Here is a 53,551-nt window from a genome sequence, read left to right as displayed (position 1 = left end):
AACCAGTAAAACCGAAGTTTTATTGGTTCGCTCGACTTGCATGTATTAGGCACGCCGCCAGCGTTCGTCCTGAGCCAGGATCAAACTCTCCAAAAAAGTTTGATTTGCTCATTTAAAATACTAGCATATTTAACGCTTTGTCTTGTTCAGTTTTCAAGGTTCAATTTTTAGCGACTTAATTATCTTATCAAAACAACAGCTTTTTGTCAACAACTTTTTTATTTTTTTTTGACTAGCTGTCCTAACAACAGATAATAATATACCACCTTTTTTTTCTCTTTGCAACTACATTTTTAAAAACATTTTTTTCAAAAATTTCCCTTAATATTACTACCATATATTTCAAAAGCTCTCATAAAGTATGTTCCTCTAAATACCCTTTTAAAAAATTGACATTCCATAGAAATATACCTTTTAAATATTACGTGTTTTGTAAAGATAGACTATTAGTCTGCTTTAGCTATTATCAAGTTATTACTGCTAGTTAATGTAGTCATAATAGATATAGGTTGTGAAAATTGCATTTAAAATTACTGTAACAGTTAACGTTGCTTTTATCTAATATTCCCATTTGGTTATAGCAATATGTTCTTTTTGTTTTAAGTTTGCAATGACTTATTGAAATAAGACCCCATTTATAACAACTTTTCTTACAAATTATTAAAAAAGGTTTGACATTTACCGTTTAATTTTCGGTGCTGCCAAACCTTCAAATTTTATTTCTATAGATGTTATATTTAACGATGACGCATTAATGGGAATAATAATACGTCACGAATGGATGGTGAGTTTGTTAGTAACATTACTAGACGATCAATTCCGATACCTAATCCTCCGGTTGGGGGCATTCCATATTCCAACGCTTCTACAAAGTCTTCATCCATCATATGTGCTTCGTCATTTCCTGCTTCTCGTTCTTTTAGTTGGTCTTCAAATCTCTCTCTTTGATCTATTGGATCATTAAGTTCTGTAAATGCATTTGCATGTTCCCTACCTACAATAAATAGCTCAAAACGATCTGTAAATCGTGGATCATCTGCATTTTTCTTTGCAAGTGGTGAAATTTCAACAGGGTGACCATATATAAATGTAGGCTGAATAAGTTTATCTTCAATTTTTTGTTCAAAGAATTCATTCACGATATGGCCATATTGCATTGCTGGTGTGATTTCAACATTATGTTGTTTCGCTAATTCACGAGCTTCTTCATCGGTCATCACTTTCCAAAAGTCAACTCCAACATATTCTTTTATAGCGTCTACCATATGAAGTCTTTTCCATTTCGGTGTTAAGTCGACTTCGTAATCACCGTATTGAAGTTTTGTAGATCCTAATACTTCCTCTGCGACATTTGCAATAAGGCTTTCAGTAAGATTCATAACGTCGTGGAAGTCAGCATACGCTTCGTATAGTTCAAGCATTGTAAATTCAGGATTGTGTCTTGTGGAAACTCCTTCATTTCTAAATACCCTTCCTAATTCATAGACCTTTTCTAGTCCCCCGACAATTAAACGCTTCAGATGAAGTTCAATTGCTATACGCATATAAAGTTCCATATCTAGTGCATTATGATGAGTGATAAAAGGTCTTGCAGAAGCTCCCCCTGGGATATCATGCATCATAGGTGTTTCTACTTCTAAAAATCCTAAGTTATTTAAGTAGTTACGGATAGATTGAATTATTTTACTTCTAGTAATAAATGTTTCCCTAGAAGATGGATTTACAATTAAATCAAGATAACGTTGACGATATCTTTGTTCAATGTCCTTTAAGCCATGAAACTTATCTGGTAATGGGCGTAATGATTTCGTCAATATTTGAAAATCATCTACTTTAATAGAAAGTTCGCCTACTTTAGTTTTAAATACTTGCCCTTTTACACCTACGATATCGCCAAGGTCTGCAATTTTAAATAACTCATACTGATCTTCACCAATAGCATCTTTTCTAACATATAACTGAATTTGTCCCGTTAAATCTTGTACGTGGGTAAAACCTACTTTACCTTTCCCACGTTTTGTCATAATTCTTCCGGCAAATTCTACTTGAATATTTTGCTCTTCTAGATCATCATGATCTGTTTCACCATATAAACTATTTAACTGTGCCGCTGAGTGTGTACGATTAAATTTTTGACCAAAAGGATCAATCCCCTTGGAACGTAACAATTCTAATTTTTCCCGACGAACTTGTAATTGATCGTTTAATTCTTCGTGACTCATTATAAAATCATCTCCATCTTTTCCATTGAAAAAATATGTAAAATAACATTTTTATAATAAATATAGATAATTATTACTGTAACAAATAGAATAAAAACTGCCAGTACATACTGGCAGTGAAAACAATCAAAATAATTATAGGTTATCTTTAAACTAGTTGTCAAACCACGCATGCCAATTTATCTTTTTACTTTGTAGCTAATGAAGAGTCTGTGAGTTCTACAAAACGATTAAATAGTGTAACTATATCATTTCTAGTATTGCAGAAGTTAATTTCGTTGCGCACTTTCCCGTTACCGTTAATACCTTTTAAATACCATGCAGCATGTTTGCGCATTTCGCGTACAGCAATATATTCCCCTTTTAATGCAATTAATCGGTCTAAATGTAAAATGGCAACATTGATTTTTTCTTGAACAGTTGGTTCATCGATTAAATCACCAGTCTCAAGGTAATGAACTGTTTGATAAATCATCCATGGATTTCCTAAAGCAGCTCTTCCAATCATGACACCGTCTACTCCAACCTCTTCAATCATCCTTTTTGCATCCTCCGGAGTTTTTACATCACCATTGCCAATGACAGGAATAGACACTGCTTGTTTAACATCTCGAATAACATTCCAATTTGCTTTTCCCTCATACATTTGTACTCTCGTACGTCCATGTACGGTTACAGCTGCCCCACCAGCACGTTCAACTGCTTGAGCATTCTCAACAGCAAGAATATGTTGATCATCCCAACCAATTCTCATTTTTACAGTTACTGGTTTGCTGACAGCGTCTGTTACGGAAGAAACCATATCATAAATTTTATTTGGATTTAATAACCATCGTGCACCTGCTTCGCACTTAATTATTTTATTTACTGGGCAACCCATATTAATATCGATAATATCTGCATTAGTATTTTTATCGACAAATTTTGCTGCCTCTACTAACGTTTCCTTTTCACCACCAAAAATTTGTACACTTAATGGTTTTTCTCTTTCATCAATATATAACATATTTAATGTTCTCTCATTTTTATATACGATGCCTTTATCACTGATCATTTCACAGCAAACTAATCCCGCTCCAAATTCTTTTACCGTTAAACGAAAAGCCGAGTTGCTTATTCCAGCCATCGGAGCTAGTACAACGGGATTTTTCATCTCTATATTACCTATTTTCAGCAAAATAGTTCCTCCTTGATTCTTATAGCAAAAAGGAAATCGGTATTTACCTATACTTTAGATTCATTCCCTAATTCTTCCTTTTTTATTTGAAGCACAGTAGCAATGTCTGTTAATATTCGATCTGATGGAATTCGATTTCCCCGTTCTATTTCTCCTATAATGGATATTGTCACTCCTACTTCTTTAGCTAACTCACTTTGTGTATAACCTTTTAACTTTCGAAAAGCTCGAATACGCCGCCCCCATTTTTCTGTTTCCATAGCCTTACTCCTTCACTTGGAAGCTCTGTAATTATCTCTTCTACTTTCTTATAACTTCCTGTAATGATGATGTCTCGTTTAATTTCCGACAAAGGTATTAGTACGAACATTCGCTCTGACATCCTTGGATGCGGAATGATTAATTGCTCTGTTTTTATATTTTCTTGATTAAACAATAAAATGTCAAGGTCTATCGTTCTTGGTCCAAAACGGATCATTCTTTCTCTACCTAATTCCTTTTCAATTAATAAACAAGTAGAAAGTAGTTGCACTGCCGTGAAATCCGTATGTAATTCAAGTACCATATTTAAAAAGCAGCTTTGATTTTCATAATCGACTGGGTCAGTTTCATAAATAGAAGAGTAATTTGCGATAAAAATTCCTTTATATGACTGTAGTTTTTGAATAGACTCCTTTAAATATTTAGCCCGGTCCCCAATATTTGATCCTAGCGATATATAAGCTTTATTTTTCATGATAGTTAACACCTAATCTTTTTATTTTCTAATACGAGTTATTTCCACTGCTACAGAATGATAGTGACCTGGAATCGGTGGATTTGGCTTTGTTACTTTTATGGTGCATGCTTGTACATTCATGTAATTTGCTAACAATTCCTCTGCTATCGTTTCAGCAACTGCTTCAATTAGCTTAAATGTTTTGTTCTCAACAATTGTTTGGCAAATCGAATAAACCTCTGCGTAATTAATCGTCTTCATTAAATTATCCGTTTCCCCTGCAGCTTGTAAATCGATTTCTAATATGACATCAATTATAAACTTTTGACCTAATTTGTTTTCTTCAGCAAAAACACCATGATATCCGTAAAACTCCATTTGATTTAAATAGATTCGATCCATTATCGTTCATCCTATCATCATTTAAATTATTCATTTTCCCTCATGAGTATATCCATCATTTTGGCCATTCTAGCAATTGGTTTTACATCGTGAACACGAACAATTGAACAACCTTTCGTAATTCCGTAACAAACAGTAGCTCCCGTACCTTCTAATCTTTCTGTAACAGGTAACTCAAGAGCTTGTCCTATCATTGACTTCCTTGAAGTTCCTAGCAATACTGGATAACCTAGTGAGACAATTTTATCCAAATTTCGCATCATTTCAATGTTTTGTTCATATGTTTTTGCAAACCCAATTCCAGGATCTAAAATGATTTGCTCATCTCGAACGCCTGCTTTTTTTGCGATTGTGATACTTTCGTATAAGTCGTATAAGCTATCTCGAATAAAAGATTGATAATTCATATCTTCACGATTATGCATTAAGATGATCGGAACATTGTTTTTAGCTGCAACAGCAGCAATTTCCGGGTCTTTTTTCGCACCCCATATATCATTAATTATGTGGGCTCCTGCCGCAATAGCTTCAGCAGCTGTTCTTGCTTTATACGTATCTATAGAAATTGGTACTAGTATTTCTTTTGCCATTTGCTCGATTACAGGAATTACTCTTTGTATTTCCTCTTTTTCTGAAACTGGTTCATGCCCTGGTCTCGTTGATTCTCCACCAATATCAATTATGTCTGCCCCGTCATCGATTAATTTTTTTGCGTGTGTAATTGATTGGTGAATATGGAAAAACTGGCCGCCATCCGAAAATGAGTCTGGCGTTATATTTAGAATCCCCATTATATATGTCTTTTTTGAAAAGTCCAAATGATATTGACCCATTACATCCACTCCTTTTTCTGACACTATTTTATCAAATATAGACGAATGATGAAAAAAAACTGACAAAAATAAAAAACCACAGCACCTTTAAAACTAGCTGTGGTTAAATAGTTAATATTACATTATCCTTCAAAATTATATAATGGTGTACTTAAATAACGTTCTCCATTACTTGGTATTATTGCCAATACCTTTTTACCTTTTCCTAATTGTTTGGCAACTTGTAATGCGGCATAAATAGCTGCACCTGATGAGATTCCCCCAAGTATTCCTTCTTCACGAGCAGCATGTCGTGCATAATCAAATGCTTGTTCTGTCGTAACTTGAATAATCTCATCATAAACTTCTGTATTTAACACTTTCGGAACAAAACCTGCACCTATTCCTTGTATCTTATGCGGTCCAGGATTTCCCCCTGAAAGAACTGGGGAATCTTTTGGTTCAACAGCATAAATTTTTATATTTGGATAGTTTTCTTTCAAAACTGCACCTGCACCGGTAATTGTACCTCCTGTGCCAATTCCTGAAATAAAAGCATCCAATTGATCTCCCATTTGTTCCACAATTTCTGGTCCAGTTGTAAGGCGATGCACTTCAGGATTTGCCTCATTATCGAATTGTTGTGGCATAAAGTAGTTATTTTCATTTGCTAACTCTTCTGCTTTACGAATGGCACCTTTCATACCTTCTGGACCAGGAGTTAATACTAGCTCTGCTCCATACGCACGAAGTAAATTTCTTCGTTCTAAACTCATCGAGTCGGGCATAACTAATATTGCTTTATACCCTTTTGCGGCTGCCACCATCGCTAATCCAATACCCGTGTTCCCACTTGTTGGTTCAATAATCGTATCACCAGTTTTTAATACTCCTTTTTTTTCTGCTGCTTCAATCATTGCTAAAGCAATACGGTCTTTAACACTACTACCAGGATTCATGTATTCAAGTTTTAAAAATACATCTGCCGAGTTGTCGTCTACCATCCTTTGTAACTTAACTATTGGCGTTTTGCCTACTAAATCTGTAATTGAGTTTACAGCCTTTAACATAAATTCCACCTCTAATTCCGAGTAATTTTATCTGAATAATTATAGTTTATACATTATATGCTTTTTTTGTCAAACAATAATCTTTTTTAATTAAAAAATTTATACTGGCAGTTGTAGCATACGACACATAAAAAAATTTATCCCACCAAAATTATGGTGGGATGGACGGTCCTATTTTGCTTCAGCTAATAATTCCAATAGCTCTTCTTTATTGTAATGATATTTTTCATTACAGAAATGACATTGTACTTCTGCTTGTTCATCTTCATTAATCATCTCTTGCAACTCTGTTTCTCCAAGACTAATTAGTGCAGAAGCAAACCGTTCTTTGGAACAAATACATTGAAAAGAAACCGGCATTTTTTCAAGTATTTTTACTTGTTCTCCTAAAATCTCTGTCAATATTTCTTCTGGCGTTAAACCATCTTTTATTAAAGCTGATATTGGTCTTATTGAATTTAAATTTGATTCGATTTCAGAAATTAATTCATCAGAGGTTCCTGGTAAAAGTTGGAGAATAAAGCCACCAGCCGCTAATACTGAGTGATCAGGGTTCACTAATACACCAACACCGACTGATGAGGGTACTTGTTCAGAACTAGCAAAGTAGTAAGTAAAATCTTCTCCAAGCTCACCTGAAACAAGTGGTACTTGGCCTGAAAATTGTTCTTTCAACCCTAAATCTTTTACGACGGTCAATGTACCTTTTGTTCCAACAGCTCGTTTCACATCTAATTTCCCAGCATCATTTAAGTCAAAATGAACATGAGGATTTGAAACATATCCTCTTACTTCTCCTTTAGCATTGGCATCGACTAAAATTAAACCTAGAGGACCATTCCCTTCAACTTTTATTGTAAGGCGATCTTCTCCTTTTAGCATGGATCCCATCATAACACCTGCAGTTAATGACCTGCCTAGTGCTGCAGAAGCTGTTGCCCATGTATCGTGGCGTCTTTGAGCTTCTTTCACCGTCTCTGTAGATCGAACAGCATAGGCTCTTACTTGTCCGTTGTATCCTAAAGCTTTTACTAAATAATCGTTCAACTTTTCTAACTCCTTCCGAATATAACTGAAGTTTTCCGCGATAGTTATTTCATATTTCTTTTATATATAAGATGTAGCCCTTTTAAAGTTAAAAATGGATCAACAATATCTATTGTTTCACTTTCTTTTCCTATTAATGGTGCAAGGCCACCGGTTGCAATAACGGTCGGCTCATCGTTTCCTTGTTGTTTCATTCGGGAAACAATTCCGTCTACTTGGCCTACATAACCATAAACAATTCCTGCTTGCATAGCTTGTACTGTATTTTTACCAATGATATTTTCAGGTTTAACAATTTCAATTCTTGGAAGTTTGGCTGCCTTCATATAAAGGGCTTCTGTGGATATGTTAATTCCTGGAGCAATGGCCCCACCTAAATATTCACCAGCTTCATTTATGTAACAGTAGGTTGTTGCTGTTCCAAAGTCAACAATGATTAATGGACAACCATACTCTTCTATTGCAGCTACCGCATTGACAATTCTATCTGCACCAACTTCACGGGGATTATCATAGTTAACTTTCAGTCCTAAATCTAAATCAGCCCCAACTAATACTGGATTTATTTTAAAATACTTTTCACACATTTTTTCCAAAGCGTACATAATTGGAGGTACAACAGAAGAAATAATAATCCCTTTAATGTCTGAAAAAGATAATCCTTTATGTTCGAATAACGATTTAATCAGCATGCCGAATTCATCTTCAGTCTTATTTCGGTTCGTTCCTATCCTCCAATAATACTTTAATGTTTCCTCCTCATATACACCTAACACTATATTCGTATTGCCTACATCTAAAACTAAAATCATGATTTCACCAACTTTTTATATTTTAAGTCTGAACAAATATTAACATACATTTATTAGTTGAATAAATAACAGAAACAAAAATATTGTACATGATTTACGAAAATCATGCTCTTATTATGTCTTCCTATTACTTTCAAAATGTACGTATTTCATGATTATGTTGTAGTTTTTGCTTGTTTACGTTCCGTATAAGTCGTAAAAGTGAAGCAAATGGATTAGTAGACAATACAGGAGGAAATTCATTTCTTTTAGGAATACTGGTTGTTTTTATATGGGATTCAGGCCTGGACGATGGGAAACAACGACCTTCCACCTTTTATATATAAAATAAAAAGCTGGCCTTCATTGGCCAGCTGTTTTATTCTTTTTTCTCCTTATCGAGAGAATCTGGTAAGTCATTTGCTTTATCTTGCTTACCAGTAATATTAATTTTTACATCTTCTGTATTAGTTACCGTTTGATTTGATTCCTCATTATCAGTAACGGTAGACTTTATCGGCTCAGGTAATACTCCGTGTTCGTAAAGGTGACGGATTTGTTTAGCATCTAATGTTTCCACATCTAATAGAGCCTTTGCGATTGTTTCTAATTTATCTCTTTTTTCGGTTAAGATGTTTTTCGCTTTCTCATAACAATCTTTAATGATTCTTTGTATTTCCAAGTCTATTTCATACGCGATTGCATCAGAATAATTTTGTTCATTATGAAGATCTCTGCCAAGGAATACTTGCCCTTGTGCTTGACCGAATTGTAATGGACCTAGTTTATCACTCATCCCGAACTCTGTAACCATTTTACGGGCGATTCCAGTTGCTCTTTGGAAATCATTGTGGGCACCTGTGCTAACTTCACCAAACACAATTTCCTCGGCAACACGTCCGCCAAGTAAACCAGTAATTTTATCCAGTAGTTCTGGCTTTGTCATAAAATAACGATCTTCTTTTGGAAGCATAACCGCATAACCACCAGCTTGCCCACGTGGTACAATAGTTACTTTATGCACCATATCTGCATCTTCTAGAACTAAGCCAATGACGGTGTGGCCACTTTCATGATAAGCGACAATATTTCTTTCTTTTTCAGAAATAACACGACTTTTCTTCGCTGGACCCGCAATAACTCTATCTGTTGCTTCATCGATATCATGCATATCAATATTCTTTTTATTTCTTCTAGCAGCAACTAATGCTGCTTCGTTTAGTAAATTTTCTAAATCGGCACCGGAAAATCCTGGTGTTCTCATTGCTATCGTTTTTAAATCCACTGTTTCATCCAGTGGTTTATTACGCGCGTGTACTTTAAGTACTGCTTCACGACCATTCACATCTGGACGGTCTACCGTAATTTGTCTATCGAAACGTCCTGGTCTCAATAATGCAGGGTCAAGAATATCTGGGCGGTTCGTTGCAGCAACGATGATGATACCTTCGTTAGCACTGAAACCATCCATTTCTACTAGTAATTGGTTTAACGTTTGTTCACGTTCATCGTGACCACCGCCAAGACCGGCACCACGCTGACGTCCAACCGCATCAATTTCATCTATAAATATAATACAAGGTGCATTCTTCTTTGCATTTTCAAACAAATCGCGAACACGAGAAGCACCAACACCAACGAACATTTCCACGAAATCAGAACCACTGATGGAGAAGAAAGGTACCCCAGCTTCACCAGCAACTGCTCGTGCTAATAAAGTTTTACCTGTACCAGGAGGACCAACGAGTAGAACCCCTTTTGGTATTCTTGCCCCTAATTCTGAAAATTTCCTTGGATCTTTCAAGAACTCAACAACTTCTACTAGTTCTTGTTTTTCCTCATCTGCACCTGCTACATCTTTAAAACGAACTTTTTTCTTCTCATCATTATATAACCGTGCCTTCGATTTCCCAAAATTCATTACACGGCCACCGCCGCCTTGCGATTGGTTTAGCAAGAAGAAGATAAAGAAGAACAGTATGATGAATGGAATCATCGTTGTTAAAAATTGAATCCACACACTCGTCTCTTTAGCTGCAATCGGATTAAATTCCGTCTTTGTTTGTAAAGCGAGTGTTTCAATTTTTTCTAACGTTGCTGGACTATTCCATGCGTTAACTGTAAAGTATTGATCTTTGTTATATGATTTTAATTGGCCTCTAATGGCATACACTTGTCTTTCTGGTTGGGCTACAAACGACTTTACATCACCTTTTTCTAAGTGTGTAATAAATTCATCATATGTCATTTTCTCATTAGCCTCTTGACCACCAGTAAAAAGACTGACTACGCCAATAATTACTAAAAAGACTAGTAAGTAAAATATCGTGTTACGGAAGATACGATTCATCCCTGACCTCCTCCCAAGGGGAACAAACTTCTTAAATAGTATCATAGATTTTTATTTAATTACAAGGAATACGTTTTACTTTTCTAAATCCTAGAAACAAACGTTTTCCCATGTTTGATGCATGATAACCTTAACTACATAACATTAACTTTGTTACACAAAAAACAACAACCGAATTGTTTAGAGACTATTTTGTATAGACTTCGGGTTTTAAAATTCCTACATAAGGTAAATTGCGGTACTTTTCCTCATAGTCTAACCCATATCCTACAACAAATTCATTTGGAATTACAAACCCAACATAATCAGCTTGGATATCAGCCTTTCTACCTGATGGTTTATCTAACAGTGTAACAATTTTGATGGATTTTGCTTTTCGATACCGGAATAGATCAACTAAGTAATGTAGCGTTAGACCACTATCAATAATATCTTCAATAATTAAAATATCTCTTCCTTCAACAGAAGTATCTAGATCTTTTAATATTTTCACTTCCCCGGAAGAAACTGTTTTTCCTCCATAGCTAGAAACATCCATAAAATCCATTTCTAAATATGCATCGACTCTTTTCAGCAAATCTGCCATAAAAGGCATTGCACCTTTTAATACACCAATCGCTAATGGAAACTTATCTTTATATTCCTCGGTTAAAACTTTGGCTAGTTCTTTTAATTTTTCTTGGATTTGTTCTTCCGTTATTAAAATTTTTTCAATATCATGGTTCATGTTTAATTGCGCCTCCTAGAAGTCCGTTCTCTTTTAAATAATGTAAATAAACCGTTTTGCCTGGAATATATGTAGTTGCTTCACTTGCAGATTTCTTCAATGCTGGTATCCATAAAATATTTCCTAATTGATCAGTAACGATTGGCCAACTATTACGCAAATTTAGGGGAACTTTTTCATCGATAAATATCGATTTAACTTTTTTCCTGCCATTTAATCCTTTTAAGCGAATTTTATCTCCGCTTTCCCTAGTTCTTACGATAAGTGGAAAATTGGTGGATGGAAGATGTAACAAAAACTTATCGTTGCCATTCGTTAAGTCCTGTTCATTACTCATGATCAACTGATGTCCTAATGGCAGTGTTAACTTTTCATTAAAATTCCAATTAAATATGTACTTATCATGTTTCTTTATATCTCCTATAAGGAAAATACATTTACTATAAGAGCGGATGACCATACAATTTTTTGGTAAATTTAGTTGTCCAGAAGATATATCTTTTTTTATTAATTGTAAAATAGAATCAATATGTATTTTTGACAAACCTGCTGGGATTTCTTGATAGAGATAGTTTAATATTAGTTGAATACATCTCCTTTGTAAAGGATTAGCAATGGAAGAAAAACTTGCTATAGATAGTTCCACTTCGTTTTCGTTAATGAACTTTGCAATATGATTCAAATGTTCTTTCGCTAATGCCATTAAGTACAAGTCATCCTCACGCAAATCTTCACTAATACGTTGAAATTGCAGATGAACAAGTGGATTTTCTGATTTAATAAATGGAAGTAGATGCTTACGATAGCGATTCCTTGTATAAACTTCTTTTTCATTACTTGGATCATAAACCGGCTTTAATTCATTAGCTCTAATATAGTTATTTATTTCTTCTCTAGTTACACATAAGAAAGGGCGAATTAAAATTCCCGTTGCAAAGGGCCGTTTTATACTTATTCCAGCGAGTCCCTGTAATGAACTTCCGCGAACTAGCCGCATCATCATCGTCTCAATTTGGTCATCCCCGTGATGGGCTAATGCTAAATAATCAGCATTTACTTCACCCATAATCTTTTCAAAATATTGATAACGTACTTCTCTCGCTACAATTTGCGATCCTTTTCTTCGTTTTTCAATTTCTAATGGAACATTTAAATGGCTACCTTCAAAATTAATATTCCACTGCCTACAGATTTCTTCCACATATTTTAATTCATTATACGATTGCTCGCCACGAAACATATGATCAACATGTGCTACTGTAAGTTGTAACTCCCAATAGTTACGAATAGATTTTAAAAAATATAGTAAAGCAAGGGAGTCTGGCCCCCCCGATACTCCGATTAATACATGGGCACCTTTATTTAACAGTTGATGTTTTTCAATAAAATTTTTGACCTTTTCCTCAAACATTATTTTGCAAAGCCCTCTTTACTATTTTCTATAATTTATAAATACCTTCTTTTCAATTGTTTCAATTTTATCTGCATCACCTATTCCTAAATTGAACAGCCTTTAATAAATTGTTATAGAATATTTTACCTCAATAAGAAGTTATTTTAAACTATTTTTATATTTTTTAACTATTTATTTGGTTTATATTGGGTTTTACAGAATTTGATCATAAATATAGATAAAATATATGAAACAAATAATGAAGACTATCACAGCTGTTTCGAAAAAATTGTTTGATTTGCGTTTTTTTCTGTTCGTCATTTTTGTCTGTTTTGTACTTTTTATTCTTTGAGTTCGGCTCCTTGTATAAGGTTCATTAATGACATCTAATAATTCTTTCCGCATTTCATTTGCTGTAAGGTAGTTCCCCATAAGTGCTTTTAACAACACTGGCTCTAACGGTTTTATTTCTGGCTTTTGGGTTATCATTTTTTTTAATTGACTTATTCCGCCTTCTTGTTTAGGGAATTGTTTCGGATAATGGGCATTTAATACAATCATCGCAACTGCAAAAAGATCGTAACTAGGCTCGGCCTTTCTGCTGCCTAACCCCCAATAACCGCGATCAAAAAACTCCGTATATTCTTTAATCGCTCGGCTAACCGGAGTTGTACCACCTACATCAATGCAGCGTATTTTTGTAGGGTTATTTGTCACAATTAAATTTTCTGGTTTTAAATCACCAAATACCCAACCAAGCTCATGTAAAGCCTGTAAATCTTTTAGCAGTTGAACAATTAACACATTTACCCAAGTAGGTCCCTTTTGTCTTATAAACGTTATAAAATCAACTCCACGAATATATTCCATCACATAAAATGAAATGATTTTACCTCCATACGTCCAATCATCGACATCCAATAAAGAAGGTCCTAGGGTTGCCCCTGGGACCTTTGAGAAAGCTTTCAGTACATTTACTTCGGATGTAATTGTTACTTGATTCTCGCTAATTTTCAATGCGACTTGTTTATCACCCGCATCGGCTAGAAAGACAACTCCAATTGCACCACGTCCTAATTCTCTTACAATCTGATAGCTTTTCCCATGCCATTTCCCTTTAATGATCGTTCCAACTGGAATATTAAACTGACTCTTCATAGTACTCTTCATCATCTCTTCTTGTTAATAAACCTTTTAGTGAGCGTTTTTTACGGAAATAACTCATAGCCTCTTGTATTGCAGGTCCCGTCGGTGTTAAGCCACCAGGTGTTAACTTTGAAAAAGTAGAAGTTAATGCCTCTAGTTTCGGTGTCCAGTCTAATAACTTTTCCACATTTTTCTTTTTCCCGGGAAATATAAAGACAGAAAACAAATTATTGCCCGACCTTGCATTTAAACTTAATGATAAATCAAGTAAAGCTTCTTTCACTGTCGGCAATTTATGTTTCATACTTGCACTTGTATCCACTAATATTAGCACTTCTAAGTTAACAGTCTCATTTAATTCATCAACTACCTCCATAATCTCGCCACGTTTATCCGGAGGTAAGTCATTCATTGTCTTTGCAGACCCTAATATTTGTGATAACTCTTTATTAATGACTCCATGCAATGTTTGTGTCATCGCTTGTCTTGTTACCATTTGTACCGTTTGGGATAAGTTCTGGGCATAAACAATTTGGCTAATACCGCCCCCTTGTTTAGCAATACTCTCAATCTCTTGCATTGCTTGATTATCGATTACGTCATTTTCCATTACACCAATCACATTTATCGTAATTCCTTGTTCATGTGCAAGTGTTGCCATTGCAATTGGATCTTCACCATGGTTTGAACATCCGTCTGTTATTAGCAATATTTGTTTAATAGTTCCTACGTTCATATATCTCCCCTCCAATACCTTTTCTACCATGATTGCCGAGGGGAGTAGTTTTTAAACATTTATATTAGCTTTTATTGTCTAAGTTAATGAGCAGTGTTGAATATTATTGCTTTTTAATTAGAACGAAAGGTGCCAAATCTTTCGGCAAGCGGGTTGTATTCGATCTGCAATTTTGAATTAAGGTAATAATCGTATTCCTAGAAATCACGCTCCCCATTTTCTAATTTGCTCTAACGGTATTGGTCGCCATTTCGGTGTATTATGCTTTACTTTAGCCACAAGTACGGTCATATCATCTTCAATCACACCATTCCTTGCTCTTATCACCTCTTCCATTATTAAATCAGCAATTGCCTGCGGATCTTCCGTTTGTAATTCCGTTATTTTTCGTTTTAACCAAAAATCGACGTTTTCCACATGTTTTGGTCCATCAAAAACACCGTCACTCATCATAATTAAAATATCTTCTGCCTTTAACTGTTCACTAACTACATCTACTTCAAATTCTTCTAAAATTCCTATCGGTAAATTGTTCGCTTGTATTTTAATAATTTTTGAGCCCCGTTTAATAAAGCTTGGTGTGGAACCGACCTTTATAAATTTGGAATGTGCATCTTGTAAATCAATCATTGCTAAATCCAATGTTGCGAAAATTTCATCTGTCGTACGTAAAGATAAAATTGAATTTATCGACTTAATGGCAACTTCTTCATCAATTCCTGACTGAAGTATTTTCTTTAATAGAGTTAATGTTTCCTTACTTTCACTATAGGCACGTTCCCCATTACCCATTCCGTCACTAATTGCTAACGCATATTTATTAGAACTAATCTCTATCATAGAATAGCTATCTCCTGATAAGAGCCCCCCATCTTTAGCGGCATGGGCAACACCTGTCTCAATAACAAAGGCCTTTGTCGATTGAAATGTCGCATAGCAAAACCCACCAGGATATGAGGCACATTCCTCTGTTTTTACTACAATTGTTTCTCCTAAAATATCGGATAATAATGGTGCAATTAATTTCTCACATTGTCCCATACCACCACAGTATGGAATCGTAATTTCGATATCCACATTGCCACTTTCTAAACTATATATTTCGATGTTATTAATTTCTAAACCGAATAATTGAAGGGCTTCTAAAATTTGTTCCTCTTGTTTTTCATGATTCTCCCGCTCCTTTTGAATTTCCTTTGCAAAATTACTCATTACTTCTGAAACACCTAGTAGTTGATTGGCAACCAACTTTCTACTCTCCTGTACTTGCTTTTTTAATTTTTGATTTGCCTGATAGTAGTGGAGCTCTTTTTGAATAGAATCAATCACCTTTTTACTTTTCACACAATACTTGTCCCAGTCCCGGCTAGTCTTCTTTGATAAGATGCCATCATTTTCATCCAGCTCTGTCATAATTGTTTTCATTCCATCATAAGTTTTATTAAACTGATTCACCCAGCAAGTTTCTTTTTTAAAACAAGTTTGACAAGTTTTTTCTGTAACATTGCTAAGAAAGAAATCCATTTCTCTTTCCGAATCAACTAGTTCTTGTTTTTCTTGTGTAATAAAGCTTTTTGACAACGCTTCAAATATCGAAGAAAATTGATCGACTCTTCTAGCGGTAACATCTCTAATTTTTCGCATATATTGCTGCTGTTCAAATATGTGCTCTGTTGTTCCGGGAATATGTTTTGCGATTTTATTCGTTAATGCAATTGGAGTTAGGAAGAATAACAATGATGCGTATAATGATTCCAATAAGGTGGATTGTAGTGATGTTGAACCATTGCCGTATAATCCCATTAATAAGGTTGCAATTAATAGACCAACAGCAACTCCTAACTTTTTCCCTTCCTTCAACAATCCTCCTAATAGTCCAGCAAAAGCTAACAAACTTAATTCTGGAAAGCTTTCAATATTTGCTAAGCCAAAGATTAGTCCGGCAACTACACCGACAGTTGAACCTACAGCAGCTCCAGCAGTAAAGCAAAAGAGTAAAACTAAATACCTTGATAATATATGGGCAATAGACAGATCATTCATAACCCAATCTATCGTACCTGTCATCATGGAAGCGAGGAGAATAATTAAACAGACAATTTCTTCCGTTTTCAACACTTGCCGCCTTCTTGTAATGGAAAGAAGCGGAATTCCTTGAAGGAAAATTAACGTTAAAATAAATGCGAGTCCTCCTTCTACACTTGTCATTAGCAAATCATACCAAGTTAAATTTTGAGTTTCGATAAAAGTATAAAAGATCTTTCCAATAAATACGGCAAATAAAACAAAGTATGGAAGTGCCCGGATATCATTTTTTACGAAAGTAGTAAATAGTTTTCGAACGAGTAGAAATAAACTAATGGAAAGAAAGCTATAAAGAGAACTTGTTATCGATATGGTTAGCGCACCGCACACTAATCCGACAAAAGCAATTGGTGCTTTATCTCTTCTAATAAAATATATACTTGCGAAAAAAGGTAAGCTAAATGGTGTTAAACTAGTTAAAATAAAAGCTCGTCCAAGTAAAAATCCACAAATAAAGATTAATAATCCCCGTTTCACTAATATTGTTTCTGCTTTTCTCTGCAAGCTTTCTAGAAAGTTCATCGCCATTAACTTATAATCAATTAATTTCCTCTCCTGAACCGGTTCAATAAATCTCCCATGTACTTTTTCCATTTAAATGCCACCCCTTACAATAATCTTTCAACCGATTATATAGGATGTTCCCTACAAACTTTGTCAAATTTTCAGTGACAGTTATAAGAAAGTTTCGACGTTTTCTTACGAAATTTGTGAAACTTATACAATTTTTTTATCAGAGTCCACTACAAGGTACTAGTTACTTTCCGTTTAACTATCCCAAAACGTTAGAATTTCCAAGCTTTCCTGTCTCTTATCCATTTGTCGTTAGTTGATAAAATATTTGAAAATCCGACAATCTATGTAGTTATATGTCTAAAAGTTTTTTTAAATAGGATCGTTCTTTATAAGATTGAAAGGAAATAAAAAAGAGCCAGATACACAATACCATGCATAGAGAAATTCACCCTATCCATGGTATGCAGTCTGACTCTTTAAGACAACTTAATATATGAAAATGAACTAATAGTTTCGGTAAACCTGCTAATATATTTTAATGAGACAGCAAGTTAACCCCGTCTAGGACCTCTACCTCCTCTTTTCGATTCAGTATGCCGTTTTAAGGATGCCAATCGATCTTCACTATCTTTTAGAAAACGAGCCATTTTTTGCTCAAAATTTTCCTTATTGTTGCTGCGATCGAAATTTTTGCCTTGACGAGGACGATTAGATACAGCTTCCCTTTTTTCTTTCGCTTTTTTAATAGATAAACCTATTTTGCCATCTTTCTCAACATTAATGACTTTTACTTCAACTGGGTCACCAACTTTTAAATGTTCGTTAATATCCTTAACGTACGTATCAGCAACCTCGCTAATGTGAACTAAACCTGTTGAGCCTTCTGGCAGCTCTACAAATGCACCAAAATTAGTAATACCTGTTACTTTACCTTGTAACTTGCTGCCTACTTCAATTGACATAAAAAAAGACTTCCTCCTTAAAGTAATAAAAAATACACTTACTTATATTATAGCCAAAGATAAAATTGTGTGTCAATTAATGGCGATATTTACCTGAATTTATTATTCCTCATCAGGTATAGAAAAGATGATTTCATCTTCATCAGATAAATATAATTCCTGTCTGGCAAATTTACCTAAGTATTCATCGTCTTGCAATTTAATAATTTCCTCTTGTAAAATCTTTTGTTGGTCTTGCAAGTTTTTATACTGTTCCTGTAAGCTAGATAGTTCCGCCCTTTTTTCACGCACCGTAATTGCTTGGGAATGGAGAGTTTTTACTAAAAAGTACGTTGTAAAAGTAACAAATAGGAAAAACACAGTTAGTCTTCGAAATAAAAGTTTTCGTCTCTTCTGTTTAAGCTTTTGTAAAGATTCTTGTTCGTTTATGTATGACTGGTTTAAGATTGGTATTCTTCGACTATTTATTTGCACACTCTCACTCCCATCTTAACTATCTACTTTTTTCTAAAAATAAAGTTTTTACTTGTTAAATAATAACGTGACAAAATTTTATAAAGTTTCCTACTCTTTATTTTAAACGATGTTGGGACTGATTTCCATAGTAATTTTCCTATCCAACCAAATGGTTTACTAATTACATTTAGTATTGTTAAAATTATTTTCGAGATAATTTGTAAAATTCGGTAAATTAAATTCCAAGTAAACAGTAAAAGGGCAATTATTCCGCTAAATAAAAGCATAATTGGCTTAAAAATTACAAGCGATAATAGCTTTACCATGAACATATAAAATTTTATAACCAATTGGATGATACTTTCTAATATAGCGAGATAGATAGATTTAAGCAAACTTTGGTAAAAAGCAAAACCACATAGTAAAGCAAGAAAGATGTAAAATCTCACCTCTCCGTTATTTACTAAATATAACACGTAAAATAAGATAAACGCCTGTAATACCCAGAATAATATATCGTTTATAAAGACGATCCATCTTTTTCGTTTTGTTCGCTTCAAAAAGCGGCTATAAGTATCTAAAGCCGCTCCAAGCCAACTGCCCATACCGATCATTGTGAGCATCGTATAAAATTGTGTCGTTAAACTCATTTGAACAACTTGCTAAAGAATCCTTTAGCTTTATCCCCATGATGCTCATCTAAATAAACTAAGTCAAAAATTTTCCCTTTGATGGACACAACTCCCTTATCAACATCTAAATTTTTCATTTGTAAATTTTGTCCGCGAATTGCTAAATATCCCATCACTGTTTCTAATAAAAACTCCTCATTGTCGAAGCTTTCTACTTGCTTTACACCTGTTATATCTAGCAATTTTCTCCCTTTTAAAATAACATCATGATCTTCTACTACTGTCTTTTGATGCTTTGTTTGATCATAAAACTGGTTCATAGCTCTCCCCCGATTCTAGTTCTATTATCTTACCACTAAAATATGCTCGTCTTATTATTAATAGAACTAAAAATCAAGTTACGGTCTATTTCTATTTCTTGTGTTTTGATAAAAATTCGCTTCTTTACTCAAACGTATTCATTTTTTCCTCATGTAAAATGGTGTACATTCCGTTTGCATCTTCCTTTTTTGTGGAATCTTGCAATTTTTCTACACGAGCTGTAACGATTCGTTGACCAAATTGAATGGATAATTCGTCGCCAACTTGTACTACACTACTTGCTTTGGCAACTTTCCCATTAATGGATATACGACCTTGATCAGCGACTTCCTTCGCTAACGTTCTTCTTTTAATCAATCGAGAGACTTTTAAAAATTTATCTAACCGCATACTTTGTTCATTCCTTTCCCCATTTTCCAATTTATAAACCTAATTCTTTCGCTTCTATCCAAAAACTATCTAATTCCTCTAAACTATGTTCTGATAAACTTCTGCCATTTTTACGAGCTTTTTCTTCTACGTGGGCAAATCTCTTTAGAAATTTTTGGTTTGCTTGTACTAGTGCTTCTTCTGGATGAATGGATAACAGTCTTGCCACATTAACTAATGCAAATAGTACGTCCCCGAATTCCATTACTGTATTCGTCTTACCGTCCTTTTCGTTTTGAAGTTCATTTAAAAACTCCTGCCATTCTTCTTTTACCTTCTCTAGTGCTGGCTCATAACTATCCCAATCAAAACCGACCGCTGCTGCTTGTTTCTGAATTTCGTATGCTTGCAATAATGCTGGAAGACCCTTGCCTACCTTACTCATTATAGATACTTGGGTAGCGTCTTTACCTTTTTCTAACTCCTTTATTTTCTTCCAGTTTTCAGTCACTTCTTCTGCGTTATTCGCTATGATTTCACCAAATACGTGCGGATGTCTGCGAATCATTTTTGCATTTAATGTTTCTATAATATCTTGAATATTAAAATACCCTTCTTCATCCCCAATTTGAGCATGAAGCATTATTTGTAAGAGAACATCACCTAGTTCCTCAACTAAATGTTCATCATCCCCCTGGTCAATTGCTTCTAATACTTCATATGTCTCTTCAATTAAGTATTTTTTTAAAGACGTATGGGTTTGTTTTCGATCCCATGGGCAACCTTCTGGACTTCTTAAAGTAGCTATAACTTTTTTTAAATACGAAAAATTTTTATATAAAATTTCCTCATCTTTTACAGGTGGGACATAAATAGTCGTTAAATTATTTACTGTCCATCCATGATCTAACAAATGTAACGGAATACATGTTACTGTTTCGTTATTCAGTCCTGCATTTGTAATGATAAAAACTTCATATGTATCGGGTAGCATTTCCATTAATGTTATTTTTACTTCCGAGGCTACAAACTGATCATATACTTGGCCAATAAAAATATGTTGGCTTACGTTTAAATCATCAGCAGTAAAATTTGTTCCATCTAGAAATTGAAATCCTTCAATCGGATCAATACGGACAGCCTGAAATGTTGCATCAAAAAAGCTCTGTCCGCCGGCAAATTCCAGCGTTATCCCTCTACTTGGTGCTCGGTCCATTAGTAGTTGCACCGTTTTCTCTGCTACGAGTGGGTGTCCTGGTACGGCATATACGATCGATAATTCTGTAGCCTTATCTAGTAGCTCGTTCACAATTTCCTCATAAACATCATTAAATTGATCGTACTTTTCATATATATCATCAAAGGATGTGAATGTTATCCCTTCAGCAACTAATTGTTCTACAACTGGATGTTCCTTCGTCCGTAAATATAAATGTGGATTGTTTTTTAATAATCGATAAACACCAATAGATAGTTGCTCTAAACTTCCTGCACCAATCCCTACAACAGTAATTTGATTCATCTGACTGCCTTCCCTCACTTTTTTCTCGGATATAACTTTTCCAATTTATCGCCAAGTGGTAATGTCATTAACTCTGCTCTTGTAAAAACTTCACTTCGAATAAATGATATCAAAAAGGTGAGACTTCCTATAATAACGGCGAATATTGTTATAACGATAGCATATATTCGTACATTAGAAAAATATTTTTCGATTCCTTGCAGGAAGAAAAAGGATAACAACACGGCAATAGTCATTATCAATAAAGCCTTTATCGTAATAAATGTAAATCGCCATGTAATATAGTTTGCTTTTGTTTTCTGCTTTAACTTCCAAATTAATAGTAATGTAATGACGAATAAACCACTATTCGTTGCAAGTGGCGCACCGATAATTTGCCACTTTTCAATGAAGAATTCATTTAAAGCAATTTTTACAAATAAGCCAACTAAAACGGCTATGGACGGGTAAATTACAACGCCTAAACCTTGCAAAATTGCCGTCAGCGTAATGTTAATTGTAGTAAAAAATATTGCTACCATAAATATTTGTAACACAAACGTACCCTTACTATTTTCAAACAACATCATATTGAACGTTTCCATAATTAAAATAAGTCCTAAACTGCTTGCAGCACCAATTGCAATACTTATTTGTAACGCTAATTTTATATAATAATCAACTTCCTTTTCCAAACCTTGGATTTTTTTCGCTGAGATGATAGGAACTAACGATAAGGATAATGATGTTGCTAATACCGTTCCCATTTGCAGCAGTGGTTGTCCGCGATCAAATATTCCTTTTATCGTTTTTGCCTCCAATGAATTAATGCCCGTTTCTAGTAATGTCGGTACAATTTGAAAGGCATCACTCATTTGAAATAAAATGAGCATTAACCCGCTTACGCAGACTGCAAAACCTTGAATAAAGATCTGTCTGACGGTAGTTCCAACGTCTTTCCAACTCCATGAAGTGATTTGCGAATGTTGTCTGTTATGGAAAAAAAATAAACAAAGAATGATAAACCCAATAACACTACCGATTATGGAAGCAAAAATAGCCGCTTGTCCTACTTTATATAAACCGGCCCCTTGGCGCATTAATAAAATGGCTGAAAAAAGGATTACAGTTACACGAATTAATTGTTCCCCGATTTGAGAAAATGCTGTTGGCACCATGAAACTTTGCCCTTGAAAGAAACCGCGTAATATAGATAAAAATGGCACCAATAAAAATGAAAAGGCAACTGTTTGAAGAAGTGGTACTAAATTTTCATCCCCCATTTTTTGGGCAATTCGATCAGCAAAGAAAAAAACAGACAAAAAAATGAGCAATGTAATAAAAAAAATAGTAAGGAAGGCGGCAACTAACATCTCCCTCGCTTTTGTATAGCTTCCATTGTTTAGCCGCTCTGCCAATAACTTTGATATAATGACAGGAAATCCTACGGTCCCGATAGTTATTGCCACACCATAGAACGGATAGACTTGCTGATATATATAAAATCCTATATCACCAACAATATTTTGGAAAGGAACACGATAAAGGACACTTAAAACCTTTGTAAGCATAGCCGCCAACGATAAAATTACCGTTCCCTTAATCAAAACCGTGCTCTTACTATTTGATAATTGTTTCATAATTCGCTCCTACCAGTACTATACTCCTTCCTAGTATAATGCAAAATTAACATTTCTAGTAGTTGCTAATACTCGTGTTTGGAAAAACTGCCTAAAAAAAGAAGACAGCATAACTGCCTTCTTCCTTATTTCTGTGTTAAACTTCGTATTGATTTCCTTTTCCAACACTTTTTTATACTAATTATCCGTTATTGCTCCATTTGTCTAGCTAAAAAACCTGCTGCTGTTTCTGCGGCTTTTTTCTCTACTTCTCCTAACTTTTGCTCTTTTGATAAAATAATAACTGTACCAATAGGATCCCCATTGGCGATAATCGGACTAATCGTATAAGATGTTAACGCTTCTTCATTTCCTTCCACTAATTGAACCGTATTTTCTCCCGTTTCTAACACAGGTTGCCTCTCTTCCATTACTTTTTCCACTAAATCACTAATATGTTTATTTAAATATTCTTTCTTTGAACCACCAGATACGGCAATCACACTATCACGATCACATATTAAAATTGGACTTCCGAGGCTGTCAAATAATGCTTCTGCATATTCTTTTGCAAAATCACCTAGTTCACTAATCGGTGAGTATTTTTTTAATATTACTTCACCATCGCGATCAACAAAAATTTCTAATGGATCTCCTTCTCTAATACGTAACGTTCTTCTTATTTCTTTTGGGATTACAACCCTGCCTAAATCATCAATTCGACGTACTATACCAGTTGCTTTCATTCTTAAGTTGCCTCTCTTTCTTTTGATGATTTTGATAACGACCCAAATAAATTTGAAATCATTACCTGTCTTAAATTTATTATCTTTCATATGGAAAGTTCTATACATTCTTGAAAAGATTTTCTTTTATTAAATACAACTTTGGCAATAGAGGTAATTTATTCTAACGCTTTCCGTACCAGTTATTTTCCCGAAAAAAGATACTTTAAAACAACAATATAGTGTCGAATTAATTTCAATATTATTTCAGTCTGCTTACAAAAAAAGCCGCCCAAGGTAAGAACCTTTAGACAGCTTTTTCACTAACGTAACGATGCAACTGTAGTTTTTTCCATTTCAATTGCTGGTAATTTTTCTAAAATAGACTGTAGTACAGCTAACCATTTTTCATCCTTTTCATTTGCCTTTTGTATTACAATTTTAAATTTACTGCCTTCCATACCGAAGCCTACTAGGCGTCCAAATGGATTGCAAATATTGATTATTTCTTCCCCTTTAATCTCCTTCGTATATCGTTCCTTAAACAAAATTACTACTTGATCTTTTATTCGTTTAACAGATTCAATGCCTGCCTTTTTCGCATGTACTTTCATTATAGATATAGTGAATAAATAATTTACTTCTTCTGGATAATCACCAAAGCGATCGACCATTTCATCTTGTAATTCGGTCACATCTTCTAATGTTTCAATAGAACGAAAACGTTTGTACATTTCAATTTTTTGGTAACCATCTCTTACATACTCATCAGGTATATATGCATTTAGTTCCAAATCTATTTCTACCGGAACATCTTCCACTTCTTTTCTATCGCCTTTCAGTTTTTCAATAGCTTCTTTAAGCATTTGAGAATATAAGTCAAATCCTACTGATTCGATAAACCCGTGTTGTTGTGCACCTAGAATATTTCCAGTTCCACGAATAGATAAGTCACGCATAGCAATTTTAAAGCCCGACCCTAGTTCCGTAAATTCTTTTATTGCTTGCAACCGTTTTTCAGCAACTTCTGTCAAAATTTTATCTCGCCGATACGTAAAGTATGCATAAGCAACACGATTCGACCTACCAACCCTTCCACGAAGTTGGTATAACTGAGATAATCCCATTCGGTCGGCATTTTCTACAATTAACGTGTTCACATTCGGAATGTCTACACCTGTTTCTATAATCGTTGTACTAACTAAAACATCATATTCTCCTTCGATAAAGGATAAAATAACATTTTCTAACTCATTTTCTGTCATTTTTCCGTGAGCATAGATTACTCTCGCGTCTGGAACTAGCATAGAAATTTCCTCTGCTTTTCTCGCTATATCTTCCACACGATTATATAGATAAAAGACTTGGCCATCTCGAGCAAGTTCCCTTTCAATCGCTTCCTTTATTAATGAAGGATTGAGTTCCATCACATAAGTTTGGACTGGAAAACGATTTTCAGGTGGCGTTTCAATAACAGATAAATCCCTTACACCGAGAAGAGACATATGAAGCGTTCTCGGAATTGGAGTAGCGGTTAATGTTAATACATCTATATTTGTCTTTAATTGCTTAATTTTTTCTTTATGCTTTACCCCGAAACGTTGTTCTTCATCAATAATTAACAGACCTAAATCATGAAATGTAACATCTTTCGATAAGAGGCGATGTGTTCCAACGACAATATCAACTGTACCATTTTTTAAACCTTTTATGATTTCTTGTTGTTCTTTCTTCGTTCGAAATCTGCTTAAAGAACCAATATTAATAGGGTATTCCTGGAATCTTTCACGCATCGTTTCATAATGTTGCTGAGCTAAAATAGTTGTAGGAACTAAAATAGCCACTTGTTTTCCGTCCATAATAGCCTTAAATGCTGCCCTTAAAGCAACTTCTGTTTTACCGTAGCCAACATCACCACATAAAAGGCGATCCATTGGTCGCTGACGCTCCATATCCTTTTTAATTTCTTCAATAGAACGCAATTGGTCGTCGGTTTCTTTATAAGGAAATGCTGCTTCAAATTCCCTTTGTAAATCTCCATCCGGTGCAAAGGCATATCCTTTCGCGGCTTGTCTAGCAGCATATAACTTAATTAAATCTTCCGCTATATCTTGTACAGAAGACTCTACTTTTTTCTTAACCCGTTTCCATTCTGAGCCGCCAAGTTTATAAATTTTCGGTTCTTTTCCTTCATTGCCTACGTATTTTTGAACGAGATCAATTTGGTCAATAGGCACATATAACTTATCATTACCTTGGTATTTAATTTGTAAGTAGTCTTTATGGACCCCATTAATGACTAATGTTTCAATTCCTAAATATTTACCAATACCGTGATTAACATGTACTACATAGTCGCCAACCTTTAAGTCAGAATAGCTTTTAATCCTTTCTGCATTGGAAAGTTTTTGCCTTCTTGTTCTTTTTCGCGTTTTTTTATTGAATAGCTCATTTTCGTTTATAACTGCGAGTTTATGCATGGGCAATTCAAACCCACTAACTAAGTTACCTTGAATAAGCTGTATTTTTCCATCAATTAGCTGATTCCCATTTTGATTATTGACAGATTCTATTTGGTAATCTTCCAATACGGATGCTACTTTTGATAAGCGATTTTCATCTGAACATAGGAAAACAACCGTAAAGTTCCCTTTTTCCCAACGTTCAAGCTCAGATTTTAACACATTCATTTGTCCGTGGAAGTTTTGCATCGGTTTACAAGATATATTTAAAATGTTTTGTGGATTCGTATTAGGAATATGTCTTAAAAACATAGAAAAATATAAAACAGGAAATTTTGCCTCCGATACTAATTTAAAAACATCATGTGCTATTTTCGTATCATGTAAAATTTGCCCTTCAGCAATTAAACTTAGCTGCCATTCCGATTCTTCTTTATCTAATGTATCTTTCATTTCAAGAACTCTACTTATTTCATCGATACAAATAATGGTGTTCGAAGGTAAGTAGTCTAATAGACTTGATGCTTCTTTATAAGCACTGAATAAATATTTAAATATATCATCAGGTATTATACCGTTTTTTAATTGTTCCACTTCTTGTTCTATATAGACCGCTAAAGACTGCTTAATTTTTGAATCTTTTATTTTCGCCAAACTAGCACCGACACTTGTTTCTAAGTAATTGGCTACATTTTGTAATTCCGTGTTCTCGATAATGACTTCAGAGGCAGGGCCAATTTCTATTTCGGTAATTTTTTCTTTTGACCGTTGACTTTCTACAGAAAAATAGCGGATAGAATCAATGACGTCATCAAATAACTCAATTCGGATAGGGTCTGATTCTGTTAATGGATAAATATCAATAATACCGCCACGAATACTAAATTCACCTGGCGCAGATACCATATCCGATCGAACATAACCCATTTGAATCAATTGCTGCATTAAATTAGGCAAATCAATTTGATCATCGGTTTTCCAGTATAAGATATTTTTTTTCCACAGTTGCAATGGTGGTAATACTCTCCTTAGCCCTGCAATAGGAACAATAACAACGCCAGACTGTTGTTTTGCTAAGAAGTTTAATGTCTCAATTCGTTGTGATTTTAATTCAGGACTTGCAATAGCCATATCTGCTATAACAAGTTCGTTTGTCGGGTATAAATAAACTTTTTCTTCCGGAATAAATTGGATAATATCATCATATAATTTTTGTGCTTGCAATAAATTATACGTAATGATTATTAACGGTTTAGACAATTTGTCGTAAAGACTTGCCATATACACCGTTCTAGCAGAGCCTGACAACCCCGCTATTAATTGTTCGTTTAATCCTTCTGCGATTCCATTTGCCACAGATAAAATATCATCATTATTTATAAACTCGGTAACAAGACCTTTCATATTTGCCTCCTCTCTTTCTTTATCTAAACACTAGAAAGGGAATTTTATAGATTAAGTAAACTTTGATTATTCAGTATTTGAAAACAGAAAAACGCTTTGGGGAATCCAAAGCCTGCTAGTGGATAATAAAATCATTTTCATAGTTATTAGGATTTTTTTCAAACGATTCATGACAATCTTCACATATGCTATTTATTGTTATATTTCCTGAAGCATCATAGTTAATCATTTCACGTCTTTCTTCATCCGTTAATTTATCAAATCCTAACTCATTTGAGTGATAGGAAATATTTTCAAGTTGGCCAATTTTTGTGCCGCAATAACGGCAAAAATAATGAAGTGCCATATAACTCACTCCCTAAAATGTTTATCTTGTTTCATTATTTACATTTCAGGTGAAAGTTATTCATACTTCATTATATCGAAATAATAACAAAAAATTCATGTTTATTGATTATACTTATTCATCACATCTAGAAATGGTTCCTTCAACCATGTTTCACATGCCTCGACACATTTTTTCATTACTTCTTGCATTACTTTTGCTTCTTGTTTGGAGAATTTGCCTAGTACATAATCTGTAATTGCAAACCCTGGTTCTGGCCGGTCAATTCCGATTCTTATCCGCTTAAATTCTTGTGTGCCAAGGTGAGCAATTAAAGATTTAATCCCGTTATGACCACCTGCACTTCCTTTATAACGAAGGCGAATTTTACCGACCGGTAAATCTAACTCATCATATACGACTAATAGATCATCAATCGAAATTTGAAAGTACTCCATTAGTGGTTTTACAGCTTCACCTGATAAATTCATATAGGTCATCGGTTTTAATAAGATGACTTTTTCACCATTGACGATTCCTTTACTATACAGACCGCGGAATTTCGTCTCTGTTAAAGGCAAATTGAATTGTGTGGATAATTCATCAATCACTTTAAAACCGATATTATGTCTAGTTTTTTCATACTGTTTTCCTGGATTTCCAAGACCAACGATTAATTTCACATTTACTCCCCCTATTTTTAAAAATAGGCGTTCTAAATTACCTATCTATAAGCAAAACTTCACAAGACTGTTGGTTTCAGAATAAAAAGGGGTAACCGAGGATGGTTACCCCTTTCTATCTAACTATTCTTCTCGACCTTCCAAGTTATCTGGTATTCCTGGTTCTTGTTCTTCACCCGTACTAATTTCCTCTTCTTGTTTAGGCGGTAAAATAGTTGCAATCACATCGTCTGAATCATGGTTAAACTCAAATGAATAATTTCTTGATATATCTCCAACAGTTACCGTCTCGCCGACTTTTAAATTAGTAATATCAATTGCAATTTCCTCAGGTATTTGATCGGCTTTTGCCGTAATCGAAAGTTCAAAAAGCGGTTGGTTTAATACGCCACCATCTTTAACTCCAACAGCTTCACCACTTAATGTAATTCGAACATCGGCTTTTACCTCTGTTTGGGCATCAACAGCAAGTAAATCAACATGAAGTAAGTCTTTTGTTAACGGATCCTCTTGATAATTAGTAAGAATTACTTGCTTCTCATTTCCATTTACGTTAATGGAAAAAACACCATGTCTGCCGTTTTCTTTTATTTTTTGCAACAGGTCAGACTTAGAAATAGTAATGGATACCGTCTCTACATTTTTACCATAGACGACTCCTGGAACCTTACCATTATCCCGTAAATTTTTTAGAAAAGACCTTCTGAAATTAGTACGTTCTGTAGCTTGTAAAATTGCACCCAATGTAGTCACCTCAAAAATATATTTATTATAAATGGTCCCATTTATAGGGTTACCCATTATAATCAATCTTTAGTCAATAAATTATTAGGTCAATCCTACTAAGTACATACGATGTCTTTCAAGAAGTACTATTTCCCCTATATTTACTATACCGTATTCCTATTAAAAAAGCACACTTATCGATTTTTGCTCGAAAACACGAATAATCGCTTCTGCAATTAATGGTGCAACAGATAGCTGTTTGATTTTGGCGATTTTTTTCTCATCTGGTATTGCAATACTGTTAGTAATAACTAACTCTTTAATTTTCGAATGCTCAATTCTTTCAATTGCTGGTCCTGATAATACCGGATGTGTACAGCAGGCATACACTTCTTTCGCACCATTGTCCACAATAGCGTTGGCAGCTAACGTAATCGTACCAGCTGTATCAATAATATCATCTATAATAATAGCAGTTTTTCCTTCAATATTACCTACAATATTCATTACTTCTGCTACATTTGGACGTGGTCTCCGTTTGTCAATAATGGCAATAGGTGCTTTTAAACGATCAGCAAGTTTTCTTGTCCGCGTTACTCCACCATGGTCTGGAGATACAACTACAATATCATCTAAATTCTTTTCTTCAAAGTAATTCGCTAAAATAGGAACACCCATTAAATGATCAATTGGTATATCAAAAAATCCTTGTATTTGTGGAGCATGCAAGTCAAGTGTGATAACTCTTGTTGCACCTGCCGTTTCCAGCAAATTTGCTACCAATTTCGCTGTAATCGGCTCTCTAGAACGCGCTTTACGATCTTGACGGGCATAGCCGTAATAAGGCATGACAATGTTAATAGTACGTGCGGAAGCGCGTTTTAGTGCATCAATCATAATTAATAGTTCCATCAAGTTATCGTTAACTGGTGAACTTGTAGATTGAATAATGAATACATCGCAACCTCTAATACTTTCTTCAATATTAATTTGAATTTCCCCATCACTAAACCGATTAACCGTACATTTTCCTAAATCAACACCAATTATTTCCGCAATTTCTGCCGCAAGACCTCTGTTAGAACTGAGCGAAAATAATTTTAGCCTTGCATTCGGATACTGATTAGCCATTATATAGAACCTCCATATGATTATTGTCGTTTTTTATTAAGCTTTTCTACATAGTTTTCTTTATTCACTTGACGTGCACGGGCAATCGATAGTGATTGAATTGGAACATCGTCCGTAATAGTAGATCCTGCCGCGACATAGGCTCCTTTGCCTACTGTAACTGGTGCAATTAAATTTGAATTACATCCAATAAATGCTTCATCTTCAATGATTGTTTTAAATTTATTTTTTCCGTCATAATTTACTGTAATGGAGCCGCAACCGACATTGACGTTGCTGCCAATTTCTGCATCACCCATATAAGATAAATGAGATACTTTACTTTTTGCACCAATCGTTGATTTTTTAATTTCTACAAAGTTCCCTATTCTTACTTCATCACTAATATAAGCTTCTGGTCTAATATGAGAGAAGGGACCTATTTGTACAGATGAACCGATTTGGCTATCACAAGCAACGGATTGACGAATAATAGTTTTATTGCCTATATGACAATTACTTATATCTGAATTTGGACCAATCTCACAGTCAACCCCTATAACAGTATCACCTTTAATAACAGTACCTGGATATATAACTGTATCTTGGCCAATAGTTACATTCATATCAATATACGTATTTTTAGGGTCCATAATAGTAACACCATTTCTCATATGGTACTCATTTATACGACTACGCATAATCTCCTCTGCTTTTGCGAGGGCGACACGATCATTGACTCCTAAAGTTTCAGAAAAATCATCCGTCATAAAAGCAGTAACATTTAATCCTTCGTTTTTTAAAATAGCCAATACATCTGGTAAATAATACTCTCCTTGCGCATTATTATTTGACACTTTTTGTAATGCCATAAACAATGCTTTATTATCAAAACAATACGTTCCGGCATTAATTTCTTGGACTAATTTCTCCTCAGCTGACGCATCTTTCTCTTCAACAATTTTTTCAATATACCCTTTTTCGTTTCTAATAACACGCCCATATCCAGTTGGCTGAGTTGTTTTAGCAGTTAATACTGTCATCACTGCCTTTTCCTTCTCATGATGTTTCATTAATGCTTGAATCGTTTCTGACTTCACTAAAGGCGTATCACCACAAACGACAAGAGTATGCCCTTCTTCGTTTTCTAATAAATCCTTCGTTTGTAAGACAGCATGTGCCGTTCCTAGTTGTTCTTTTTGAAGGACGAAATCACTTTTTCCTTGCAAATGTTCCTTTACTTTTTCCGCTCCGTGACCAACAACTGTAATAATTTTCGTTGTTCCAATGTGAGCCATCTGATCAACGACATGTTCTACCATAGGTTTGCCGCATACAGGATGGAGTACTTTGTACAACTTCGATTTCATTCGCGTCCCTTGGCCCGCAGCCAATATAATAACAAATCGATTTGACATGACGACCTCCAAATATCAAGCTTTTTATCCAATATGAATATATACCAATTACCGCTTCATTTCAAGAAAGTCTTTTTACCAATATACGCTTGATGCTAATATTCTATTAACCTTTAAATACATTCTTACAAAAATAAAACTGAGGCAAATCCTATCCAATAATGATAGATGCCTCAGTAATGATCTCTATACAATAAAAAAGAGACCTACTTTTGAAGTAGGCTCTGGTTGTTGTTTATCCAATGAAATTAAGATGCACCCGCTTCTTCTAGCTCTACCTCTAATTGTCCAAGACGGTAATATTCTGCTAAGACCGCTTCTTGAATTTTATTTCTCGTAGTAGAGTTAATCGGATGAGCGATGTCTCTAAATTCTCCGTCTGGTGTACGTTTGCTAGGCATAGCGACAAATAATCCATTATTTCCATCAATCACTCGAATATCGTGCACAACAAATTCATTATCTAGAGTAATGGATGCAATAGCACGCATTCGCCCATCCGTATTCACCCGACGCAATCTAACGTCTGTAACTTCCACTGTTTTCACCCCTTAGAAAAGACTTAATTATTAGATTTCTACAAAGTTTTTGTTTTTCCTTCTTTTTTTTAAATATTTTTTTATATTTAAACGGAAGATTTACAAAAATTAATTTTAAATGAATTTATTAAATACTTCACAAACAAATATAGGGCAGTGATGCGACATTTCTAATTCAACTGCCCAAAAATACTATTATTCATCCATATTCTTTAAAATTCTATAACAGCTACTGCTTCTATTTCTACTAACACATCTTTCGGTAGTCTAGATACTTCAACACATGATCTTGCGGGCTTATGCCCATCAAAAAATTGCTCATACACTTCATTCATTTTTTGAAAGTCTTCCATATTCTTTAAAAATACGGTCGTTTTTATTACATATTCTTTACTTGAACTGGCCGCTTCTAATACTGCTTGCAAATTACTCAACACTTGCTTTGTTTGTTCTGTAATATCTCCTGTTACTAAATTTCCTTCTTTCGTCAAAGGTATTTGTCCTGATGTAAAGACAAAGTTTTGAATGACCATTCCTTGGGAATAAGGACCAATTGCTGCTGGTGCATTATTAGTCAATACAGGCTTCATAGCTTTCACACCTCTTTACATAATATATTTCCTTCACTAACCACTATCTTTTTTTCTTTCTCATCCACATGGGTCAGCTTTATTATAGAAGTATATTCATTAATTAACCGTTCGTTATAATCCGCCTCAATTAGAACAGCGATACCCGCCAATTCTGCTCGAAACTCCTCTAACAAACTTATCATTCCATTCACTGTCCCGCCAGCTTTCATAAAATCATCGACGATTAACACTTTTGATCCTTCTTTTAAGCTCTTTCTTGCCAACACCATCGACTGAATTTTTTTCGTAGAACCGGACACATAATTAATACTAACTGTCGAACCTTCTGTAATTTTACTATCTCTGCGAACAATCACTACTGGAACATTTAAATATCGAGCAGTTGCATATGCTAAAGTAATCCCTTTCGTCGCTACTGTCATGACAACATCAATATCTTTATCAATGTATTTAGATGCTAAAATTTTACCTACTTCATCCATTAAATGGGGATTACCGATAATATCAGCCATGTATAAATAGCCTCCAGGCAATATTCGATCCGGTTTTTCAATCCATTCGCATAATGTGTGAATACTTGATTGGATATCTTCCGAACGAACATTGACAGAATAAATAACACCGCCAGAAGCTCCAGCTAATGTTTTTAATATACCGATACCTTGTTGATTAAATGTTTCTTTAATTATCGAAATATCCTCGCTAATAGATGACTTTGCTGCTCCATACTTATCAACAAAATAAGTTAAAGGGATTATTTTCCTTGGATTATTCAACAAATAGTTTGTCATGTCTACTAGACGTTCACTTCGTTTCCAATTCATTAAAACGCCTCCTAATACACGAATGTTATTGTATTAATTTTATAATAACGTACGTGTATTAACAAGTTTCCATTTAGTGCATTTTCTAATTTATTATGATAAGTGATTCGTACCGAGTAATCTAACCGCAAATACTTGACGGCAAAATCCCTTTAAACTGTTATAAACACGCTCTTTCCTAGAATCGTGTTGAATTAACGCGAAAACGGTCGGTCCACTACCGCTCATCAATACTCCGTCTGCCCCGAATTTTTCCATATGTTCTTTTATTTGTTTTACCTCTGGGTATTCAGATAAAGTAACATTTTCTAAAACATTATTTAAGTTATTACATATTGCTTGATAATTTTTTTCTTTAATTGCTTGAACCATCAAATTTGTATTCGGATGGCTAATTTCATTTAAATTTAACTTATTATAAACTTCAGTTGTCGAAACACCAATAGGGGGCTTTGCAAGAATTACCCAGCAACTAGGCGGTGTCGGTAATAACTTTATTTTTTCTCCTCTTCCTTTAGCAAGTGCTGTTCCGCCATATACACAAAAACTTACGTCTGACCCAATTTCAGCACCAATCTCCGCTAACTCCTCAATAGAAAGGCTTAAACCCCACAATTTATTTAATCCTCTCAAAGTAGCAGCAGCATCACTACTACCCCCAGCAAGTCCAGCAGCCACTGGAATATTCTTTTCTATAGAAATTTCTACTCCTTTTTCCACTTGGAACTTTTGCTTTAGAAGTTTAGCAGCTTGAAACGCTAAATTCCGCTCATCATCTGGGACATAACGGCTTTGGGAACTTATTCTAATTTCACTTTCTTCGAGCAATGTTAATTCAAGGCGATCCGCTAAATCAATTGTTGTCATCACCATTTCTAATTCATGATAGCCATCATCACGTTTATAGAGTACATCTAAAGATAAGTTGATTTTCGCTGGTGCCTTAACAAAAACTTTCACTTCGTCCACCTACTTTTAGCTGTATATATAATTTTGTCCTATTTTACCATAATATACAGGTTAAAAAGAATAGATAGTATGTTTATTCTAAAATAAAAAAGAGTCTATTCCATCTAAAAGGAATAGACTAAGTAATAATAATTTATTACTCTACACAAAATTTATCCAATAATAAGACAAGCTAATCTTCTCTATGAAGCTTTCAATTCTTGCCTATTTAGTTCACCTTCTGTAGCTGCAACTACTACTGCTGCTGAGGCATCACCTGTTACGTTAACAGAAGTTCTAAACATATCTAAAATTCTGTCCACACCGGCAACTAATGCAAGGGCCTCTAATGGCAAGTTAATGGAAGCCAATACCATTGTTAACATAATAAATCCTGCCCCAGGGACTCCTGCTGTACCGATTGATGCTAATGCACCTGTTAAGATGACCATTAATAGTTGTGTAAATGTTAATTCATAACCTAATACTTGCGCACTAAACAATGTTGCTACACCGAGATATATGGCCGTACCATCCATATTAATAGTAGCTCCTAGCGGTAGAACGAAACTGCTTACATTTTCTGATACTCCTAAATTTTCTTTCGTGTTTTTAATAGTAATCGGTAAGGTACCTGAACTACTACATGTACTGAAAGCTACTAAAGAAGCAGGAAAGATCCCTTTAAAAAACTTCAACGGACTCATTTTCCCTATCGTTTTAACGGTAATGGAATAAACCACAACCGCATGTACAATACACGCAATTGCAACAGCTAAAATTAATTTCATTAATGGCATTAATACATCCATACCGTATTGGGCAACGATTGGCGCAATTAACCCGAAAATACCGAAAGGCGCAACTCGCATAATCCAACCCGTTATCTTATACATAATTTCCGCAAAAGCATCAAAAAAATGAAAGACCGGTTTAGCCTTTTCACCTAGTGCAGTTATGGCAATACCGATGAATAAGGCAAAGAAAATAATTTGTAAAATATTCCCAGTTACTAATGATTCTATTGGATTGGTAGGTACAATATTTAATAATGTTTGAACGAAACCATCTGTTTCAGTAGCTTCTACTGTTTCACCAGCCTTAATCGATAATCCTTCACCTGGGCTGAATAAATATCCAAAACCAAGCCCGACCATTACAGCTACGGCAGTCGTTACTAAGTAATAGACTACTGTTTTTCCACCCATTCTGCCAAGCTTGCCAATATCACCAGTACTAGCAACACCAACAACTAATGTTGATAATATTAAAGGAACAATAATAAACTTAATTAAACGTAAAAATAAGTCCCCAAGCGGTGCAACTACTTCAATACCAGGTATGACAATACCGGCTACAATGGCGAGTACAAAAGCAATTAAAATTTGTGTAAGTAAATTAAATCTCATCCCATTCACCTCTTCTAATAGTTTGTTATAGTATAAAAATATTATTATAAAAAAAATATATAACACTATAATATATGTAATTTTAAAAAATAACAATCACTTTTTACTAATTTAACTATTGAAATAATAATGTTAAATAATGAACAGTTGTTTTATGTTTTAATAATCCCCTGTTATACAACAATATATATTCTTTATAGTAATGTCGATTAGTAAAAATGGCAAGCTTAATTTTTTTTATAAAATAAACGACTGTGCAAATCGTTAATGTTCCATGATAAACTTGATTTTACCCAGTACTTTAAAACCCGTTCTCACAGTAACTAAAAATCTTATTTCTCTCTAAACTAATAAAAACCAATAACATCCAGTGTGTCTTTACTCCCCATTTCCCCTTTGTAGAAGAGGAACAAAAAAAAGGCTGTCCAATGATTGGACAGCCTTGTCTTGCCACAGTGGAGATTGAACTTCACCTAAAGCTACTACTGCTTTTTACTTAATTGTTCTTGTGCAATTTCAATAGCTCTCTTTACCATATTACCAGCATCCTTTGCCCGAATGCCACCCCAGCCTTCTTTTTGCACAACATCGTAAAAACCGAGTTCTTTTGCAAGTTCAACTTTCATTTCTTCAGACATAACTCCTCTTCTGCCCAATGAAACTCCTCCTTTTATCCTGTGACAATGTTAGTTTATACATTATCGTTATAAAGCATGTTTATTAAAAAAAGGAAAAAGGCAAAATAAAAAAGCAGTGGACATTGTTCACTGCTGACTCAAAACCGATCCTTTGTTGTCATCGTAAAATGTAAGTTGTACAGTATTTGTTAAAATATCTGCGTAGCTATAGGAAACACGTTCAAAGGCATTTTCGTCTTGATCTAATTCAACAACAAAAACTGCGGGATATGTTTCAGCTAACACACCAGATCGTTCGATTGTTTTTCTCCGTCCACCATTTGCCTTTAATAATAGACGCTTTCCTAAATTAGAATCAAGCTTTTTTTTGATATCAGACAATTTCGTTGGCATACCTTCTACACCTCACTGTATTTAATATTACCATAAATTCAAGAAATTTGTCAAGGTAAAATAATAAATTATATCAATTTTATTTTTTACTTGTCAATAGTTTTGGCAAACATATTTTGACTTTATTCGACATCCATATTGTTTCCAACTTTTTGTGACTTTATGTATTATTAGATTTTTTAAAATATATTTAATACCTTCCGCTTGTACTATAGGGAAATACCATTTTTTGTAGTTTCCTAAAGGTTACAAGGTAAAAATAAAAAGGACTATTTAAAAAGGGCAGCAATTTGTCACTTTTTAAATAGTCATTATTACGGATGATATGGCATACCCATTCTCAATAATCCTTTTGTTTCAATGCCTCCTAATCCTTTTTCGCCTGTAATTGTATTTCTCAACACATCCCATAAGCGAACACCTTCTGTAAATGGAGTAAAACTCAATTTAGCGACTATATACACTGGATCTAACGCATGAATATTAATTCTCAATGGAGAACTGGCGAAATTGGCACCCGCTTGAATGAGTGACTCAAAATGAGATTGACAGGCACCAGCAAATATTACTAATTGGTCTAAATTAGGATTGGCTTTTCTAACCGATTTTACGGTCTCAACGAAATCTTTTGAATGTCGATATGCTCTTAAATCTTTTTTATCACCTTTATATTTCGAGTAGGCATCATGACCTGTTATTACTAATATATTCGGTCGATACTTTTCTACTAATCCTGGTACTTCTTGCGGCATCTGTTTTTCGTCACAATAAACTCCATATACAGGTACACCAATTTTCTTATATAAGGCTAAACATTTATTTAAATAATTTGGATCCCCATCAACATGAAGGACTCTTCCAGGCATTTGAAACAATGGATATTCATTGTTATATCCAGAGGACTCGAATTCTTGCCTTTCTCTAATTGATTGATAATCTTGTCTAAATAATTTATAAGATTGCTCTTCCAACTGCCGATACGGTTTTAATATTTTATTTCTGCTATTATAATCTAAATGGATTAAATCTTTTACTGGAGCATCAGCTATTAAACGAATATCTTCTCCGTATAATATTGCATAAAGTTCTCCTTTTTCCTCAAAAAAACTAATCACCCGAAATGGGATATCACATTTGTAAGAAAGCCTTCCTACAATATCATTTTTATTGATTTTCACAGCCTTCACTCACATTTCCCACCAGCTTTGCGAATCTATATTTGTTGTTTTTACATTACATATTTAGGCTATGCAAAACGACCCTGCCTGGTGAGAAAAAGTTTACGAATATAATGTAAGTAATTTGTTGCTCAATAAAGCAAACTCCTCAATGCTCAATGTTTCACCGCGTCTTGTTGAGTCAATTCCTGTTTCATGCAAGATAGACACTATGTCTTCCTTTTTTTCTTTTCCTTGTGGGAGGCCATGAATTAAATTATTAATAATGGTTTTTCTTCTTTGAGCAAAACTCGCCTTCGTCACAGTAAAAAAGAAATCCTCGTCAACAACTTCCACAAGCGGTTTTTTTCGTAATGTTAATCTTACTACGACGGAATCCACATTTGGTTGTGGGATAAAAACGGTTTTCGGTACATTCATCACGATTTCTGCAGTAGAATAATATTGAACAGCAATCGATAAGGACCCATAATTTTTTGAACCTGGTTTGGCAATTAACCGATCACCTACTTCTTTCTGCATCATAACGACTAAACTTCTTAATGGCAAATGTTCTTCTAAACATTTCATAATAATAGGGGTAGTTATATAGTATGGCAAATTAGCCACTAGTACCCGGTCTTCCAAATTAGCTAAGTTATCCTCGATTGCTTTCACAACATCAGCTTTCAAAAAATCATGATGTAATATCGTAACATTTTCATAAGGGGAAAGGGTGTCGTTTAATACCGGTAATAGTCGCTGGTCAATTTCAAATGCAATGACCTTTTTTGCTTTCTTTGCTAACTGCTCTGTTAAAGCTCCAATTCCAGGTCCAATCTCAATTACACCCGTCTCTTCTGTTAAATCGGCATAGCTAACGATCTTTTGTAATATATTCGTATCAATGAGAAAATTTTGTCCTAAACTTTTTTTAAAAGAAAAACCGTATTTTTCAAGTATTGCTCGTGTTCTTAATGGTGTTGCTATCTCTTTATTCATTTAATGGATCCTCCTGTAAAATCCTCTCAGCCACCTGCAAAAAAACTTCTCGACTAATTTGAAACATCCGCAAACGCTTTTGTAACTGTTTTCCATTCGTATAGCCAATCTTTAACATTACTCCCAGCTTTTCTCGCCTAATCTTTGCATGTTTATCACCAATTAAGCCGTTTTCCAATAAATCTTCTACCGATATTTGCTCCTCAGGTTCTTCAAACATCGTGTAAGCAGCAGATAAAGCGTTACGTATTGCCTCCACCGATGCATGCTCTACCCCTAGTCCTTTACCGGTCTTTGCAATTGCATCCTGTCTATTTAAAAAAGCATGTTTGCAATTAGGTACTTGCGAACTTATCGTTTTCCTTATTTTTTCCCCTGGATAATCGGGGTCAGTAAATATAATTACACCCCGTTTTTCTGCTGCAAGCTTGATTTGCTCTATTGTTTCTTGGTTAATTGCTGATCCATTTGTTTCAATGGTATCGGCATGAACTGCTCGTTTTATTGCTACTGTATCATCTTTTCCTTCAACAACTATTATTTCCCTTATTTTCATCATATCCTCCAATTCTTGTTTTCGTTACTTGTATATTATAATGAAACTGATATTCTATACGCAAAAAAATGCAGAGGTTTTACCCCTGCATTATTTAATAATTCGTATTTTTACTTTCTTTACTCCCCACCGATATGCTTCTTTTTTCGTTTGAAAAAGCACATCAATTTTCGCTCCTTTAATGCTACCACCTGTGTCCCCTGCAATAGCATAACCATATCCTTCTACCCAAACTTTTGTACCAAGTGGGATGAATTTTGGATCTACGGCAATGATTTTCAGACCAGGTTGCTTTAAATTAATCCCTGTAGCTGAATATCCCGAGCATCCATTACATTGTGGAGTATAGGCTGTTGCTGTAACGTAATATTCTTGTCCTGGTTGCGCTTTTCCCCGTGAAACAGTTTGAATTACTTTCGTTCCAACTGCGACAATTTTATCTGTTGAATTCTTTATTACATTTTCACTTATTAACTTTTTCGATACTACTTTTCCATTTTCTAATATAACTTCATATTTCTTTTGGAGAACACCTTTTTTTCCTTCTTGAACAATTTTTTCATTTCCTTTTAGAATGCTATTGTCCTTTTTTGTAACAACAGCGAAATCAATCGGTTCTTCCACAACATCGGTGACTTTTTCAACTCGGATGACTTTAACATTGGATCCTTTTTTTACGAGAGTGTATAAATCTGGTTCAACTCGATCTAGTTTATTTAATTGGACCCCTTGATGCTTTAAAAAGTCAGCGACAGTCGTCGAAGTTGACCAAACTTCTTTCTTTTTTCCACCATCATTGAATACTAATTTAAAAGCAACATCTAATTTAATTTCTAATCCATCAGTAATTAACGTGTCTTTTGACAATGCTAACTTATCAAACTCATTAACTTCTAAACCTTTTTCTTCAAGAAAATCCCCGACGTTATCCGCGGTAGTCCATACTTCTTCTTTGCTATCATCTATCATCATTACTACCTTCTTCGCGGGTTTCCAAAAAACTTGCATTTGATCTGTTATTTTTTCTTTTGTTTCTGGCTCAATTTGATCATATGGTTTATATTGAATATTTAAGTCTTTTAGTAAATCCCCTACTGTTTGCGCATGTGTTTTCATTTCTTGTTTTTTCCCATCAAGAACAACAGTTATTTCTTTTTTTGTTAACTCAAAAACTAATAAGCTAGCAACTATAGCAAAAACAATCAAACTGCTTATGATGATGGAAAAATGTCGCCTCTTTTTTTGTTCTGTAATTAAGGCTTTAATTTTTGAAAAATTCAAACAAACGCCTCCTTTTCCATGGGAAGATTATATAGAAGAACTAACCATATGTCAAATAAGTGAGTGTAATTGCAAAATTCCCTGTCATTAATTTACTGTTTATGCTACTATTTCCTATAATATTTGTTAAAGGGGAATAAAGTGATTCCCCTGAAAAACTACATTATATTGAATAATTTTTTTGCGTTATTATGCGTTATTTCAGCTATTTCCTCCAATGTCATTTCTTTTAACTCCGCAATTTGTTGGGCAACTAATTTTACATATGCTGGTTCATTTCTTTTTCCTCGATAAGGGTGTGGAGTTAAGTATGGGCAATCTGTTTCAATTAGTATTTTGTCTAATGGAATTTCTTTTGCAACTTCCTTTGGCTTTCTTGCATTTTTAAAAGTAACAGGACCCCCAAAAGAAATATAGAAATTCATATCCATGCATTCTTTTGCTATTTCTATACTGCCGCTAAAACAATGCATAATTCCGCCAACATCGCTCGCATTTTCTTCTTTTAATATTTTTACAACATCTTCTGTTGCTTCTCGATTATGTATTACTATTGGTAATTTGACTTTTTTCGCTAGTTGTATTTGTTTCCTAAATACTTCTTGTTGAATATCCTTTGGAGATTTATCCCAGTAATAATCTAAGCCCATTTCCCCTAACGCGACAATTTTCTGATGTTGACTAAGTTCTTCTATCCATCGTAAATCGTTATCGGTCATGTCTATTGCATCGACTGGATGCCACCCAATGCAACCATAAATATTGTCATATTGATTAATTAATTCCATTGTTTTTTCAATAGTAGGGCGATCAAAACCGACAACAACAATATTCGATACTCCCGCTTCTTTAGCTCTATTTAATACTTCTTCCAAATCTTCACCAAATTGTTCTGCGTTTAAGTGGGCATGGGTATCAAATAACATTGTTCTTCACCTTATTTTACCCTTTCTTCTCTCATAGTTGTGTATTATTTATAGGCTATTAAAAAATACTTATTTTATACTTACTATTTCTCACCAATAAAAATAACATAGAAATGTTGCATTTTTGTAACATTCCTATGTTTTTTTGAAAACAGTTACATTATTTACTCTTTATTTCACTTTCGCTCCTAACGGTAAAGAATCACTGACAGTTGCTAGTGATAATATTCCATCTTTTTCACCTGCTAAAATCATCCCTTGGGAAAGTTCTCCCCGAAGTTTTACAGGTTTTAAATTTACTACACAAATTACTCTTTTTCCTACTAATTCTTCCGGTTTATAGTATGTTGCGATTCCTGATACTACTTGGCGTTTTTCGTATCCTAAATCTAATGTTAATTTTAATAATTTATTAGCCTTTTTTACTGGTTCTGCTTGAATGACTTGTGCCACACGAAGATCGACCTTCATAAAGTCGTCAATGGATATTTCAGGTGCATTTTCCATTTTTTCCTCAACTTTTTCTTGAGCACTCTCTTCTACTTTTGTACCGCCTTGCATTTTCCCTTTTATATATTCCACTTCTTCTTCCACTTTTAAGCGTGGGAAAATCGGATTACCTTTATTAACATTAATTTTACTCTTCAATTGTCCAAATTCTTGTATGCTTTCCCAAGTCTGTAAAGCCTCATCAGCAATATTTAACTGAGCAAATATTTGCTTTGGTGCTTTTGTCATAAATGGCTGTAGCATTACAGCAACACAACGTAATGTTTCTGCTAAATGAGCCATAACATTTGCTAACTCTTCTCGCTTCGAATCATCTTTTGCTAGTTTCCAAGGAGTCGTTTCATCAATATATTTATTTGCTCGGTTAATAATTTGCCAAATGGAAGCTAAAGCAACGGAAAACTCCATTTTTTCCATTTCTTCCTCAAATTTGCCTAGTGACTCATAATAAACATTTACTAACGACTGGTCATATTCCGTATTAGCACCATTATATACTGGAATTTCACTATCAAAGTATTGACCAATCATTGCAATCGTTCGATTTAACAGATTTCCGAGATCGTTAGCTAAATCAAAGTTAATTCTTTCGACAAACCCTTCTGGAGTAAAAACACCGTCCGAGCCAAAAGGTACTTCTCTTAATAAGTAATATCTAAGAGCGTCTAATCCGTAGCGGTCAATTAAAGTGACGGGATCAACGACGTTTCCTTTTGATTTAGACATTTTTCCATCTTTCATTAATAGCCAGCCGTGAGCAAAAACTTTTTTTGGCAATGGTAAGTCAAGAGCCATTAACATAATCGGCCAGTATATCGTATGAAACCTTACAATTTCTTTTCCTACTAAATGAACATCTGCTGGCCAATACTTTTTATATTTACTATCGTCATCTGATCCATACCCTAGAGCTGTTATATAATTTGTTAAGGCATCAATCCACACATAAATCACATGTTTTGGATTGCCTGGAACTTTAATTCCCCAATCAAAAGTCGTCCTTGAGACAGCTAAATCTTCTAACCCTGGTTTAATAAAATTATTGATCATTTCATTTTTTCGCGACTCAGGTTGGATAAATTCAGGATTTTCCTCATAATATTTTAACAAACGATCGACATATTTACTCATTTTAAAGAAATACGATTCCTCTTTCACTTTCTCAACTGGCCTACCGCAATCTGGGCAGTTTCCTTCATTTAATTGCCTTTCAGTAAAAAAGGATTCACAAGGTGTACAATACCAGCCCTCGTACTCATCTAAATAAATATCACCTTGGTCAACTAATTTAGCAAAAATCTTTTCCACTATTTCTTTATGTCGATCTTCTGTAGTACGGATAAAGTCGTTATAGGAAATGTCTAGCTTATCCCATAAATCTTTAATACCACTTACAATATGGTCTACATACTCTTGAGGGGTAACACCTTCTTCCTTCGCCTTTCTTTCAATTTTTTGTCCGTGCTCATCGGTCCCTGTTAAAAACATGACATTATATCCACGCATCCGTTTATAACGGCACATTGCATCTGCTGCCACTGTCGTATATGCATGACCTATATGCAAATTACCACTCGGATAATATATCGGAGTTGTTAAATAAAAAGTTTTTTTCGTTTCCTCCACCTATTTTCTCCTCCTTCATAAAGATGGATAATAAAAAAGCTCTCGGTTTTGCGGCGAGAGTCAAAATAATAGTATAAATACTACATACTAAAAATATCATAACCGCTTATATGAGAAAAATATACATAAAAAACAGAAAAAGTGCAAGGGAAGTAAAGATATCCCGATTTTTAATATTTTGCAATAAAATAGTAAATAATCAAATTATTAGGTTTAAAACCTATTATTCTGGGTATTTATTAATTGACGCATATGGTAAAGCTTGGTATTATAACAGTAGGCGGAAATGTCTAATATTTCTTACAAAGATAAAAAGCTTCCTCGCTAAATAGTATTGGTTTAAAGATTCCTAGGTAAGACCATAATGGATAATAAATTAAAATATTATTATCCGAGGTGGCCCAAAATGAGAGATTTTAACCAAGAATATAGTGTGTTCCAAAAGGCATTAGGTATTGAAGATCCATGGTATGTTATTGATTACGAATTGAACCAAAATGATTATATTCTTGATATTTATTTAGATTTTAGACGTGGTTCTGAATTTGTATGCACTCATTGTGGTCATCCTCAGGCAAAAGTTCATGACATAGTAAATGATGATCGTACGTGGAGGCACCTTAATTTCTGGCAGTATCAAACCATCTTACACGCAAGATTGCCTCGAACAAAATGTAATCTTTGTAATAAGATTCGTACCATTCATGTAGAATGGTCTCGCCCTGGTGCTGGGTTTACATGGTTTTTTGAATCTGAATTAATGCAATTAATGAAAGAAATGCCCGTTGCTACAGTGGCCCGAAAAGTAGGTGAACATGATACTAGGTTGTGGCGTGTCTTTCATTATTATGTTGATAAAGCCATGAAAGAATTGGACTTTTCCAATGTTAAGCGAATAGCCATTGATGAGACATCTAGCCGGCGAGGACATGAATATGTCACTCTGTTTGTAGATATGGATACAAAGCTTGTTTTATTCGCTACAGAAGGAAAAGACGCGAATGTTCTTAAAAAATTTTCTTCCTTCTTAAAGGATCATAATGTTGAGCCTAATAACATTAAAGAAGTCTGTAGTGATATGTCCCCAGCATTCAAAAAGGGTGTCGAAACAGAATTTCCAGAAGCACACATAACCTTTGATAAATTTCATGTCATGAAACTTATGAATGAGGCGCTAGATCAGGTACGACGCAATGAGCAAATTGAACAACCAGGCCTTAAAAAGACACGTTATTTATGGTTAAAAAACCATAAAAATCTAAACACCGAACAACAGGAAAAGATCCTAAAATTAAAGGATACCAATTTAAAAACAGCTAGAGCTTATAGATTGAAGCTTTCGCTTCAAGAAATGTGGACCAAAACTGAACGCTTTGCCACCCTTCATTTTAATGAGTGGTACCAATGGGCCACCCGTTCTCAGTTAGAACCAATAATAAAGGTTGCCCAAACATTAAAGAAACACGAACAAGGGATATTAAGATGGTTCGTTTCAAAAATGACTAATGGTCTACTCGAAGGTATCAATAGTCTAGTTCAAGCTGCAAAGAGAAAAGCTAGGGGCTACAGAACCACAAAGAACTTTATTGCGATGATCTACGCAACAGCTAATAAGTTATTGATTAGTGTAGAACCACATAAGCTAGGGTAGGTCCTTCTCAACTTACAGACCCAGCTCCATTTTACGGGGAGGTTGTCAAGTGCTTTCCTTGACAGCCTCCCCGTAAAATGGAAAACTATCAAAAGTTGAGAAGGAGGCTTACCACTTATTATGGTCCGAGATTCTTTTATACCCACACTAAATAGCGAAGAGCCGATAAAAATATCCATTATTTGAGAGGGGAAATTAAAATGAAATCCACGGGAATCGTAAGGAAGGTTGATGAATTAGGTCGGGTCGTTATTCCAATTGAATTACGGAGAACACTTGGTATTGAGGAAAAGGATGCTTTAGAAATTTACGTCGATGACGATAAAATTATTTTAAAGAAATATAAGCCGAATATGACTTGTCTCATTACAGGTGATGTTTCTGACGATAATTTAGTTGTCGGTAATGGTAGACTAATTTTGAGCCGTGAAGGTGCAGAAATTTTAATCGGCGAAATAAAAAAGGCATTTCAAATTGAAGAAGTATAATGCATGTAAAATTTAGGGCAGCGCAAATACGTTGCCCTTTTTATATGTAAAAAACCATGGAGTGATCATATTCCACGGTTTACTCTTTTACATGATAGCTTTGATACACTTCTCTTTTTCCAATATTACGGTCATGAGCCGTTTGTTTTATCGCCTCTTTAGAAGAAAGACCTTTTTCTATATAATACTCCACATGTTCATTAATAGTTAGTGTATGCCACCACAAAGCTTCACTATCAGCAATATTTTCTTTACACCCCTCAACAATCAAGCAAAACTCACCGCGAATTTCCGCTTCTTCCAGCCAAGTTACTATCTCTTTTAAATCCCCTCTAATATATTCCTCATGCTTTTTTGTCAACTCTCTAGCAAGTACTATTTTCCGGTTTCCAAAACTATCGTATATACTTGTTATTGTCTCTTTTAAACGATGTGGTGCTTCATAAAAAATAATCGTTTCCGGCTTATTTTTCAGAAATTCCAGCTCTTTTTCCCGCTCCTTTTTCTTTCTCGGTAAAAAACCGTAAAAGGAAAAGGGTTGAGGAACTATTCCTGATGCCGTTAGCGCCGTTAAAGCAGCATTTGCTCCTGGTAAGGAGATAACTGGGATATTGTTATTTATTGCCTCCTCTACCAATTCATAACCTGGATCAGATATTCCAGGCATTCCTGCATCACTCACAAGTGCAATGATTTTATTATTAAGCAAATGGTCTATAATATTTTTGCCGCTCACTTGTTTATTATGTTCATGATAACTAATCATGGAAGTGGAAATTTGAAAATGGGTTAATAACTTCCGAGTATTCCGTGTGTCTTCGGCTGCAATTAAATCTGCCTCTTGTAATACTTTAATTGCCCGAAATGTCATATCTTCTAAGTTACCGATAGGGGTAGGTACAATATATAGTATCCCTGTAGTAGTTTGAAAACTTTTTTGGCTTTTCACTGTTCAAGCTCCTTTATTAAAAACTGCTCTTTTTTCTTTCTCGTTAATTGTTTAAATTGATACTCCGCACGCATCGCTTCACTTTTTGTCGGGAAAACCTCACTGTAGATTAACTTTACTGGAGTTTTACTGCGGGTGTATTTTGCGCCCTTCCCGTTATTATGTGCTTCTAACCTTTTTTGTATATCCACCGTATAGCCTCCATAAAAGGTGCCGTCTGCACACTCCAGTACATAGAAATAATATTTATTTTCCTCCATATAATATTTCCTTCACTTCTGTAGTGTATTGATTATTTTCATCATAAACAAATAATGGTGGTTCAATTTTTAAATCTTTTTTGCCATCTTTCATCCCTTCAACCAATATTGTATTAGCATCTTTATCCTTTTTCGGATAAACAAAACGTAATCGCTTCGGTTCAATATTATTAAGTCGCATCGAAGTTATAATATCTAATAAACGACCAGGGCGATGTACAAAGGTTACTTTCCCTCCTGGTTTAACTAACTGACCACTTACTTGAATTGCCTCCTCTAATGTTAAATATAATTCATGACGGGCAATAGCAAATGGCTGTTTCTCATTAATGATTCCTCTATCTGTAACTGGGAAATATGGCGGGTTACATGTCACAACATCAAATTTTTGATACCCCATGAACTTCGGCATTTCTTTTACATCTCCGTGCACAAGTTCAATTTGCTCTTGCAATTCGTTATACTCAATACTTCTTTTACCCATATCATATAATCTCTCTTGAATTTCAACACCAAAGATTTTTGCTTTCGACCTTGTACTTAATAAAAGAGGTACTATCGCATTTCCAGTGCACAAATCTATAATTTTCCCTTTTTGAATCGGTACATATGTAAATTTTGCCAATAGTACTGCATCGAGTGAAAAAGCAAAAACTGATGGGCTTTGAATAATCCTTAAATTTTCAGCCAACAAATAATCCAATCTTTCATCTTCTTTTAATTGCACCATTTTTTTCCTCCGAAATTTCACTACATAAAAGGGCTGTCCGAAAAATGCCTAGTTCAATCCTAAATACAAATTATAGATTAATTTTCTAATCTATTCTTATGTACTTAAGGCGTCTTCTAGGTCTCGTTAACGGACAGCCCCTCATATTATTTGTTTTTATTCAAGAAGGACAAGCAAAACATGCAATCTCCTTCTTTTCTTAGGCTACCAAATTGTAAATTACAAATATGAAACCCTTCATGATATAATCTGGCAAGATTATCGTAACCTTCCCCGATGTCTAATTCAGCCTTTTTTAAATCTTTATTCTTCGTTGTTTTGTTCGATTTTCTTCCGTTATCATCCATATGTTTCCTTAAATGGTCGTTTTCCAGCTTTAATGCATGATTCTCTTCTATAACCTCTGCCAACTTTTGTTTAATTTCACCTAGTTGTTTATATAACTGACCGACTTGTTGCTGCATTGTGCTAACCGTATCAAATAAGTCCTTTTTATCCATTTATTCCACCTCATTAATCAGCGCCTTGAACCGTCGGAATAACACCTTCTTCTATAATTTCATCTATCGTATATTCAATTACCTTTTGTTGTTCTATTAATTCAACTTGAATAATTTTTTCAAGTAAGTTCAACCCGACAACTTTTCCGGTACCGTGAGATGTTTCAATAACATCATCTAAATCTGGTAATAATGCTTTTGCATTTTCATATTCATCATTTTCATACTTCAAACAACACATCAGTCTACCACACAAACCCGATATTTTCGTTGGGTTTAACGATAGATTTTGGTCTTTTGCCATTTTGATTGATACTGGGTCAAAATCACCTAAAAATGTCGAACAACATAATAATCTGCCACAAGGACCAATTCCCCCGAGCATCTTAGCTTCATCTCTTACACCAATTTGGCGCAACTCGATTCTCGTTTTAAAAATTGCCGCCAAATCTTTGACAAGTTCACGAAAGTCCACTCTTCCATCTGCTGTGAAATAAAAAATAACTTTATTGCGGTCAAAAGTATATTCTACGTCTACAAGTTTCATATCTAGTTGATGTTCAACTATTTTAGCCATACAAATATCGTACGCTTCTTTAGCAGCAGCTTTATTTTCATCGACAACTAAACGATCCTTTTCATCTGCTAAACGGAGAACTTTCTTTAGAGGCAATACAATATCCTCTTCATCGACTTGTTTATTTACGATAACTACCTTTCCAAATTCTATACCTCTAATTGTTTCCACAATGACGAAGCTATTTTTTTCTATATGAAGATCATTAGGATCAAAATAATATATTTTACCCGCCTTTTTAAAGCGGACACCAACTACATTATACAAAGGATAACCCCTCCTGCAGCTTAATAATAAGCTGTTCCATTAAAAGTGAACTATTAACATTTGCCTCTAGTCGTTTTTTTGCTTCAAATATAGTCATCATGTTATTAAATAATTCATTTTTTGTAACCTTCAATCCGTATGACTCATAAACCGACTTTTGACTAACAAATATTAATTCGTCATCATTTTCAAGTTGTGTATATAAAATATCTCTATATATAAATAGTAGCATATCTAAACCCATTTCGACCTGTTTTCTATCTTTGAAATGGGCTAACCACTCATTTTGTAAAAATAATAATGTATCCATTAAATTATTACTTGATAACGCTTCATATAATTTTAGCACTAATTTTATCCCTTGTAAAAGCCATTCATCTTCATTTAATTGTAGTGCATCTTCTACATTATTTGTCATATTTGCGAGCAACCTAGCGCGGTCTCCCTCAATACCATTTATTTGCAAATTATGAATAAGTTCTTTCGTTTGTAATGGCTGAAAAGAGAGTTGTTGACATCTTGAAAGAATGGTTGGTAATATTTGGCCAATATTTTCAGTCAGAAGGATAGCGGTTGTATTAGCTGCCGGTTCCTCTAAAAACTTTAATAGGCTGTTTGCAGCACTGCGTGTCATTTTATCCGCGTGAACAATCATATAAAATTTTTTACTTGACTCTACACCTTTTTTTGCAAATTCCTGTTGTAAACTACGGATCTGTTCAATCTTTATACTTAACCCTTCTGGTTCCATAATATGAATGTCGGGATGATTACCGTGATTAATTCTTTTACATTGAATACATTGTTCACAAGGTATATGACCATGTATTAATGACTCACAGAATAACATTTTAGCAAAGTACAGTCCAACTTCTTTTTTGCCAGTTCCTTTTTTTCCCTCAAATAAGTAGGCGTGTGCTACCCTGTTTTTCTCAACTGCTTGTGTTAATATTTTCATTATGACGGGTTGCATTTCCATTAATTGATTTCCTTCATTCAATACCATCTATTTCACCAAATTTCATCCAAATTCCAATTAAGAATATAGGTTAATTAATAAGCCTTTTATTTCACCTAACAAACTTAAAATCCTAATATTATCTGCCTCATCTACTAAAAGCTCATCTGTCATTTGAATAAGCTTATCATCAATCTGGTTAACTATTTTTAAAATACGATTTTGCCCAAATTCATTCCAACTATTGGAACTTTTTAATTGTAGCCCATTATCAACAATTTCCTTTATAAAGCCTTTTATTAAATTTTTATATTTAACTAAGTCGTTGAAATTTCGAGATTTAGCCAGTCGATCCCCAGCCTTTTCTATCTCTGTTAGTATGGCTTGTATTTGTCCTAATTGAAGTTTTTCTGACTGATTTTGGACAATATCACTGAATTTTATATTATTTTGTTTAACTATATTTTCCGGAGTTAGCTGCTTTGGGGGTAATCGAAAATCCCGATTTACTTTCATTCACTATTCCTCCACTACACAAACATTAACAGTTTATTAAATTTTAATATAAAATAATAAATTGTAAAAGGAAAGCAACCGGATACCCGATTGCTTAAATATTAATACTGATGAAATTGTTCAATTGGCAATACGAAAACGGTTGCCCCACCAACTTCGACCTCAACTGGATATGGAATATAAGAATCTGCATTTCCACCCATTGGTGATACTGGAGCAACTAATTGTTCACGTGATTTACAATTATCTTTAATAACCTTTAATGCTTTTTCTACTCTAATGTCTTCCGTTCCAATAATGAATGTTGTATTTCCTGATTTTAAAAACCCACCGGTACTAGCTAATTTTGTAGCTCGAAAATTATTTTCCACTAATGCGTTCATTAATCGATTACTGTCTTGATCTTGTACTACAGCAAAAATAAGTTTCATATGCGTACCTCCGTTCCATCTTTTCTTCATTATATCAATTTTTTACAATATGAAAAAAGGGGTAATCCTTCCCAATTAAAAATATATTTTTTTACCATTCGATACATTAGTTACCTAAGTGTAGTTATTAATCTATTCTTCAGTACCATCATCAGTGAATTACTTTCTACTCTAATTTTATCATACATTTATAAAACCGCTCATAAAACCACCAATTTTAGTATATTTTTTTAAGTGTCATATTGAATTATGTCATGTAAAAAATATATATTTTTATATATTGTACGTTTTCACCAATTTTATAGACTATTTTAATAAAAATTATAGAGGATATAGAAGGGGCTGTAGTCTTAATAAAAATATTAACTTTACTTTATGTTGTAATATGGACTATTTTAACAATATATAAATAAGGACCGAACAAAAATTCCTACTCGTTCGGACCTTCTTTAATTTATGACTAATGAATATTTAATTGTGCATTAATATATTTACAAATTTGATCATGAATTTCTTCTAACGTTTGATTTCCTTCAACGATAAATAAATTTCCATCATATTCATTAAATATTTGCTTGTACTTTTGTTTTACTTTAAATAACTTCTCTTTATTTTCATATACATCCTTAATTGTTCGATGTTGTAACCTTTCTAGTGAAGTTTCTACTGGATTATCAATATATATAACAATATCAGGTTTTGGAAATCGTTTGTTTAAATCATATACTAAATCATGGCCCTCATCTGCTTGATAGGCTAATGATGAAAAATAGTACCTAGTAGATATCACGTGTTTACCTTCCTCTAATAATTTAAAAACCCCATCTATTTCATTATACAGATGATCATGACGGTCTGCTGCAAATAAAAATGCTAACTGCTGATCAAAGTGACGTCTATTATTTGTAAATAATACTCGCTTCTTTAATGCTTCTCTTATCATATGACCAATTGGTCCATTCGAAGGTTCTTCTGTCAGTACTGCATCAATACCAGTTCGCAGAAAATACTTTTGTAATTGTGCTGCCTGTGTTGAAGTACCTGAACCATCAATTCCTTCAAATACAATAAATAAACTCTTCATGCTTTATCCTCCAAACAAAACTATAGCTAGACTACTACCATTATAACCTATTATGAAAGAAAACTAATGTTATTTTAAATAGTTATCTTTGGAGCATAAATCTTTTTCAGTTGCTTTAAATAATATTGATAACTTGGGTCGCTTACGTCTGTATTAATCATCGCCTTCTCACAATCCGAGCAAATAAATGAATGGTATAAATGATATCCAATATTTTTTTCTCCCTCACAAATTATACAAAAATATTTATTGTCCACCTTCATTATATAGCTACCCCCTCTCCCAACCTTTATTATTACCAATAAAGGATAGGAATATACTAATTTATTAAGTATCCATATTTTTATTATATGGGGTACTGTATTTTCGGTGACTAATGACACCATTTTAATGAGGTAGAAATCGAAAGTAGTACGTCATTAACGAAATTGTTAAGGGCAAACCATTTGTAATTAGGTTAAGTGGTAAGAACTTTAAACTAGAAAATTGTTTTAATCAAAGAAACAGATTCAATACTTATATTGTTATCCTATTGGTCACAAGAATTTGCAGCCAAAAGCGGGGATTAGAGGAATTAGTGATTGAAGTAAAAGTTAGTGAAAGGATTTCAAAAGTTAAATGCAATCAAAATTACAAAAATCCTTTTTTAGTTTATATAACAAAAAAACAGCCATCGCTGACTGTTTTTTGATTTGCTTGGCGGCGTCCTACTCTCACAAAGGCAAAGCCTTCACTACCATCGGCGCTGAGAAGCTTAACTTCCGTGTTCGGGATGGGTACGGGTGTGACCTTCTCGCCATTACTGCCAAACAATATTCAGTTGAGAATGAATT

54 protein-coding genes and 2 rRNA genes are annotated in these 53,551 nt (G+C 34.3%); 2 read left to right on the top strand and 54 right to left on the bottom strand.

What is annotated here, in order from left to right; all coding sequences use genetic code 11:
- The 43 genes from BN1242_RS13675 to metG form a co-directional block, all read right to left on the bottom strand.
- Positions 1 to 96, bottom strand: a 16S ribosomal RNA gene (locus BN1242_RS13675); the annotation flags it as partial.
- A 641-nt stretch (positions 97 to 737) separates the two neighbouring features.
- Positions 738 to 2,222, bottom strand: coding sequence for a lysine--tRNA ligase (gene lysS / locus BN1242_RS01060; protein WP_062350133.1), 1,485 nt, complete (start codon positions 2,220 to 2,222; stop codon positions 738 to 740).
- A gap of 187 nt (positions 2,223 to 2,409) precedes the next feature.
- On the bottom strand, positions 2,410 to 3,399 hold the full coding sequence (gene dusB / locus BN1242_RS01055; RefSeq protein ID WP_062350131.1) for a tRNA dihydrouridine synthase DusB: 990 nt from the start codon (positions 3,397 to 3,399) through the stop codon (positions 2,410 to 2,412).
- Between the two features lie 47 nt (positions 3,400 to 3,446).
- The gene (locus BN1242_RS01050) at positions 3,447 to 3,659 is read right to left on the bottom strand and encodes a helix-turn-helix domain-containing protein (protein WP_062350129.1); all 213 of its coding nucleotides are present in this window, start codon (positions 3,657 to 3,659) and stop codon (positions 3,447 to 3,449) included.
- Positions 3,611 to 4,135: a 2-amino-4-hydroxy-6-hydroxymethyldihydropteridine diphosphokinase gene (gene folK / locus BN1242_RS01045; protein WP_062350127.1), complete on the bottom strand. Its 525-nt coding sequence runs from the start codon at positions 4,133 to 4,135 to the stop codon at positions 3,611 to 3,613. Before folK ends, BN1242_RS01050 begins: the two co-directional genes overlap by 49 nt.
- Positions 4,136 to 4,156: 21 nt before the next feature.
- On the bottom strand, positions 4,157 to 4,519 hold the full coding sequence (gene folB / locus BN1242_RS01040; protein WP_062350125.1) for a dihydroneopterin aldolase: 363 nt from the start codon (positions 4,517 to 4,519) through the stop codon (positions 4,157 to 4,159).
- Positions 4,520 to 4,545: 26 nt separating this feature from the next.
- Complete coding sequence (gene folP / locus BN1242_RS01035; protein ID WP_062350123.1) at positions 4,546 to 5,352, bottom strand: dihydropteroate synthase; 807 nt, start codon at positions 5,350 to 5,352, stop codon at positions 4,546 to 4,548.
- A 122-nt stretch (positions 5,353 to 5,474) separates the two neighbouring features.
- The gene (cysK, locus tag BN1242_RS01030) at positions 5,475 to 6,401 is read right to left on the bottom strand and encodes a cysteine synthase A (protein WP_062350121.1); all 927 of its coding nucleotides are present in this window, start codon (positions 6,399 to 6,401) and stop codon (positions 5,475 to 5,477) included.
- A 171-nt stretch (positions 6,402 to 6,572) separates the two neighbouring features.
- Entirely contained in the window at positions 6,573 to 7,448 is an 876-nt protein-coding gene (gene hslO / locus BN1242_RS01025; protein WP_062350118.1) for an Hsp33 family molecular chaperone HslO, read from the bottom strand.
- A gap of 44 nt (positions 7,449 to 7,492) precedes the next feature.
- Positions 7,493 to 8,260: a type III pantothenate kinase gene (locus BN1242_RS01020; protein WP_203226022.1), complete on the bottom strand. Its 768-nt coding sequence runs from the start codon at positions 8,258 to 8,260 to the stop codon at positions 7,493 to 7,495.
- Between the two features lie 358 nt (positions 8,261 to 8,618).
- Positions 8,619 to 10,589 carry an ATP-dependent zinc metalloprotease FtsH gene (gene ftsH / locus BN1242_RS01015; RefSeq protein WP_062350114.1) on the bottom strand — a complete coding sequence of 657 codons (1,971 nt, stop codon included), beginning with the start codon at positions 10,587 to 10,589 and terminating at the stop codon, positions 8,619 to 8,621.
- A 187-nt stretch (positions 10,590 to 10,776) separates the two neighbouring features.
- Positions 10,777 to 11,316 carry a hypoxanthine phosphoribosyltransferase gene (gene hpt / locus BN1242_RS01010; RefSeq protein ID WP_062350112.1) on the bottom strand — a complete coding sequence of 180 codons (540 nt, stop codon included), beginning with the start codon at positions 11,314 to 11,316 and terminating at the stop codon, positions 10,777 to 10,779.
- On the bottom strand, positions 11,306 to 12,727 hold the full coding sequence (gene tilS / locus BN1242_RS01005; RefSeq protein WP_062350110.1) for a tRNA lysidine(34) synthetase TilS: 1,422 nt from the start codon (positions 12,725 to 12,727) through the stop codon (positions 11,306 to 11,308). The genes hpt and tilS overlap by 11 nt, the downstream gene beginning before the upstream one ends.
- Before the next feature lie 195 nt (positions 12,728 to 12,922).
- Positions 12,923 to 13,882 carry a protein kinase domain-containing protein gene (locus BN1242_RS01000; RefSeq protein ID WP_062350108.1) on the bottom strand — a complete coding sequence of 320 codons (960 nt, stop codon included), beginning with the start codon at positions 13,880 to 13,882 and terminating at the stop codon, positions 12,923 to 12,925.
- Positions 13,851 to 14,591, bottom strand: coding sequence for a VWA domain-containing protein (locus BN1242_RS00995; RefSeq protein ID WP_062350106.1), 741 nt, complete (start codon positions 14,589 to 14,591; stop codon positions 13,851 to 13,853). Before BN1242_RS00995 ends, BN1242_RS01000 begins: the two co-directional genes overlap by 32 nt.
- Before the next feature lie 204 nt (positions 14,592 to 14,795).
- On the bottom strand, positions 14,796 to 17,270 hold the full coding sequence (spoIIE, locus tag BN1242_RS00990) for a stage II sporulation protein E (protein ID WP_062350104.1): 2,475 nt from the start codon (positions 17,268 to 17,270) through the stop codon (positions 14,796 to 14,798).
- 473 nt (positions 17,271 to 17,743) lie between these two features.
- Entirely contained in the window at positions 17,744 to 18,154 is a 411-nt protein-coding gene (locus BN1242_RS00985) for a S1 domain-containing RNA-binding protein (RefSeq protein WP_062350102.1), read from the bottom strand.
- A 102-nt stretch (positions 18,155 to 18,256) separates the two neighbouring features.
- A complete protein-coding gene (locus BN1242_RS00980; RefSeq protein ID WP_062350101.1) occupies positions 18,257 to 18,628 on the bottom strand; it encodes an FtsB family cell division protein in 372 nt (123 codons plus the stop codon).
- A 23-nt stretch (positions 18,629 to 18,651) separates the two neighbouring features.
- The gene (gene yabQ, locus BN1242_RS00975; protein ID WP_062350099.1) at positions 18,652 to 19,260 is read right to left on the bottom strand and encodes a spore cortex biosynthesis protein YabQ; all 609 of its coding nucleotides are present in this window, start codon (positions 19,258 to 19,260) and stop codon (positions 18,652 to 18,654) included.
- A complete protein-coding gene (yabP, locus tag BN1242_RS00970; RefSeq protein WP_062350097.1) occupies positions 19,257 to 19,562 on the bottom strand; it encodes a sporulation protein YabP in 306 nt (101 codons plus the stop codon). The genes yabQ and yabP overlap by 4 nt, the downstream gene beginning before the upstream one ends.
- A gap of 124 nt (positions 19,563 to 19,686) precedes the next feature.
- On the bottom strand, positions 19,687 to 19,953 hold the full coding sequence (locus BN1242_RS00965) for an RNA-binding S4 domain-containing protein (RefSeq protein WP_062350140.1): 267 nt from the start codon (positions 19,951 to 19,953) through the stop codon (positions 19,687 to 19,689).
- A gap of 31 nt (positions 19,954 to 19,984) precedes the next feature.
- Positions 19,985 to 21,454 (bottom strand): bifunctional methyltransferase/pyrophosphohydrolase YabN, encoded by a 1,470-nt coding sequence (yabN, locus tag BN1242_RS00960; protein ID WP_062350096.1) that lies wholly within the window; start codon positions 21,452 to 21,454, stop codon positions 19,985 to 19,987.
- A 14-nt stretch (positions 21,455 to 21,468) separates the two neighbouring features.
- Positions 21,469 to 23,073 (bottom strand): putative polysaccharide biosynthesis protein, encoded by a 1,605-nt coding sequence (locus BN1242_RS00955; RefSeq protein WP_062350094.1) that lies wholly within the window; start codon positions 23,071 to 23,073, stop codon positions 21,469 to 21,471.
- Positions 23,074 to 23,261: 188 nt separating this feature from the next.
- Positions 23,262 to 23,798 (bottom strand): stage V sporulation protein T, encoded by a 537-nt coding sequence (gene spoVT / locus BN1242_RS00950; protein WP_062350092.1) that lies wholly within the window; start codon positions 23,796 to 23,798, stop codon positions 23,262 to 23,264.
- A 302-nt stretch (positions 23,799 to 24,100) separates the two neighbouring features.
- The gene (gene mfd / locus BN1242_RS00945; RefSeq protein ID WP_062350090.1) at positions 24,101 to 27,643 is read right to left on the bottom strand and encodes a transcription-repair coupling factor; all 3,543 of its coding nucleotides are present in this window, start codon (positions 27,641 to 27,643) and stop codon (positions 24,101 to 24,103) included.
- Between the two features lie 115 nt (positions 27,644 to 27,758).
- On the bottom strand, positions 27,759 to 27,989 hold the full coding sequence (locus BN1242_RS00940; RefSeq protein WP_062350088.1) for an anti-sigma-F factor Fin: 231 nt from the start codon (positions 27,987 to 27,989) through the stop codon (positions 27,759 to 27,761).
- Positions 27,990 to 28,090: 101 nt separating this feature from the next.
- Positions 28,091 to 28,651, bottom strand: coding sequence for an aminoacyl-tRNA hydrolase (gene pth, locus BN1242_RS00935; protein ID WP_062350087.1), 561 nt, complete (start codon positions 28,649 to 28,651; stop codon positions 28,091 to 28,093).
- A gap of 123 nt (positions 28,652 to 28,774) precedes the next feature.
- Positions 28,775 to 29,395, bottom strand: coding sequence for a 50S ribosomal protein L25/general stress protein Ctc (locus BN1242_RS00930; protein ID WP_062350086.1), 621 nt, complete (start codon positions 29,393 to 29,395; stop codon positions 28,775 to 28,777).
- Between the two features lie 162 nt (positions 29,396 to 29,557).
- The gene (locus BN1242_RS00925; protein WP_062350085.1) at positions 29,558 to 30,508 is read right to left on the bottom strand and encodes a ribose-phosphate diphosphokinase; all 951 of its coding nucleotides are present in this window, start codon (positions 30,506 to 30,508) and stop codon (positions 29,558 to 29,560) included.
- A 20-nt stretch (positions 30,509 to 30,528) separates the two neighbouring features.
- On the bottom strand, positions 30,529 to 31,905 hold the full coding sequence (glmU, locus tag BN1242_RS00920; protein ID WP_062350084.1) for a bifunctional UDP-N-acetylglucosamine diphosphorylase/glucosamine-1-phosphate N-acetyltransferase GlmU: 1,377 nt from the start codon (positions 31,903 to 31,905) through the stop codon (positions 30,529 to 30,531).
- 248 nt (positions 31,906 to 32,153) lie between these two features.
- Entirely contained in the window at positions 32,154 to 32,444 is a 291-nt protein-coding gene (spoVG, locus tag BN1242_RS00915; protein WP_062350083.1) for a septation regulator SpoVG, read from the bottom strand.
- A gap of 212 nt (positions 32,445 to 32,656) precedes the next feature.
- Complete coding sequence (locus BN1242_RS00910; protein ID WP_062350082.1) at positions 32,657 to 33,034, bottom strand: RidA family protein; 378 nt, start codon at positions 33,032 to 33,034, stop codon at positions 32,657 to 32,659.
- A gap of 5 nt (positions 33,035 to 33,039) precedes the next feature.
- Entirely contained in the window at positions 33,040 to 33,861 is an 822-nt protein-coding gene (purR, locus tag BN1242_RS00905; RefSeq protein ID WP_062350081.1) for a pur operon repressor, read from the bottom strand.
- 93 nt (positions 33,862 to 33,954) lie between these two features.
- Positions 33,955 to 34,821: a 4-(cytidine 5'-diphospho)-2-C-methyl-D-erythritol kinase gene (ispE, locus tag BN1242_RS00900; RefSeq protein ID WP_062350079.1), complete on the bottom strand. Its 867-nt coding sequence runs from the start codon at positions 34,819 to 34,821 to the stop codon at positions 33,955 to 33,957.
- A gap of 191 nt (positions 34,822 to 35,012) precedes the next feature.
- Positions 35,013 to 36,218 carry a dicarboxylate/amino acid:cation symporter gene (locus BN1242_RS00895; protein ID WP_062350077.1) on the bottom strand — a complete coding sequence of 402 codons (1,206 nt, stop codon included), beginning with the start codon at positions 36,216 to 36,218 and terminating at the stop codon, positions 35,013 to 35,015.
- Positions 36,219 to 36,700: 482 nt separating this feature from the next.
- Positions 36,701 to 36,856 carry a small, acid-soluble spore protein, alpha/beta type gene (locus BN1242_RS00890; protein ID WP_062350138.1) on the bottom strand — a complete coding sequence of 52 codons (156 nt, stop codon included), beginning with the start codon at positions 36,854 to 36,856 and terminating at the stop codon, positions 36,701 to 36,703.
- 126 nt (positions 36,857 to 36,982) lie between these two features.
- Complete coding sequence (veg, locus tag BN1242_RS00885; RefSeq protein ID WP_062350076.1) at positions 36,983 to 37,249, bottom strand: biofilm formation stimulator Veg; 267 nt, start codon at positions 37,247 to 37,249, stop codon at positions 36,983 to 36,985.
- A 314-nt stretch (positions 37,250 to 37,563) separates the two neighbouring features.
- Positions 37,564 to 38,427, bottom strand: a complete 864-nt coding sequence (gene yabG / locus BN1242_RS00880; protein ID WP_062350136.1) for a sporulation peptidase YabG — start codon at positions 38,425 to 38,427, stop codon at positions 37,564 to 37,566.
- Positions 38,428 to 38,529: 102 nt separating this feature from the next.
- Entirely contained in the window at positions 38,530 to 39,408 is an 879-nt protein-coding gene (rsmA, locus tag BN1242_RS00875; protein WP_062350074.1) for a 16S rRNA (adenine(1518)-N(6)/adenine(1519)-N(6))-dimethyltransferase RsmA, read from the bottom strand.
- Positions 39,401 to 39,964: a ribonuclease M5 gene (rnmV, locus tag BN1242_RS00870; protein WP_203226021.1), complete on the bottom strand. Its 564-nt coding sequence runs from the start codon at positions 39,962 to 39,964 to the stop codon at positions 39,401 to 39,403. Before rnmV ends, rsmA begins: the two co-directional genes overlap by 8 nt.
- Positions 39,965 to 40,054: 90 nt before the next feature.
- The gene (locus BN1242_RS00865) at positions 40,055 to 41,245 is read right to left on the bottom strand and encodes a G5 and 3D domain-containing protein (RefSeq protein WP_238985054.1); all 1,191 of its coding nucleotides are present in this window, start codon (positions 41,243 to 41,245) and stop codon (positions 40,055 to 40,057) included.
- Between the two features lie 158 nt (positions 41,246 to 41,403).
- Complete coding sequence (locus BN1242_RS00860) at positions 41,404 to 42,171, bottom strand: TatD family hydrolase (protein ID WP_062350070.1); 768 nt, start codon at positions 42,169 to 42,171, stop codon at positions 41,404 to 41,406.
- Between the two features lie 171 nt (positions 42,172 to 42,342).
- Complete coding sequence (gene metG / locus BN1242_RS00855; RefSeq protein WP_062350068.1) at positions 42,343 to 44,307, bottom strand: methionine--tRNA ligase; 1,965 nt, start codon at positions 44,305 to 44,307, stop codon at positions 42,343 to 42,345.
- A 406-nt stretch (positions 44,308 to 44,713) separates the two neighbouring features.
- Here metG and BN1242_RS00850 point away from each other — a divergent pair, with 406 nt between their 5' ends.
- The gene (locus tag BN1242_RS00850; protein WP_062350066.1) at positions 44,714 to 45,958 is read left to right on the top strand and encodes an ISL3 family transposase; all 1,245 of its coding nucleotides are present in this window, start codon (positions 44,714 to 44,716) and stop codon (positions 45,956 to 45,958) included.
- A gap of 194 nt (positions 45,959 to 46,152) precedes the next feature.
- Entirely contained in the window at positions 46,153 to 46,446 is a 294-nt protein-coding gene (locus BN1242_RS00845; protein ID WP_203226023.1) for an AbrB/MazE/SpoVT family DNA-binding domain-containing protein, read from the top strand.
- A gap of 79 nt (positions 46,447 to 46,525) precedes the next feature.
- Here the strand turns inward: BN1242_RS00845 and rsmI are convergent, their stop codons facing one another.
- The 11 genes from rsmI to rrf form a co-directional block, all read right to left on the bottom strand.
- Positions 46,526 to 47,395 (bottom strand): 16S rRNA (cytidine(1402)-2'-O)-methyltransferase, encoded by an 870-nt coding sequence (rsmI, locus tag BN1242_RS00840; protein WP_062350062.1) that lies wholly within the window; start codon positions 47,393 to 47,395, stop codon positions 46,526 to 46,528.
- Positions 47,392 to 47,655 (bottom strand): GIY-YIG nuclease family protein, encoded by a 264-nt coding sequence (locus tag BN1242_RS00835; protein WP_062350061.1) that lies wholly within the window; start codon positions 47,653 to 47,655, stop codon positions 47,392 to 47,394. The genes rsmI and BN1242_RS00835 overlap by 4 nt, the downstream gene beginning before the upstream one ends.
- Complete coding sequence (locus tag BN1242_RS00830) at positions 47,642 to 48,385, bottom strand: tRNA1(Val) (adenine(37)-N6)-methyltransferase (protein ID WP_062350058.1); 744 nt, start codon at positions 48,383 to 48,385, stop codon at positions 47,642 to 47,644. The genes BN1242_RS00835 and BN1242_RS00830 overlap by 14 nt, the downstream gene beginning before the upstream one ends.
- Before the next feature lie 146 nt (positions 48,386 to 48,531).
- A complete protein-coding gene (gene yabA, locus BN1242_RS00825) occupies positions 48,532 to 48,885 on the bottom strand; it encodes a DNA replication initiation control protein YabA (RefSeq protein ID WP_062350056.1) in 354 nt (117 codons plus the stop codon).
- A 13-nt stretch (positions 48,886 to 48,898) separates the two neighbouring features.
- A complete protein-coding gene (locus tag BN1242_RS00820; protein WP_062350054.1) occupies positions 48,899 to 49,729 on the bottom strand; it encodes a PSP1 domain-containing protein in 831 nt (276 codons plus the stop codon).
- Positions 49,722 to 50,735, bottom strand: a complete 1,014-nt coding sequence (holB, locus tag BN1242_RS00815; protein WP_062350052.1) for a DNA polymerase III subunit delta' — start codon at positions 50,733 to 50,735, stop codon at positions 49,722 to 49,724. Before holB ends, BN1242_RS00820 begins: the two co-directional genes overlap by 8 nt.
- A 30-nt stretch (positions 50,736 to 50,765) precedes the next feature.
- On the bottom strand, positions 50,766 to 51,203 hold the full coding sequence (locus tag BN1242_RS00810; protein WP_062350050.1) for a YaaR family protein: 438 nt from the start codon (positions 51,201 to 51,203) through the stop codon (positions 50,766 to 50,768).
- Between the two features lie 101 nt (positions 51,204 to 51,304).
- A complete protein-coding gene (locus BN1242_RS00805) occupies positions 51,305 to 51,634 on the bottom strand; it encodes a cyclic-di-AMP receptor (protein WP_062350048.1) in 330 nt (109 codons plus the stop codon).
- Between the two features lie 460 nt (positions 51,635 to 52,094).
- A complete protein-coding gene (tmk, locus tag BN1242_RS00800) occupies positions 52,095 to 52,718 on the bottom strand; it encodes a dTMP kinase (protein WP_062350046.1) in 624 nt (207 codons plus the stop codon).
- A 74-nt stretch (positions 52,719 to 52,792) separates the two neighbouring features.
- Positions 52,793 to 52,981, bottom strand: coding sequence for a sigma factor G inhibitor Gin (locus BN1242_RS00795; protein ID WP_062350044.1), 189 nt, complete (start codon positions 52,979 to 52,981; stop codon positions 52,793 to 52,795).
- A gap of 431 nt (positions 52,982 to 53,412) precedes the next feature.
- A 5S ribosomal RNA gene (rrf, locus tag BN1242_RS00790) occupies positions 53,413 to 53,528 on the bottom strand.
- Between the last annotated feature and the right edge of the window lie 23 nt (positions 53,529 to 53,551).

It is taken from the genome of Bacillus kwashiorkori (genome assembly GCF_001375515.1).
Lineage (GTDB): Bacteria > Bacillota > Bacilli > Bacillales > Caldibacillaceae > Bacillus_BK > Bacillus_BK kwashiorkori.
Note: the sequence above shows the minus strand (reverse complement) of the source record. Positions and strands in the feature narration are given on the sequence as shown.

Coding starts and splice junctions, on each gene's coding strand:
- yabA (WP_062350056.1), bottom strand. CDS start 48,885: ATGGATAAAAAGGACTTATTTGATACGGTTAGCACAATGCAGCAACAA.
- rsmA (WP_062350074.1), bottom strand. CDS start 39,408: ATGAATAAAGAGATAGCAACACCATTAAGAACACGAGCAATACTTGAA.
- BN1242_RS01050 (WP_062350129.1), bottom strand. CDS start 3,659: ATGGAAACAGAAAAATGGGGGCGGCGTATTCGAGCTTTTCGAAAGTTA.
- folP (WP_062350123.1), bottom strand. CDS start 5,352: ATGGGTCAATATCATTTGGACTTTTCAAAAAAGACATATATAATGGGG.
- BN1242_RS00835 (WP_062350061.1), bottom strand. CDS start 47,655: ATGGAGGAAAATAAATATTATTTCTATGTACTGGAGTGTGCAGACGGC.
- hpt (WP_062350112.1), bottom strand. CDS start 11,316: ATGAACCATGATATTGAAAAAATTTTAATAACGGAAGAACAAATCCAA.
- BN1242_RS00795 (WP_062350044.1), bottom strand. CDS start 52,981: ATGAAGGTGGACAATAAATATTTTTGTATAATTTGTGAGGGAGAAAAA.
- glmU (WP_062350084.1), bottom strand. CDS start 31,905: ATGTCAAATCGATTTGTTATTATATTGGCTGCGGGCCAAGGGACGCGA.
- BN1242_RS00965 (WP_062350140.1), bottom strand. CDS start 19,953: ATGCGGTTAGATAAATTTTTAAAAGTCTCTCGATTGATTAAAAGAAGA.
- mfd (WP_062350090.1), bottom strand. CDS start 27,643: ATGAAAGGTCTTGTTACCGAGTTTATAAATAATGATGATATTTTATCT.
- BN1242_RS00940 (WP_062350088.1), bottom strand. CDS start 27,989: ATGGCACTTCATTATTTTTGCCGTTATTGCGGCACAAAAATTGGCCAA.
- folB (WP_062350125.1), bottom strand. CDS start 4,519: ATGGATCGAATCTATTTAAATCAAATGGAGTTTTACGGATATCATGGT.
- spoIIE (WP_062350104.1), bottom strand. CDS start 17,270: ATGGAAAAAGTACATGGGAGATTTATTGAACCGGTTCAGGAGAGGAAA.
- BN1242_RS01000 (WP_062350108.1), bottom strand. CDS start 13,882: ATGATGAAGAGTACTATGAAGAGTCAGTTTAATATTCCAGTTGGAACG.
- yabN (WP_062350096.1), bottom strand. CDS start 21,454: ATGAATCAAATTACTGTTGTAGGGATTGGTGCAGGAAGTTTAGAGCAA.
- ftsH (WP_062350114.1), bottom strand. CDS start 10,589: ATGAATCGTATCTTCCGTAACACGATATTTTACTTACTAGTCTTTTTA.
- folK (WP_062350127.1), bottom strand. CDS start 4,135: ATGAAAAATAAAGCTTATATATCGCTAGGATCAAATATTGGGGACCGG.
- BN1242_RS00995 (WP_062350106.1), bottom strand. CDS start 14,591: ATGAACGTAGGAACTATTAAACAAATATTGCTAATAACAGACGGATGT.
- BN1242_RS01020 (WP_203226022.1), bottom strand. CDS start 8,260: ATGATTTTAGTTTTAGATGTAGGCAATACGAATATAGTGTTAGGTGTA.
- yabQ (WP_062350099.1), bottom strand. CDS start 19,260: ATGAGTTTAACGACACAATTTTATACGATGCTCACAATGATCGGTATG.
- BN1242_RS00805 (WP_062350048.1), bottom strand. CDS start 51,634: ATGAAACTTATTTTTGCTGTAGTACAAGATCAAGACAGTAATCGATTA.
- BN1242_RS00955 (WP_062350094.1), bottom strand. CDS start 23,073: ATGAAACAATTATCAAATAGTAAGAGCACGGTTTTGATTAAGGGAACG.
- lysS (WP_062350133.1), bottom strand. CDS start 2,222: ATGAGTCACGAAGAATTAAACGATCAATTACAAGTTCGTCGGGAAAAA.
- purR (WP_062350081.1), bottom strand. CDS start 33,861: ATGAATTGGAAACGAAGTGAACGTCTAGTAGACATGACAAACTATTTG.
- spoVT (WP_062350092.1), bottom strand. CDS start 23,798: ATGAAAGCAACTGGTATAGTACGTCGAATTGATGATTTAGGCAGGGTT.
- rnmV (WP_203226021.1), bottom strand. CDS start 39,964: ATGAAAATAAGGGAAATAATAGTTGTTGAAGGAAAAGATGATACAGTA.
- veg (WP_062350076.1), bottom strand. CDS start 37,249: ATGCCAACGAAATTGTCTGATATCAAAAAAAAGCTTGATTCTAATTTA.
- holB (WP_062350052.1), bottom strand. CDS start 50,735: ATGGTATTGAATGAAGGAAATCAATTAATGGAAATGCAACCCGTCATA.
- BN1242_RS00890 (WP_062350138.1), bottom strand. CDS start 36,856: ATGTCTGAAGAAATGAAAGTTGAACTTGCAAAAGAACTCGGTTTTTAC.
- BN1242_RS00910 (WP_062350082.1), bottom strand. CDS start 33,034: ATGAAGCCTGTATTGACTAATAATGCACCAGCAGCAATTGGTCCTTAT.
- tmk (WP_062350046.1), bottom strand. CDS start 52,718: ATGAAGAGTTTATTTATTGTATTTGAAGGAATTGATGGTTCAGGTACT.
- BN1242_RS00810 (WP_062350050.1), bottom strand. CDS start 51,203: ATGAAAGTAAATCGGGATTTTCGATTACCCCCAAAGCAGCTAACTCCG.
- yabP (WP_062350097.1), bottom strand. CDS start 19,562: ATGAACCAGTTTTATGATCAAACAAAGCATCAAAAGACAGTAGTAGAA.
- BN1242_RS00985 (WP_062350102.1), bottom strand. CDS start 18,154: ATGTCAATTGAAGTAGGCAGCAAGTTACAAGGTAAAGTAACAGGTATT.
- BN1242_RS00860 (WP_062350070.1), bottom strand. CDS start 42,171: ATGTTATTTGATACCCATGCCCACTTAAACGCAGAACAATTTGGTGAA.
- BN1242_RS00850 (WP_062350066.1), top strand. CDS start 44,714: ATGAGAGATTTTAACCAAGAATATAGTGTGTTCCAAAAGGCATTAGGT.
- BN1242_RS00925 (WP_062350085.1), bottom strand. CDS start 30,508: ATGGCTAATCAGTATCCGAATGCAAGGCTAAAATTATTTTCGCTCAGT.
- cysK (WP_062350121.1), bottom strand. CDS start 6,401: ATGTTAAAGGCTGTAAACTCAATTACAGATTTAGTAGGCAAAACGCCA.
- BN1242_RS00895 (WP_062350077.1), bottom strand. CDS start 36,218: ATGAGATTTAATTTACTTACACAAATTTTAATTGCTTTTGTACTCGCC.
- tilS (WP_062350110.1), bottom strand. CDS start 12,727: ATGTTTGAGGAAAAGGTCAAAAATTTTATTGAAAAACATCAACTGTTA.
- BN1242_RS00830 (WP_062350058.1), bottom strand. CDS start 48,385: ATGGTGCAATTAAAAGAAGATGAAAGATTGGATTATTTGTTGGCTGAA.